55 protein-coding genes (1 of these 55 running past the window's edge) are annotated in these 57671 nt (G+C 38.2%); 29 read left to right on the forward strand and 26 right to left on the reverse strand.

Annotated elements, in window-relative coordinates; all coding sequences use genetic code 11:
• Positions 1 to 185: 185 nt before the first annotated feature.
• Positions 186 to 767 (reverse strand): tRNA-(ms[2]io[6]A)-hydroxylase, encoded by a 582-nt coding sequence (locus tag ABGT15_RS13185; protein WP_367231921.1) that lies wholly within the window; start codon positions 765 to 767, stop codon positions 186 to 188.
• Between the two features lie 68 nt (positions 768 to 835).
• Here ABGT15_RS13185 and ABGT15_RS13190 point away from each other — a divergent pair, with 68 nt between their 5' ends.
• Positions 836 to 2074 (forward strand): glycosyltransferase, encoded by a 1239-nt coding sequence (locus tag ABGT15_RS13190; RefSeq protein ID WP_367231922.1) that lies wholly within the window; start codon positions 836 to 838, stop codon positions 2072 to 2074.
• Positions 2075 to 2077: 3 nt separating this feature from the next.
• Here ABGT15_RS13190 and ABGT15_RS13195 read toward each other — a convergent pair whose 3' ends face one another.
• The gene (locus tag ABGT15_RS13195) at positions 2078 to 2521 is read right to left on the reverse strand and encodes a DUF4268 domain-containing protein (RefSeq protein ID WP_367231923.1); all 444 of its coding nucleotides are present in this window, start codon (positions 2519 to 2521) and stop codon (positions 2078 to 2080) included.
• 77 nt (positions 2522 to 2598) lie between these two features.
• On the opposite strand from ABGT15_RS13195, the gene ABGT15_RS13200 reads away from it, so the two are divergent.
• Both ABGT15_RS13200 and ABGT15_RS13205 read left to right on the forward strand, forming a co-directional pair.
• Positions 2599 to 3237 (forward strand): NUDIX hydrolase, encoded by a 639-nt coding sequence (locus tag ABGT15_RS13200; protein WP_367231924.1) that lies wholly within the window; start codon positions 2599 to 2601, stop codon positions 3235 to 3237.
• A gap of 55 nt (positions 3238 to 3292) precedes the next feature.
• Positions 3293 to 4108, forward strand: coding sequence for a lysophospholipid acyltransferase family protein (locus ABGT15_RS13205; protein WP_367231925.1), 816 nt, complete (start codon positions 3293 to 3295; stop codon positions 4106 to 4108).
• 33 nt (positions 4109 to 4141) lie between these two features.
• On the opposite strand, the gene ABGT15_RS13210 is transcribed toward ABGT15_RS13205, so the two are convergent.
• Both ABGT15_RS13210 and ABGT15_RS13215 read right to left on the reverse strand, forming a co-directional pair.
• On the reverse strand, positions 4142 to 4786 hold the full coding sequence (locus ABGT15_RS13210) for a hypothetical protein (RefSeq protein ID WP_367231926.1): 645 nt from the start codon (positions 4784 to 4786) through the stop codon (positions 4142 to 4144).
• Positions 4787 to 4798: 12 nt separating this feature from the next.
• Positions 4799 to 5293 (reverse strand): RNA polymerase sigma factor, encoded by a 495-nt coding sequence (locus tag ABGT15_RS13215; protein ID WP_237791258.1) that lies wholly within the window; start codon positions 5291 to 5293, stop codon positions 4799 to 4801.
• Positions 5294 to 5516: 223 nt separating this feature from the next.
• Here ABGT15_RS13215 and ABGT15_RS13220 point away from each other — a divergent pair, with 223 nt between their 5' ends.
• Positions 5517 to 6821, forward strand: a complete 1305-nt coding sequence (locus ABGT15_RS13220; RefSeq protein WP_367231927.1) for an NAD(P)/FAD-dependent oxidoreductase — start codon at positions 5517 to 5519, stop codon at positions 6819 to 6821.
• Between the two features lie 282 nt (positions 6822 to 7103).
• Positions 7104 to 7454, forward strand: a complete 351-nt coding sequence (locus ABGT15_RS13225) for a cupin domain-containing protein (RefSeq protein ID WP_367231928.1) — start codon at positions 7104 to 7106, stop codon at positions 7452 to 7454.
• Between the two features lie 89 nt (positions 7455 to 7543).
• Here the strand turns inward: ABGT15_RS13225 and ABGT15_RS13230 are convergent, their stop codons facing one another.
• Entirely contained in the window at positions 7544 to 8605 is a 1062-nt protein-coding gene (locus ABGT15_RS13230; protein WP_367231929.1) for a DUF3810 domain-containing protein, read from the reverse strand.
• 169 nt (positions 8606 to 8774) lie between these two features.
• Here ABGT15_RS13230 and ABGT15_RS13235 point away from each other — a divergent pair, with 169 nt between their 5' ends.
• Both ABGT15_RS13235 and ABGT15_RS13240 read left to right on the forward strand, forming a co-directional pair.
• Positions 8775 to 9059 carry a (2Fe-2S) ferredoxin domain-containing protein gene (locus tag ABGT15_RS13235; RefSeq protein WP_367231930.1) on the forward strand — a complete coding sequence of 95 codons (285 nt, stop codon included), beginning with the start codon at positions 8775 to 8777 and terminating at the stop codon, positions 9057 to 9059.
• 92 nt (positions 9060 to 9151) lie between these two features.
• Positions 9152 to 10615 (forward strand): aminoacyl-histidine dipeptidase, encoded by a 1464-nt coding sequence (locus tag ABGT15_RS13240; RefSeq protein ID WP_367231931.1) that lies wholly within the window; start codon positions 9152 to 9154, stop codon positions 10613 to 10615.
• 79 nt (positions 10616 to 10694) lie between these two features.
• Here the strand turns inward: ABGT15_RS13240 and ABGT15_RS13245 are convergent, their stop codons facing one another.
• From ABGT15_RS13245 to ABGT15_RS13255, 3 genes are all read right to left on the reverse strand, one after another.
• Complete coding sequence (locus ABGT15_RS13245; RefSeq protein ID WP_367231932.1) at positions 10695 to 11882, reverse strand: PepSY-associated TM helix domain-containing protein; 1188 nt, start codon at positions 11880 to 11882, stop codon at positions 10695 to 10697.
• 79 nt (positions 11883 to 11961) lie between these two features.
• On the reverse strand, positions 11962 to 14091 hold the full coding sequence (locus ABGT15_RS13250) for a TonB-dependent siderophore receptor (RefSeq protein ID WP_367231933.1): 2130 nt from the start codon (positions 14089 to 14091) through the stop codon (positions 11962 to 11964).
• 183 nt (positions 14092 to 14274) lie between these two features.
• On the reverse strand, positions 14275 to 14787 hold the full coding sequence (locus ABGT15_RS13255; RefSeq protein WP_367231934.1) for a DUF6265 family protein: 513 nt from the start codon (positions 14785 to 14787) through the stop codon (positions 14275 to 14277).
• Positions 14788 to 14926: 139 nt separating this feature from the next.
• Between ABGT15_RS13255 and prfA the strand changes: the two genes are divergently transcribed.
• Complete coding sequence (prfA, locus tag ABGT15_RS13260) at positions 14927 to 16000, forward strand: peptide chain release factor 1 (protein ID WP_367231936.1); 1074 nt, start codon at positions 14927 to 14929, stop codon at positions 15998 to 16000.
• A 71-nt stretch (positions 16001 to 16071) separates the two neighbouring features.
• Here prfA and ABGT15_RS13265 read toward each other — a convergent pair whose 3' ends face one another.
• From ABGT15_RS13265 to ABGT15_RS13305, 9 genes are all read right to left on the reverse strand, one after another.
• Positions 16072 to 16734: a DUF6565 domain-containing protein gene (locus tag ABGT15_RS13265; RefSeq protein WP_367231938.1), complete on the reverse strand. Its 663-nt coding sequence runs from the start codon at positions 16732 to 16734 to the stop codon at positions 16072 to 16074.
• Positions 16735 to 16818: 84 nt separating this feature from the next.
• Positions 16819 to 17151: a hypothetical protein gene (locus tag ABGT15_RS13270; protein ID WP_367231939.1), complete on the reverse strand. Its 333-nt coding sequence runs from the start codon at positions 17149 to 17151 to the stop codon at positions 16819 to 16821.
• Between the two features lie 12 nt (positions 17152 to 17163).
• Positions 17164 to 17538, reverse strand: a complete 375-nt coding sequence (locus tag ABGT15_RS13275; RefSeq protein ID WP_367231940.1) for a hypothetical protein — start codon at positions 17536 to 17538, stop codon at positions 17164 to 17166.
• Positions 17539 to 17544: 6 nt separating this feature from the next.
• Complete coding sequence (locus ABGT15_RS13280; protein ID WP_367231941.1) at positions 17545 to 17814, reverse strand: YtxH domain-containing protein; 270 nt, start codon at positions 17812 to 17814, stop codon at positions 17545 to 17547.
• Positions 17815 to 17832: 18 nt separating this feature from the next.
• Positions 17833 to 17985, reverse strand: coding sequence for a lmo0937 family membrane protein (locus tag ABGT15_RS13285; RefSeq protein ID WP_313807134.1), 153 nt, complete (start codon positions 17983 to 17985; stop codon positions 17833 to 17835).
• Positions 17986 to 18178: 193 nt separating this feature from the next.
• Positions 18179 to 19972 carry a CHASE3 domain-containing protein gene (locus tag ABGT15_RS13290; RefSeq protein ID WP_367231942.1) on the reverse strand — a complete coding sequence of 598 codons (1794 nt, stop codon included), beginning with the start codon at positions 19970 to 19972 and terminating at the stop codon, positions 18179 to 18181.
• A gap of 17 nt (positions 19973 to 19989) precedes the next feature.
• A complete protein-coding gene (locus tag ABGT15_RS13295) occupies positions 19990 to 20436 on the reverse strand; it encodes a response regulator (RefSeq protein ID WP_367231943.1) in 447 nt (148 codons plus the stop codon).
• 20 nt (positions 20437 to 20456) lie between these two features.
• Positions 20457 to 21014: a helix-turn-helix domain-containing protein gene (locus tag ABGT15_RS13300; protein ID WP_367231944.1), complete on the reverse strand. Its 558-nt coding sequence runs from the start codon at positions 21012 to 21014 to the stop codon at positions 20457 to 20459.
• A 54-nt stretch (positions 21015 to 21068) separates the two neighbouring features.
• A complete protein-coding gene (locus ABGT15_RS13305; protein ID WP_367231945.1) occupies positions 21069 to 22199 on the reverse strand; it encodes an AI-2E family transporter in 1131 nt (376 codons plus the stop codon).
• A gap of 157 nt (positions 22200 to 22356) precedes the next feature.
• On the opposite strand from ABGT15_RS13305, the gene pyrF reads away from it, so the two are divergent.
• Genes pyrF through ABGT15_RS13320 form a run of 3 tightly spaced genes read left to right on the forward strand, consistent with a single transcriptional unit; the run spans position 22357 to position 24433 of the window.
• Positions 22357 to 23199 carry an orotidine-5'-phosphate decarboxylase gene (pyrF, locus tag ABGT15_RS13310; RefSeq protein ID WP_367231946.1) on the forward strand — a complete coding sequence of 281 codons (843 nt, stop codon included), beginning with the start codon at positions 22357 to 22359 and terminating at the stop codon, positions 23197 to 23199.
• 34 nt (positions 23200 to 23233) lie between these two features.
• Complete coding sequence (locus tag ABGT15_RS13315; RefSeq protein WP_367231947.1) at positions 23234 to 23623, forward strand: DoxX family protein; 390 nt, start codon at positions 23234 to 23236, stop codon at positions 23621 to 23623.
• A 24-nt stretch (positions 23624 to 23647) separates the two neighbouring features.
• The gene (locus ABGT15_RS13320; RefSeq protein WP_437125370.1) at positions 23648 to 24433 is read left to right on the forward strand and encodes an ABC transporter substrate-binding protein; all 786 of its coding nucleotides are present in this window, start codon (positions 23648 to 23650) and stop codon (positions 24431 to 24433) included.
• On the opposite strand, the gene ABGT15_RS13325 is transcribed toward ABGT15_RS13320, so the two are convergent.
• Positions 24430 to 25590, reverse strand: coding sequence for an MFS transporter (locus ABGT15_RS13325; protein ID WP_367231949.1), 1161 nt, complete (start codon positions 25588 to 25590; stop codon positions 24430 to 24432). The genes ABGT15_RS13320 and ABGT15_RS13325 overlap by 4 nt on opposite strands.
• Positions 25591 to 25873: 283 nt before the next feature.
• Positions 25874 to 26590 (reverse strand): DUF4197 domain-containing protein, encoded by a 717-nt coding sequence (locus tag ABGT15_RS13330; protein ID WP_367231950.1) that lies wholly within the window; start codon positions 26588 to 26590, stop codon positions 25874 to 25876.
• Between the two features lie 394 nt (positions 26591 to 26984).
• Between ABGT15_RS13330 and katG the strand changes: the two genes are divergently transcribed.
• Complete coding sequence (gene katG / locus ABGT15_RS13335; RefSeq protein WP_367231951.1) at positions 26985 to 29195, forward strand: catalase/peroxidase HPI; 2211 nt, start codon at positions 26985 to 26987, stop codon at positions 29193 to 29195.
• A gap of 10 nt (positions 29196 to 29205) precedes the next feature.
• The gene (locus ABGT15_RS13340; RefSeq protein WP_367231952.1) at positions 29206 to 29874 is read left to right on the forward strand and encodes a VOC family protein; all 669 of its coding nucleotides are present in this window, start codon (positions 29206 to 29208) and stop codon (positions 29872 to 29874) included.
• Positions 29875 to 29880: 6 nt separating this feature from the next.
• Here ABGT15_RS13340 and ABGT15_RS13345 read toward each other — a convergent pair whose 3' ends face one another.
• Complete coding sequence (locus ABGT15_RS13345; RefSeq protein ID WP_367231953.1) at positions 29881 to 31359, reverse strand: M1 family aminopeptidase; 1479 nt, start codon at positions 31357 to 31359, stop codon at positions 29881 to 29883.
• A gap of 178 nt (positions 31360 to 31537) precedes the next feature.
• Between ABGT15_RS13345 and ABGT15_RS13350 the strand changes: the two genes are divergently transcribed.
• From ABGT15_RS13350 to ABGT15_RS13380, 7 genes are all read left to right on the forward strand, one after another.
• Complete coding sequence (locus ABGT15_RS13350) at positions 31538 to 34963, forward strand: methylmalonyl-CoA mutase family protein (RefSeq protein WP_367231954.1); 3426 nt, start codon at positions 31538 to 31540, stop codon at positions 34961 to 34963.
• 3 nt (positions 34964 to 34966) lie between these two features.
• Positions 34967 to 35530 (forward strand): hypothetical protein, encoded by a 564-nt coding sequence (locus ABGT15_RS13355; protein WP_367231955.1) that lies wholly within the window; start codon positions 34967 to 34969, stop codon positions 35528 to 35530.
• 182 nt (positions 35531 to 35712) lie between these two features.
• Positions 35713 to 36576 carry a hypothetical protein gene (locus ABGT15_RS13360; protein WP_367231956.1) on the forward strand — a complete coding sequence of 288 codons (864 nt, stop codon included), beginning with the start codon at positions 35713 to 35715 and terminating at the stop codon, positions 36574 to 36576.
• Positions 36577 to 36695: 119 nt separating this feature from the next.
• Positions 36696 to 38885, forward strand: coding sequence for a glutamine synthetase III family protein (locus tag ABGT15_RS13365; RefSeq protein WP_367231957.1), 2190 nt, complete (start codon positions 36696 to 36698; stop codon positions 38883 to 38885).
• A gap of 574 nt (positions 38886 to 39459) precedes the next feature.
• The gene (locus tag ABGT15_RS13370; protein ID WP_367231958.1) at positions 39460 to 40224 is read left to right on the forward strand and encodes an OmpA family protein; all 765 of its coding nucleotides are present in this window, start codon (positions 39460 to 39462) and stop codon (positions 40222 to 40224) included.
• Between the two features lie 51 nt (positions 40225 to 40275).
• Complete coding sequence (locus ABGT15_RS13375) at positions 40276 to 41139, forward strand: OmpA family protein (protein WP_367231959.1); 864 nt, start codon at positions 40276 to 40278, stop codon at positions 41137 to 41139.
• Between the two features lie 113 nt (positions 41140 to 41252).
• Positions 41253 to 42431, forward strand: coding sequence for an AIR synthase related protein (locus ABGT15_RS13380; protein ID WP_367231960.1), 1179 nt, complete (start codon positions 41253 to 41255; stop codon positions 42429 to 42431).
• A 28-nt stretch (positions 42432 to 42459) separates the two neighbouring features.
• Here the strand turns inward: ABGT15_RS13380 and ABGT15_RS13385 are convergent, their stop codons facing one another.
• Positions 42460 to 42660 (reverse strand): hypothetical protein, encoded by a 201-nt coding sequence (locus ABGT15_RS13385; RefSeq protein ID WP_367231961.1) that lies wholly within the window; start codon positions 42658 to 42660, stop codon positions 42460 to 42462.
• Positions 42661 to 42711: 51 nt separating this feature from the next.
• Between ABGT15_RS13385 and ABGT15_RS13390 the strand changes: the two genes are divergently transcribed.
• A complete protein-coding gene (locus ABGT15_RS13390) occupies positions 42712 to 43146 on the forward strand; it encodes a hypothetical protein (RefSeq protein ID WP_367231962.1) in 435 nt (144 codons plus the stop codon).
• Positions 43147 to 43190: 44 nt separating this feature from the next.
• Here the strand turns inward: ABGT15_RS13390 and ABGT15_RS13395 are convergent, their stop codons facing one another.
• The 4 genes from ABGT15_RS13395 to ABGT15_RS13410 all read right to left on the reverse strand — a co-directional run bounded on the left by ABGT15_RS13395 (position 43191) and on the right by ABGT15_RS13410 (position 47235).
• Positions 43191 to 44390: a peptidylprolyl isomerase gene (locus tag ABGT15_RS13395; protein ID WP_367231963.1), complete on the reverse strand. Its 1200-nt coding sequence runs from the start codon at positions 44388 to 44390 to the stop codon at positions 43191 to 43193.
• A 69-nt stretch (positions 44391 to 44459) separates the two neighbouring features.
• Complete coding sequence (locus ABGT15_RS13400) at positions 44460 to 45545, reverse strand: peptidylprolyl isomerase (RefSeq protein WP_367231964.1); 1086 nt, start codon at positions 45543 to 45545, stop codon at positions 44460 to 44462.
• 15 nt (positions 45546 to 45560) lie between these two features.
• Positions 45561 to 46136 (reverse strand): gliding motility-associated peptidyl-prolyl isomerase GldI, encoded by a 576-nt coding sequence (gene gldI / locus ABGT15_RS13405; protein ID WP_367231965.1) that lies wholly within the window; start codon positions 46134 to 46136, stop codon positions 45561 to 45563.
• Between the two features lie 85 nt (positions 46137 to 46221).
• A complete protein-coding gene (locus ABGT15_RS13410) occupies positions 46222 to 47235 on the reverse strand; it encodes a DHH family phosphoesterase (RefSeq protein ID WP_437125371.1) in 1014 nt (337 codons plus the stop codon).
• A 176-nt stretch (positions 47236 to 47411) separates the two neighbouring features.
• Here ABGT15_RS13410 and guaA point away from each other — a divergent pair, with 176 nt between their 5' ends.
• The 7 genes from guaA (at position 47412) to proC (ending at position 56154) form a co-directional block, all read left to right on the forward strand.
• Positions 47412 to 48941, forward strand: coding sequence for a glutamine-hydrolyzing GMP synthase (guaA, locus tag ABGT15_RS13415; RefSeq protein WP_367231966.1), 1530 nt, complete (start codon positions 47412 to 47414; stop codon positions 48939 to 48941).
• A gap of 76 nt (positions 48942 to 49017) precedes the next feature.
• Complete coding sequence (locus ABGT15_RS13420; protein ID WP_367231967.1) at positions 49018 to 50979, forward strand: amino acid ABC transporter substrate-binding protein; 1962 nt, start codon at positions 49018 to 49020, stop codon at positions 50977 to 50979.
• Positions 50979 to 51383, forward strand: coding sequence for an OsmC family protein (locus tag ABGT15_RS13425; protein ID WP_367231968.1), 405 nt, complete (start codon positions 50979 to 50981; stop codon positions 51381 to 51383). Before ABGT15_RS13420 ends, ABGT15_RS13425 begins: the two co-directional genes overlap by 1 nt.
• A gap of 1 nt (position 51384) precedes the next feature.
• Positions 51385 to 51615, forward strand: a complete 231-nt coding sequence (locus ABGT15_RS13430; RefSeq protein WP_367231969.1) for a DUF3820 family protein — start codon at positions 51385 to 51387, stop codon at positions 51613 to 51615.
• Between the two features lie 102 nt (positions 51616 to 51717).
• The gene (locus tag ABGT15_RS13435) at positions 51718 to 53334 is read left to right on the forward strand and encodes a CTP synthase (RefSeq protein WP_367231970.1); all 1617 of its coding nucleotides are present in this window, start codon (positions 51718 to 51720) and stop codon (positions 53332 to 53334) included.
• Positions 53335 to 53395: 61 nt separating this feature from the next.
• Positions 53396 to 55282 carry a membrane protein insertase YidC gene (gene yidC / locus ABGT15_RS13440; RefSeq protein WP_367231971.1) on the forward strand — a complete coding sequence of 629 codons (1887 nt, stop codon included), beginning with the start codon at positions 53396 to 53398 and terminating at the stop codon, positions 55280 to 55282.
• Between the two features lie 71 nt (positions 55283 to 55353).
• A complete protein-coding gene (gene proC, locus ABGT15_RS13445) occupies positions 55354 to 56154 on the forward strand; it encodes a pyrroline-5-carboxylate reductase (RefSeq protein WP_367231972.1) in 801 nt (266 codons plus the stop codon).
• Positions 56155 to 56206: 52 nt separating this feature from the next.
• Here proC and ABGT15_RS13450 read toward each other — a convergent pair whose 3' ends face one another.
• A complete protein-coding gene (locus tag ABGT15_RS13450) occupies positions 56207 to 57181 on the reverse strand; it encodes a fasciclin domain-containing protein (RefSeq protein ID WP_367231973.1) in 975 nt (324 codons plus the stop codon).
• 59 nt (positions 57182 to 57240) lie between these two features.
• On the opposite strand from ABGT15_RS13450, the gene ABGT15_RS13455 reads away from it, so the two are divergent.
• Positions 57241 to 57671, forward strand: the 5' portion of a protein-coding gene (locus ABGT15_RS13455) for a toxin-antitoxin system YwqK family antitoxin (protein WP_367231974.1). 307 nt of this gene lie beyond the right edge of the window; 431 of the gene's 738 nt are visible here — the first part of the coding sequence; its start codon is at positions 57241 to 57243; its stop codon lies beyond the right edge, outside the window.

Consider the following 57671-nt stretch of genomic DNA (forward strand, 5'->3'; position numbering starts at 1 on the left):
TTTTAAGACTAGAGGCCTTCTGAAATCCCAAACGAATTACCAAAATGCCCTAGCCCCGGGTGCAGTGGCACGAAGTAAAACGCAACACGGGAAAACGGTATAGCAATCAAAACCAAGCCTTTACGCTTCCAAAAAGAAAAAAAACCAACTCGTAAAGAATTGGTTTTTAGGTTGTTATTATTTTATTATCCGTGGATGGTTTCTTTTTTTCCGTATTTGGCTATTACCGTAGCTTCGAAATCCAGCCATTCTTTCCAGCGTTTGTCCACGTCTGTTTTACCAGCATATTGTTTGGCGAATTTTAGAAATGTGGTGTAATGTCCGGCTTCACTTACCATTAAATCGTGATAGAATTTGGCTAATTCCGGGTCTTCAATGTTTTGGGATATTACGCGGAAGCGTTCACAACTTCGGGCTTCGATCATGGCAGCGAACAGTAAACGTTCAATCAAAGCATCTTCTCTGCTGCCGTCTTTTCGGCAAAATTTTACCAAATCGTTTACGTAGTCGTCTTTGCGCTCACGTCCTAAGGTTAAGCCGCGTTCTTTAATGATGTCGATTACCATTTTGAAATGTTGCATTTCTTCAATGGCAATATTGGTCATTTCGGCTACTAAATCAGGTTTTTCGGCGTTGTTGATGATGATGTAAATCGCATTGGACGCAGCTTTTTGTTCACACCAGGCATGATCGGTCAGAATTTCTTCGATATTGGATTCCACGATGTTCACCCAACGAGGGTCGGTGGCTAATTTTAAACCTAACATTTTGTAAAAATTTGTACAAAAGTAAGCCCTTTTTTGGATTTATTGGCGGATGCTGCCTATTTTTGAGGATGCAAAATTCAAAACTGTTAATTCTTAGTTCTGTTTGGGTAGAACCGAAATCTTCTGCTGCAGGAGGTAGAATGTTGCAACTTATTAAGTTTTTCCAATCTATTGGTTACTCGATTGTATATGCGAGCACGGCTTCAGAATCGGAATTTGCTTTTGATTTGAATGCATTAGGAATTGAATCGCATGTTGTGCAATTGAATGACAGTTCTTTCGATGGCTTTGTATCTGAAGTACAGCCCAATATTGTTTTGTTTGATCGGTTTATGCTAGAAGAGCAATTTGGCTGGCGAGTGGTTCAAAATTGTCCCGATGCCATCAGAATTTTGGATACGGAAGATTTACATTGCTTGCGTAATGCCCGAAAAGGAGCCTATAAAAAAGGAGTTTTGTTTCAAAATGAAATGCTTTTTACGGATGTAGCCAAACGGGAAATCGCTAGTATTTTTCGCTGTGATCTGACTTTGATGATTTCGGAGTTTGAGATGGCATTGCTGGAAAATCTCTTTAAAGTAGATAGGGGTTTGTTGTATTACCTTCCGATTTTGATTGAGAATGAAACGATTGGTAAATTTGACAGAAGATTGTCGTTTTCTCAACGTAAGGATTTTGTGTTTATTGGAAATTTTCTTCACGAACCGAACTGGAATTGTGTCCAGATTTTAAAAAACGAAATCTGGCCGGAATTGAGAAAATGTCTTCCGGATGCTAACATGTTGATTTATGGTGCGTATCCTTCTCAAAAAATATTGCAGTTGCACAATCCAAAAGAACGGTTTTTTATTAAAGGGCGTGCGGAGAGTGCTGAAGACGTTATTGAAAACGCAAGGGTTTTGTTAGCACCAATTCGTTTCGGAGCTGGAATTAAAGGGAAGTTGTTAGAAGCGATGGTGTATGGAACACCAACTGTAACCACTGCTATAGGAGCGGAAGCCATGTATGGTAATTTGCCTTGGAATGGATTTATTGCTGATGATAATCAAGCGTTCGTTGCATCTGCAGTTGTATTGTATTCGGAAGAAGAAGTTTGGAAGAATGTCCAACAAAACGGTTTTGAAATGGTAAAAGAACGTTTTGCTGAGCATTCGTATTTATATGATTTGCAAACTAAAATTGGCTATTTAAATGCAAATCTGAAAAGTCATCGCCAGCAAAATTTTATTGGTATGCTGTTACAGCATCACACGATGCAAAGTACTCATTATATGTCGAAATGGATTGAGGAAAAGAACAAGAAATAGTTCTTAAGTGTTGATTTCCAAATCACTGATGTAATCCTGATATTCGTAGAAAAAGCGCTCGAAAGCATCCATGTTTTCGTTGAAAAAATCAAAAATTTCATCCCAAGTTGCTCTATTGTACAAACTTATTCCGGTTTTTTCCACCCAGATACGACTGTTGCAATGACCGGTTTCTAGATAGAAGTTGCGTTCGAAAATGGCTTCCGGTATAAACTCATCGAGTAAGATGGTTTTTAAGGATTCGATTTTTTCGAAGTAAATTTTTCTTTTCTCATCATCACGGCATTCGATATCGATTAAAACCTGTGCTTTTTTATTGTCGATATAAAATTTAAAGGAAAAGTCTTTTATTTTGGTGTCATACAAGAGCCATTTTCGTGGATAAGCTTCTGCAAAAGCCGTCCAAAACTCTTTTTTCATTCGCTGTGCTTCTTCTTTGCTGAACATATTCTTTGCGTAAAAGTTTGTTAAAACTTTTTTTAGCGGTAACTTTATAGTTGGTGCCTAAATTTTACAACTAAAAAATGGATTTTCTGGATTTCTTAAAATATTTGCCAAAAATAGAAAAAGAAAAGTTACTTTCTGTAGAAGCGCATATGAAAATGGCGCCTCTGGAACGGATTTCGTCTCTTTCTTCCAAAGATTATCTGGATAAGAACCCCAGAAAAGCGGCTGTCATGATGCTTTTATATCCTAAGGGCAATAAAGTTCACTTAGCTCTGATTGTTAGAAATTCCTATCCTGGAATACATGCCTCACAAATTGCATTTCCAGGTGGAAAAGTAGAGCCATCGGATATCGATTTAAAACACACCGCCTTACGCGAAACCCATGAGGAAATTGGAATTAAACCGGATTTAGTTCAGATTGTGAAACCATTCAGTGAATTGTATATTCCACCCAGCAATTTTTTAGTATCCCCTTTTCTGGGGATTATTAATGAAGAAGTAACCTTTGTACCAAGCCCTTACGAAGTTAAAAGGGTTTTAGAATTACCGCTGGAAGATTTACTTGATGACAGAATAATTACACAAGTGGTGATGTCAACGTCTTATGCCAATAATATAAGTGTGCCGGTTTTTAATGTGGATAAATATGTGGTTTGGGGCGCAACTGCTATGATGATGAGCGAGCTTAAAGAAACCATTAGAAAAGTGCTCTGAATGAATTAAATGATTACATTTGCACCTCTTTTTTAGAACTTAATTAACTAAAATTATGGGATTGTTTAAAAGAAATCCTTTTGGTCATATACTTTTCATAAAAACCTGGCTGATTCGTGTTTTTGGGGCTTTGACACACAGACGTTATAGAGGTTTTAATCAGTTGCATATTGATGGTTCCGAAATTATTCGATCACTTCCCGATAAAAATGTATTGTTCATTTCTAATCATCAAACTTATTTCGCAGACGTTGTTGCCATGTTTCACGTATTTAACGCCAGTTTGAAGGGGCGTGAAGACAACATTCGAAACATAGGTTATTTATGGCGCCCGAAATTGAATATTTACTATGTAGCGGCTAAAGAAACCATGCAAGCCGGATTGCTGCCAAGAATTTTAGCATATGTTGGGGCGATTACCGTAGAAAGGACTTGGCGTTCGGGAGGTAAAGATGTTGCTGAACATGAAAGGAAAGAAGTTAATTTCAACGATACTGAAAATATCAAAATTGCATTGGAAGACGGTTGGGTAATTACCTTCCCACAAGGAACAACACGTTCATTTAAACCGGTTCGAAAAGGAACAGCTCACATCATCAAACAGCACAAGCCAATAGTAGTGCCAATTGTTATTGACGGATTCCGCCGTTCTTTCGATCGAAAAGGACTTCGTTTGAAAAAGAAAGGAATCTTACAATCGTTTATCATCAAAGAACCGTTACAGATTGATTACGATAACGAAACCATCGAAGAAATAGTTGAAAAAATTGAATATGCGATCGAGCAGCATCCTTCTTTTTTAAAAGTAATTCCACAGGATGAAATAGAGGAAATGCAGGAGCTGGATCGTCAGCGTCAATGGAATTATTAAATAAAAGAGGCTTTAAGCCTCTTTTTACTTAATCTAAAAATCTATTTTTTTAAGTTCTTCAAAATTCTTGTGGAGCCTTCTCAATAAATAACCGTAAATCAATCGGTAGAACAACCAGAACAAAGAGAAAAACACCACAAAGAAAATAAAAGTGAATCCGATTAATACAATCCAAAATAACGTGTTGCCATCTCCTCCTGCAGAAGATTTTTCCACTATTTCATTAATGCGGGCATCGTATCGGAAAGTTGCTGTCATGATGATGATGAATGTCAGTCCGATCATTCCTAAGTTGTACCAAATGTAATACTGTACCGTTTTTCGGGTTCTCAGTATATTTTTCATTAGTGATTTTACATTGTCCGTTGTGTTGATGTTTCTGAAATTCCTATAAAATAAGAAGATAAAACATGCGATAACCACATAGTTTACCGCTGTAAAAACATCCATTAAAGTATCAATGTGGTAATCTTTCAGGGTTTTAAAATAATTTTCATCGGCGGTCAGTATGCTTATAGTTGTCCACAGAATAATTTCCAGCACACTAATGATAAAAATCCATTTTACTATAGAAGACGACTTCTTATGCAGCATCGCATAAATTTCCTGTTCCGAAACTTTCGGAAACTGACTGTCGTTTTTCTTCCAGTCTTTTTTTAATAAATCTAACTCGTCCATATTTCCTGCTCCTTACGGATTTACTATTTTCTTTAATTTTCCTTTAATTCGGTTCATTTTTACTCTGGCATTTACCTCGCTGATACCCAATGTTTCGGCTATTTCCGTATAATCTTTGTCTTCCAGATACATGAAAACCAACGCTTTCTCAATGTCATTTAACTGATGTACGGCCTTGTATAAGAGCTTGATCTGTTCTTCTTCTTCGTAATTGTATTCGTCATGGCTGAACTTGTGAATTTTGCTGTCAAACTCAATCGTACTCACCGATTTCGTTTTCTTCCGATACAGTGTAATAGCGGTATTCAACGCGACACGATACGCCCAAGTAGTGAACTTCGCTTCCCCGCGAAACTGCGGAAATGCTTTCCAAAGCTGAATGGTAATTTCCTGAAACAAGTCCTTATGCGCATCTTCATCAGACGTGTACAACCGACAAATCTTGTGGATAATGTTCTGATGCTCCTGCAATTGCGAAACAAAGGACTGCTCTAAACTCGAATTCATAAACGATTAGTGTTAAAATTTTATCGTATGTTACAAATTTGGAGTTTTTTATTTAAGAGAGCAATACTTTTGCGCGTTTTTTCTGCCATATTCCCGCTGTACGCTTTACAAGGTGCCGCTTCCATCGGGGCTATGTACAAACGGTAGTACATTTTTTAAACTTTCCTCGCTTCCCTCAAAGAAACTTTGTAACTTTATAGAAATCAATTTTGCAACCCAAAAAATGAATATTCCCCGCTCCAGTTTTCCGCGCATCGTTATTATTGGCGGTGGTTTTGCCGGAATCAGTTTAGCCAAAAAACTTAAGAATAAAAATGTACAGGTCGTTTTACTCGACAAGCACAATTACCATACGTTTCAACCTTTACTGTATCAGGTAGCCACAGGAGGTTTGGAAGCCGGCTCCATTGCCTATCCCATCCGAAAAGTGGTGCAGGAATATCAGGATTTTTATTTCCGCTTGGCCAACGTAAAAAGTATCGACACTGAAAATCAAAAAGTCTTGGCCGATATTGGCGATTTGCATTACGATTATTTGGTCATTGCGACGGGTTCCAAAACCAACTATTTCGGCAATAAAGACATTGAAAGTTACAGTATGGCGATGAAAACGATTCCGCAATCGCTTAACATCCGCAGTTTGATTTTGGAAAACTTTGAACAGGCTACGTTAACCAACGATATTGCGGAACGCAACGCCTTAATGAATTTCGTCATCGTAGGAGGAGGCCCAACCGGAGTAGAATTAGCCGGTGCTTTAGCGGAAATGAAAAAGGCCATACTTCCAAAAGATTATCCAGATCTGGACATTCGAAAAATGGGAATTCATTTGGTACAAGGGAGCGATAGGTTGTTGGATGCGATGACTGAAAAATCCTCGGAAAGCGCCGAAAAATTTCTTCACAGCTTAGGGGTAAGTATTTGGAAAAATGTACGCGTAACCAATTATGACGGACGCACCGTTACAACCGGTTCGGATTTGACTTTTGATACCGCAACGGTTATTTGGGCGGCCGGTGTAAAAGGGGCAGCGATAAACGGATTGCAGGCAGAGGCTTTAATTCCACGTGCCGACCGTTACAAAGTCAATGAATACAATCAGGTTTTGGGCTATGATACTATTTTTGCGGTAGGGGACATTGCATCCATGCAATCCGAGAAATATCCGTTCGGACATCCGATGATGGCACAACCGGCGATTCAGCAAGGCGATTTATTAGCAGAAAACCTTATCAAAAAGATAAAGAATAAACCGATGAAAGCCTATGAATACAACGACAAAGGCTCCATGGCCACCATAGGACGTAACAAGGCGGTTGTCGATTTGCCCAAAATGCATTTTCACGGGGTCTTTGCCTGGTTCGTTTGGATGTTTGTGCATCTGTTTTCCCTAATCGGTTTCAAAAATAAAGCGGTAGTATTGATGAATTGGGTGTATAATTACATCAAATTTGACAGGGAAGGCCGTTTAATCATCCGTCCGTATAAAAAGAAAAATATTCAGAGTTTTACTAGTGATGAAATTTGAGTTACAGTGTTGATTATTAAGTTTTTAAATATGTTTTTGCTCTAGATGATTCTGTTTTTTTTTGTAACTTTGAAGTTGCTTAAGAACTTAAAAAGCTAAGTTAATATTTACTTTAAATGCTCCTTATTTTCCTCAAATTAAACCAAATGTTGCGTAATGAGAGTTTGGACTGAACAAATTTAAAAGGCTGAAAATCATTAGTTTTACAAAAGAAAAGGGAAGATGAAAACCAAATGGAGTAAGTGAAATTTAAATTTAAGCATGATGAAAAAATCAATTCTGATGCTGCTGTCATTGGTAGTATTGATGACAGTTGCAAGCGTGCAGTTTGTATATGCACAAGACAAAAAGGAGCCATGGCCTGGGGTAACCATGAAAGTTTTAACGGACAATGACAAAGTTACTGTATCGGAAGTGACTTTTGCTCCCGGAGCAGTGGCCGACTGGCATGCACATCCACAGTATTCTGTTTATGCTGTAACTGATGTAAAAATGAAAGCAGAAGTTAAAGGTAAAGATGCAACTATTGTTGAATTAAAAGCAGGTCAAGTTGGTTGGTCAGAGGCTGTAACGCACAAAACAACAAACGTAGGCACAAAACCATTTACCGTAATTGTAACTGAAATTAAGTAAAAGTAAAAATTGCTTATCAAATTAAACTCCTAAAAAGATTGTTCTCCTTGGGAGTTTTTAATTTAATATCGGTAAACGTTCATAATTTGTTACAATTTTCTTTTTTCATAGTAATTCACCATTAGCCCCACAAATTTACTATAGCTTTCCAAACCGTCTTTCTGTTGGTTGATTTTTAGGAATTTGTCGTAAAACTGATGGAAAATAACATCGATAAAGGTTTGATGACTGTCCCAAAAATCCTGTGTTTCCTGAAAATCTTTTAAAATGCCGGGATGAATATCGGGTAATAATTCTTTAGTTGCACCTTCTTCAAAATTCTCAAGATTGCCCAAGCAATAGCGTAACGCATACGAATAGCCACAATATTTAAAATACAAATCATCGTTGTGTGTGGTCGCTAAAAAACCAACAAAATTCGCTTCACTTTCAGAACCGATTCCTATTTGATGCGACATTTCATGAGCCGTCGTAACCACGAAATTGTGTACTGGCACCATGTCGTTCACTTGTGCTTCATTGGTAAACGGGTTCAGATAGCCGCCAAATCCCATGTAGGTTAACGGTAAACTCAGTAAGGATGGTTTTACGGAATGGTCTTCATATTTTAAATAAGGAAACGTAGCCGTTAAATTATCATAACCTTTTTGGGATTTTTGGAAAATTTCCTCCTGTGAATATGGGATATTTACTTTAATGGAATCATTTTCTACTAATTGCGAATGAATGGCGTTCGTTTTTACAATTAATTGCTTAGTAAATGCCAGTAAATCTTCTTGGGAATATTCTCTTTCGATTTTAAGTTTCTGATACATCGGTACTCTTAAATAATTCAGCGCCCAAAGTGCATTGAACAAGAAATAAAATACCGAAACAAATCCCGCTAACGATAAAAAATTTGATTTCCACTCTGTTTTCCAGGTTTTACGTTTTTTCCAGAACCAGCGAAGTAAAAAGAAAATCGCTATTCCGTAAATAACATCACCCACCGAAAACGTAATATTTCCCAACGTAATTCTCGAAATTTTTGCTAAAAAAGGATAGAAGCCGGTGCTGTAAATCTGTTCCACCGTTTCCGGAAACAACGAAAGGATTCGCAAACCTATGAGTTGCACAACAAGAAACAATGGTAAAATCAGTTTTCGGTTCATTCGTTAAATTTTGCTAAAGATAGAAATGAAAGTCGAAAGTCAAAAGTAGGTTTTAATAGTATTTAATCATGGTTTTTAATCTTTCAATTTTTAAATCATTTAATCTTTCAATCATTAAAACACTTGTCGTAAATTTGTAAGACAGAAGAACCACTTAAAAACCAGTGCAATGAAGAAGTTGGAAATGCGAAAAAAAGTCATCCTGTTTTGCGACGGGAGCAAATGCGGTAAAGACAACAAGCACAACCGTAAAATCTTTCGCGGCCTGATCAAACAAACTGAAATGAAGGGCGAAGTGGAAATGATTAAAACGCATTGTACGGATAATTGCAAGTGTGCTCCAGTTGTTGGTTTTCAGCCTGATAATGTTTGGTACGGCGAAGTATCCGAAAAAAAAATACCACAGCTTTTCGAAGAACATGTGGCCCATGCCAAGCTTTTGAATCACGAATAATTTCTTATGATTTATCCGTATCATCGTTACAAAACTTCGTAACTTTGACCCACTTTGAATTATTTAATCTATAAATACTAAACAAACTATAAATGAGCCAGGAAGTAAGAAATCTTGAGCCGAAAGCGCTTTGGAATAAATTTGCCGACCTGAATGCCGTTCCGCGTCCTTCTAAAAAAGAGGAACGTGTGATTGCTTTTATGATGGAATTCGGTCAGAAATTAGGATTGGAAACAATCAAGGATGAAGTTGGAAACGTAATCATCAAAAAACCGGCTTCGGCAGGAATGGAAAACCGTAAAACCATTGTTATGCAATCGCATTTGGATATGGTGCACCAAAAAAACAACGATACCATTTTTGATTTCGATACTCAGGGAATCGAGATGTATGTAGATGGAGATTGGGTTCGTGCAAAAGGAACAACTCTAGGTGCTGATAACGGTTTGGGAGTGGCTACCATCATGGCGATTTTAGAAAGCAAAGACATCAAACATCCAGCGATTGAAGCATTATTCACTATTGATGAAGAAACCGGTATGACTGGTGCGATGGGCTTAAAAGGTGGTTTGTTAGACGGTGAAATTCTTTTGAATTTAGATACGGAAGAAGACGATGAAATCGATATCGGTTGTGCCGGTGGAGTAGACGTTACGGCAGTTCGTAATTATACAGAAGAAGAAACTCCGGAAGGTTCAGTGGGTTATACCATTACCGTAAAAGGTTTGAACGGTGGTCACTCCGGAATGGACATCGATAAAGGTTTAGGAAACGCGAATAAAATTATGAATCGTTTATTATTCGACGGATTTGAAAACTTCGGTTTACAGATTGCGGAAATTAACGGCGGAAGTTTGCGTAATGCGATCCCGCGTGAAAGCGTTGCGAAAGTGATTATTGCTGAAATGTACGATGAGGCTTTCGTATTCGACATGCAGGAAGTAATCAACGATATCAAATTCGAATACAAAACGACCGAGCAAAACCTGACCATCGAAATCGTAAAATCCGAGTTGCCTTCTAAGGTAATGGATTTAGGCGTTCAGGAAGGTTTGCTTCGTGCGATTTATGCCGCGCATAACGGTGTTTTCAGAATGAGTGCCGATATGGAAAATCTGGTGGAAACGTCAAACAACATTGCTCGTGTAATCGTGAAAGACGGTGAAATCTCCATTCAGAATTTAACGCGTTCTTCGGTAGAATCATCTAAATTTGATTTGGCAAATGCTTTACGTTCTGCTTTCGAATTGTTCGGATGTGAAGTAACGTTTGCTGGTTCGTATCCAGGTTGGACGCCGAATGTAAGTTCCCCGATTTTGGACGTATTGACTTCAATCTACGAAAAACAAAACGGATCAAAACCACATGTTGTAGCTTGTCACGCCGGATTAGAATGTGGTATCCTGGGAACAAATTATCCGGATATGGATATGATTTCCTTCGGACCAACCATTAAAGGGGCGCACAGCCCAGATGAAAGAGCATCCATTTCTTCGGCTCAGAAATATTGGAAATTCGTGATGGAGATTTTGGAAAACATTCCGATGAAAAACTAGTATTTGATTACAGTATATAGTAAAAAGGCTTTTCAATTCGAGAAGCCTTTTTTATTTATGAAAGCTGCTTGAAATATAATTAAGCTTCCTTTTTCTTCTTTTTATTTCGTCCCCACCAAACCAAGAAACCTGTTATTGGAAGTGAAGCGCAAACCAAACTTAAAATAAACGCTAGAATTTTTCCGGGTAGTCCTAAAATAGCACCAATATGGGTGTCATAATTAGCAGCAATCGCTTTTTCGCCCAGGTTTTTGTCTTTATGATCGTGAACATGTAAAAGTTCTCCCGAGTTTTCATCAAAAATTAAGTTGTGGTTGATGTGATAGGAATGCGATAATTGCTGAACAAATACCGAGTAATTCGGATGTTCATGGTCGTCAATGTGTGGGTGACCGAAATCTAAGGAATAAGCATGAGCATCGGGATAAAGTTCCTCCACCTTTTTTCCGATTTTGTCGAGTGTGGTTTCTGTTCTCTGTTCGATTGGCGCTTTGGTGGTAATATGATCGAAATTCGGATACGTCGCGTCACCTCCGGAAAAGACTATATAAATCATCGCCTGAATGAAAAAGAACGAATAATATAAACCGGTAATTGCCACAATCAGCGCTAAAAAAGAAGCATAAAACCCAAGTATGTTGTGCAAGTCATAATTTTTACGTTTCCAGTTTTTTACATTTTTCCAATTGAACCAAAAGCGTTGTTTTCGGGCCGCTTTGTTTTTCGGCCACCATAGAATGATTCCCGAAATCAGCATGAAAATAAAAATCAGGGTTGGGATGCCGCAAACATAAGCACCCCATTCAGTTCGTAGCAAAAAACTATAGTGAATGGATTTGACAATGTTGAAAAAATCACGTGTCTCATCATAAACAGCTAAAACTTTTCCTGTAAACGGATTCACATACACTGATTTGTAAACGACATATTCTTCAAAAAAATTCCAGCCTTTCGGATTGTGTTCGTAATAATAAAACACATAGCTTCGGCTTTTATCAACAGCAACATTAACCCAATGGATCGGGTATTTTTCTTTCGTATGCTCGTTTACTTTTTGCTCCAGTATTTTAAGCGGTAAAACTTTTTTTTGTGCGATGTCTTTTTCGTGATGATAGATAGCGTCTTCTCTAAGGTAATTTGTAATTTCAGCCTGAAAAGCATAAAGGGCACCCGTTATCGAAATGATAAATACCAACAGTCCGACCGTCAGACCAAGCCATAAATGCAGTTTTCCTATGTTGTGTTTAAAACCTTTTTTTTTGCTCATGAGTAAGGAGTGATTGTAAATTGTAAAACTCCCCGTCGAAACAGGGAGCTTTTTTAAACTAAACTGAAATAAATATAAATTAGAATTTATAAGCCACGGTTAAACGTCCGTTGATGCCCGGTTCGCTCTGCCAGTACAAATAAGTACCGTAAGAAGCTCCAGAATACAGATATTTGTCTAAGATGTTGTTCACATTAGCAGTCACGCTGATTTTCTGATTTTTCCATGACAGACCTCCATCCAAACGGAAGTAATCCGGTAAGGCTGATTCGTTGTCTGCACCCCAATTCCAGGAAGAACGATCAATTTGGTACTGGTAACCGATGGAAGCTCCAAAACCTTTTAAAAACGAATCATTCTTGAAATTATAGTTAAGCCATCCGTTGGTGATGTGTTTCGAAAAACCGGCAACTTTCATTCCTACGTTTGCATCATTGGGATCTTTTGTAATTTCTACATCGGATAAGGCATAATTCAAGATGACATTCAATTCCGGGGTAATTTGTCCCTGCATATCAAATTCAATTCCTTTTGATTGAATCTCTCCCACCTGAATACTGAAATTAATGTCTGTAGGATCCGTTACCAATACATTTTCTTTTGTTATTTGATACGCCGTTAAACTGGTTTTTAGTTTGTTGTTGAACCATGATTTTTTCAAACCAGCCTCAATATCCATTGCAAGTTCGGGATCAAAGCGTTCTCCTGTTTTGCTGGCGCCGTATTGTGGCGCAAACGACTGATCGTAAAGTCCGTAAACGGTTAAACTCGGCAAGATGTCGTAACTTACTCCAAATCGAGGGGTAAAGCGTGATTCTTTGCTGGTATCGCCATAGGCAAACACTTTTCCTTGTACAAAACGGCTGGCTAAGGTTATTCTCAATTTGTTGTTTAATGCCCAGATTTCATCTTGAGCATAGAATGAGAAATAATTAACTCCCTGATAGTTGGCAGCTCCGCGCTCTTTTATCGATTTTGTTCTGTCAAAGTCCGGATAAACTGCATTTCCATATTCAGGATTGAATACATTGAACGGGTTTGCAGGGTTGTCAATTAATCCGAATTGTCCCCAATCTGCATAATATTTTAAGTTTCTGAAATCAAAACCACCCATGATTTTGTGCGTCAAAGGGCCGGTTTTAAATTCTCCGTTGGCATATACTTGTCCTAATTCGTTGGTACTGTAGGCATCCCATATGCTGACATATCGAAGTAGATCACCATTATTTTGCATATCCCAAGCCCAAGTACTCGCACCAACCTGGTCGTAACGCATAATCATGTATTGTGCATCGATGGACCATTTGTCATTAAACTTGTGGTTGAAACTTGTTAAAAAACTTACTTCTTCAATATTCGTTGTTGGGAAGCCTTTGTCGATGTTGGTAAAATCTCGTGATAAACTACCGTAACCTGAAGAAACCGGAGCAAAAACATAAGCAGCACCAATCATTTGTTTCGCACGTTGATAAGTAAGTTCTGTTGTTATGGAGGTGTTGTCTGAGAATTCATATTTGAAAGAGGGAACAAAACTGTAACGACTACTTTTTTCGTATTCTCTCATGGATTCTTCCGATTGGTACATTCCGTTAACACGGTATTGAAACTTTTTATCTTTGGTTAAAGCCCCCCCGGAATCAAAAGAACCGCGGAAAGAATTGAAGCTTCCACCGGAAAGCGTGATTTCATTGATGGAATATTTTGTTGGTTTTTTAGTTACGACATTGTAAAACCCTCCCGGTTCTCCGGCAGACATCATAAATCCGGATGGGCCTTTTACAAACTCGATGCTTTCTACCATAGACATATCTTCTGATAGTGGTCCCCAAGGCATTTCCACATTCATTCCGTTTCGAAATGCCGGTAATTTGAAACCTCTCATGTTAATCCTTGCAAAATGGCCCCAATGTTCAATCATTTGTGCCCCACTTACATTTCTGGTAACACTCTGCATCATGTTGGTGATGTTCTGGTTTTTGATGACTTCATTAGTAACCACCTGAATATTTTGCGGAACTTTCGAGAGTTCTGTTTTAATCCTCAGATTGTTTGAAGGAGTACTTGTGGTGAACTTGTTAGAGTTACCGTTTACGATAACTTCCTCGAGTTTTTTGATGGAATCATTTTTAACTGTCTGTTTTTCCTTTTCCTGAGCACCGATTTGAAGACAAATCAGTAAAGCTGAAAAAGGTAGAAATAAGTTTTTCATATTTTTATTTAGAATAAATTAAAATAATATTTTTCTGCAAAACTAGTTTCTGAAAAATTATTTCGCAAAATTAATTTAGACTTATTTTAAATAAAAATTGTGATATTTTTATTACGTGTTGATTTTCAAGTTTTTAAAAATAAAAAAACCCTCGTTTTGGACGAGGGTTGAAGTGATTTTAGCTTATTTCTTTTTCATCGGATAACTTTCCTTGCTTTCTTTTCCGTCTTTCATTCCGGAAATTTCGGCAACCAAGCTATCGGCAGAAATTTTGTTATAAGTGATTTTTTGGGGGAAATCATGTTTCGCGTTTTCAAAAACGATTTGACTTTCAGCAACATTCGATGCTTTAAATGAAACAGCCTTACCTTCATTTTGATTTGAAACTTTGGTAGTGTACAACAAACTGTCGTTCATCTGCATGATCTCAATCGTTTCCGTGAACATAGTGTCTGCACCTGTAACGAAAACCGTTTTTCCGGTTAAAGTACTGTCGTTTAGTTGCGACCATGTTTCTGTTAAATTCCCTTCAGGAGTTGTGTTTCCCCATTCGCCCATCAGCCAGTTTACTTTTTCCAACTGTTCATAGGTTTTGGTTTCGATCTCCTGCGGCTCTCCGTACTGTGCGGAACTTTCATTTCTTTCTTGACACGAAACAACCGCAAAAGCAGCTAAAAGTAACGTCGTTTTTTTCATTATTTCATTTAGGTTATTTGACGGGTTAAAGGTAGATAAAACGTTAATTAATTTGCAAAAAAATATGATGCGTTTTTCTAAGGTTTTTTCAACCGATTTTTTTCGTAATTTTGCACATCCAAAATAGGAGGAAAATACTATGTTAGACAGATTACAATATGTGAAACAGCGTTTCGACGAAATTTCGGATTTGATTATTCAGCCCGATGTAATTGCCGATCAGAAGCGTTATGTTCAGTTGAATAAAGAATACAAAGATTTGAAAGCTTTGGTGGAAAAACGCGAGGAATACATTAATATCGACGGAAACATCAAAGAAGCTCAGGAAATCCTTGCCGACGGCTCTGATCCTGAAATGGTTGAAATGGCCAAAATGCAGTTGGAGGAAGCTAAAGAGCGTTTGCCGCAATTGGAAGAAGAGATCAAGTTCATGCTGATCCCGAAAGATCCGGAAGATGCCAAAAACGTTATGGTGGAAATCCGTGCAGGAACTGGAGGAGATGAAGCTTCAATTTTTGCTGGAGATTTATTCCGTATGTACACAAAATACTGTGAAGGAAAAGGCTGGAGAACTTCTGTTGTAGATTTAAATGAAGGAACTTCTGGAGGTTTCAAAGAGGTGATTTTTGAAGTAACCGGAGAAGATGTATACGGAACCTTGAAATTCGAGGCAGGCGTTCACCGTGTACAGCGTGTTCCTCAAACGGAAACACAAGGGCGTGTGCACACTTCCGCAGCGACAGTAATGGTCCTTCCGGAAGCGGAAGAATTTGACGTTCAGATTGACATGAACGATGTGCGTATCGATTATTTCTGTTCTTCAGGTCCTGGAGGGCAGTCGGTTAATACTACAAAATCTGCAGTTCGTATGACACACGTTCCGACAGGTTTGGTCGCACAGTGTCAGGATGAGAAGTCGCAGCATAAGAATAAAGACCGAGCCTTAACGGTTTTACGTTCGCGTTTGTATGAAATGGAATTGGCGAAAAAGCAGGAAGAAGATGCTAAAAAACGTAATTCTCAAGTAAGTAGTGGTGACCGTTCTGCGAAAATCCGTACCTATAACTATGCACAAGGACGTATTACCGATCACCGCATTGGTTTGAGTCTTTTTGATTTAGATGGGTTTATGAATGGTAACCTTCAAAAAATGATTGATGAGTTACAATTGGTAGCTAATACAGAAAAACTTAAAGAAAGCGAAGTATTCTAATTCTTAGAATTTGCAGCATAAAAAAAAACGAGGTATTTTCTAATACCTCGTTTTTTTTTGCAGAGAAAAAACTATTCTTTTGCAGCCGCATTTTCTTCCGATTTTGCACCGACTCTACTGGTTCGGTATAGGGTAGAAAATTTAACTTTCAAACCGGCAATTTTTAAATTGTCTTTGCCGGACAATCCATTTTTCTCTACTGTGTTTTTGTGGGCATCAAGGGCTTCATATAATAATTTGATTTCATCCCAGTCCTCTCGGGAATAGGAATCTTTGTTGTTTGAAACTGTAGTAACGAAATTATCGTAAACGCTGGCTATATTGTCTTTGGTTACCCAATTGAAATTCATGTCATCACCAATTTCCATTCCGCCAAAAAGCGATTGTCGTATCGTTTTTTTGTTGTCAGCTGTAACTGACTTTTGTTTTTCGGCTTCAAGAATTACTCTAAATTCATCATATTTATTGGATGAGGCTGTAATTTTTGCTTCGTATTGGCTTTTGTCGGATACCTCTGTAATTGAGGCTTCTGCTTCACTTTTTTTCAGAGTGGCCGCAGCATCAATTTCCTCCCAATTTTCGGTTGCTGTTTTGGTATCAATTTTACTGACAGAATCTACATAGGCAGCATAATTGGATACGTTTTTATCTGCATTTTCTTTTTTTTCATCTTTACACGAAATCATTACAGCTGCAACTGTTACCACCGTAATATAGAATTTTACATTTTTCATAGCGTTTAAATTTTTTAGAGTTGTTGTTAATTGAATATGTTACAGTTTGGATTCTTTATTAAAAAGATGAAATTTTCCGGCGGGTTATTGATCGTTACCTTTTTTAGAAAAATAACCGGTTAGGGCGAGCTGTGCCAGATTGACAAATGCCGGAAAAATAGAATTGTCTTTTTTTGAACCTAAAAATCTTTTTTCCAAATAATTTCCAATGAGTCCGATAGCAGATGTTATGATTATTTTTTTGCTGTTGGCTGGCTTGAAAATTTCATCAATTCCCTGATGTAAGATCTTACTTGGAGTGATGTTTCCGAAAGCATATCGGACTTCGCTTTTTAAATCGGTAAGTTCTTCCTGTTGCTGCTGTTTCAATTGAGCAATTTTCAGATTTAAAATATCGTAAGGATGTGTAGTTTTCATAATTGCCCGAATTTAATTGTTTGAGGAAGAATTAGTTGTCGGTTTGTCCCGTAGCAGTTTTTTTATTACCAAACTGCTGATAGGGTCTTTAATCAGTTTGTGTCTGAACCGGTAAAGTACAATTCCTAAAATCACATAAAAACCGGAGATAATGAAAAATCCCAAAGCATAGTTGTCCAGCAGTTTACCCAGCAAAAGTCCTATACCGATATTGATGAACAACGTGAATATCGCAACCACCATAGAAAGGCAAATAAGTAATGCTAACGATGAAATGACATCAGTGGTTTTGTCAATGGCGCTTAATTTCAGTAACTCCAAACTGGTTTTGGAATACTTTTCGGCTTTTATGTAAAGCGTTTCTATGGTGTCTGCAATATTTTCCATGACGTATTATCGATCAATTTCGCTGTTCATTCGCTCTAGATTTGACATGTTTTCATCCACAGAGTTTTTGGCTCTTGAAGCAAAATCATTGTATTTTTCTTCTGCGGAAGCAATAATGTTGTGGATGCCATCTTTAATATTGTTCTTTAAATCGGTCCCTTTCTGGGCAATTTTTTTTCGGGTGTTGCTTCCTTTATCCGGTGCAAATAAAACGCCTAATGCTGCTCCAACTGCTAAACCACCCAATACTCCTAATACTACGTTACTTGGTCTCATAATTTTTAATTTTATAGTTTATAATTCTTTTCCTTTAATTACCCTCAACAAAACGGCAATGACTGCAATTAATAACAGCAAGTGAATTAAATTACCGGCGCTGTAAACAAAAAATCCTAGGGCCCATAATATCACCAATACCACTGCGGCCGTATAAAGTAAATTTTGCATAATTGTTGACTTTTAATAGTTAAATAAAATTGTTGTATGATTACATTACAAAGTTGCAACTGCTTAAGCCTATACGTGTTACATGATATTTTTTATTTGTTGCAGAATTTCCACACCGAACGAGCAACGGAAATAAAAAAATCCCACAAAGAGGGATTCTAGTGGGATTTTAAAGAAGTTTTCTTTATTGGGATTAGGTATTGCTTAAATTCACCGGAAGATAAATCGTGAAAGCAGCCCCTTCATTTGGTTTTCCACTTGCAAAGATGAAACCTCGGTGGTTGTCAACTATTTTTTTGCAGATTGCCAGTCCAATACCGGTGCCTTCGTATTCATTTTTATTGTGTAAGCGGTTGAACAATATGAAAATCCGCTCGGCGTAATCCTGTTCAAATCCGATGCCGTTATCGCTAATCGTAAAACGGAAAAAAGGATCATTGTTTTTTACAGGCAGTAATTCTTCTTCTGAAGCATTTATTTTAGAAACATTGATGAAAATTTGCGGCGGCACATCGGCTTTGCTGTATTTTAAAGAATTTCCAATAATGTTTGTGAACAGTTGCTGTATCTGAAAAGGGATGACATTCATTGTCGGTAAAGTATCGCTTATAATGACTGCTTTTTTCTCTTCAATGATCGAGGACAGTTCCTGTTTGGAATTTTCCAGCAGAAGATTCAAATCGTTCAATTCAAATTCCTTTTCGGCTTTGTTGGATCTTGAAAATTGAAGCAAATCGTCAATCAGACTGCGCATTCTTCCCGAAGCGGCAATGATTCTTTTCAGGTATTCGTTTCCGGTTTCCGATAAATTGTCGGTTTCTTTATCGGACAGACGGGAAATAAAGGTTTGGATTTTCCGTAAAGGTTCTTGTAAATCATGACTGGCCACGTAGTTAAAGGCGGTCAGTTCTTTGTTACTGCGTTCAAGCTCCAGGTTTCTTTCCTCAATGGCTTTGGTAGTATTGTATTCTTCTGTAATGTCGCTGGTGGTTCCAATCAGGATTTTTTCTCCTGATTTGTTGGATATTAATTTGCCAATAGATTTGAAATAACGGATTTCACCATCTTCTTTAATAATGCGATAATTGAAGGAAGGCAAATCGTTGTCACTCATCATTTTTTTCATTACCTGATTTACATAAACCAAATCTTCGGGATGAATAAATTTTATGAAGTTTTCAAGAGAAGCTTCAAATGCACCTGGCTCGCTTCCCAAAAGACGGTATTGATTGTCTGAAAACCGATACTTATTCTTTTCAATATCCCATTCCCAGCGCCCAAAATTACCCACAATTTCAGCAATTTTGCCCGATTCGTTCGCAATGGATAATTGGTTGTTGGTTTCTCTGAGTTCACTCAAATCCCTGTTGATTTTCACGAAAGACAAAACCGTCAAAATTAAACCGATGAGAATAACCACATAGATAAAAATTGGAGTAAAAGAAAAGGTGTTTTTGTAATTTTCCTGTCTTACCGATAAAAGTTTTGTTTCCAAATTGGCCATGTCTGCAATACAGTTCCGAATGCTGTCCATAATGACTTTCCCTTTCAGTAAATTTCCTTGTAGCTCTAGTGTTCTGTTTTCCTGCGCCAGACGAATCGATTTTTCCATATGATTGAAGCGGCGGTCTATGAGCCCTCTCAGCAATTTTAAATTTTCATTAGGAAGCTGTCGGCTGTTGGTGAGATGCTCCAAAACGGTATATGTTGTGTTAATTCGCAATCGTGCAAACAGATAAGGTTCTAAAAAAGTAGAATCTTTGGTTATAATGTAGCCGCGATTTCCGGTTTCGGCGTCCTTAATCTGCGACATTATTTTTTCAAGCTGTAACGTCATTTCGTAGGCGTGTGATACTTCCTGCGATGAATCGGACAGTCGTGTTAAGTGTTTGTAGGTAACCCCGGAAATGAAAAAAATCACGGCGATGGAAATCACAAACAATATTTTGAGAAACAGTGAGGTTTGTATGAATTTGGTGAATTTCATGTGTCGTTTTTTAAACATTATAAACGCAGCAGAAAGTTGTCTTTGTTTAATCCGGAAGTATGGTATTGCCAGTTGATGGTTACCACATCGGAGAGAACTTTTTTCAGCATATTGAAATCACTTGGCTTTTTAATGTAAATGTTGGCGCCGCACACAAAAGTCTCTTCAATGTCTTCTTCCGACGATGAAGTGGAATAAATGGCAATGGCAATATCTTTAAACCGATCGTCGCTTTTAATTTCGTGCAAACATTCAATACCGTTTTTTTTCGGCATGTTTAAATCGAGAAAAAGAACGTTTGGCAGTTTCGATTCCGGATCGTTTAGATAGCGCATCAACTCCACACCATCTTTAAAAGTATCTACTTTAGTATTGATTTTCAGTTCGCTGAAAGCATCCGTAAAAAACAAGCGGTCGTCTTCGTCGTCATCGGCTAAAATAATGTAGATGTATTCCTTGTTCATTATCAGATAGTTTATTAGGGTTATTTAGTATTGGCAAGTTCCCGTCTTTTGGCAATAATCCGCTGAAAAGCTGAAGGAGTAATGCCGGTTGTGTTTTTAAATTGGGTACTCAAATGGGCAACGCTGGAATAATTCAGCTGAAAGGCGATTTCTGTTAACGTCAGTTTGTTGTTTACGATAAGTTGTTTGGCCAATTCAATTTTCTGGAGGATGATAAAATTCTCGATGGAAGTATAGGTCACTTCGGAAAACAGATTGGACAGATAACCATAACTGTGATTGAGTTTTTCAGAAAGGTAAACCGAACTTTTTATGTTGGGCGCATTTTCCTGAAAAACCATTTCCACAATGGCATCCTTAATTTTTTGGACCAAAATGCTTTTTTGATTTTCAATTACTTCAACCCCGTAACTGTTCAGTAAATTTGTGATTTCTTCCAGTTTTTCAGACGAAAGGTTCTCCAGGAATTCCACTTCGCCAAAACCCGTGATGTTGAACTTGACGTCAAACACACTCAGTTTTTCTTCCAGGAACTTTTTGGATAAAATGGGGAAGTCGAATTTAAGAAATGCTTTCATAAACAGGTTTTATAATCTTAAAGTTACAGAATTGTTGCGGATAAAAAACAAAAACTAGTGGGATATGCGGTTCATTTTTTGAGCCCGGATTTTCTTCCAGTTCGCCAATCGGTTGTAGGCGGTGCTTCTCAGGTAATCTTTATCGGGTTCGCCCATTAGAAAACCATACGGTTTCATTGAAGGAATCTGATCAAAAATTATTTTTGCGGTGGCTGTTACCGGAAGTGCCAAAACCATTCCGGCAACGCCCCAAAGCATGGCGAAAATGACCAAAGCCAAAATGCAGACAAAGGCATTAATACTTATTTTTGCTCCAGTGATTTTTGGCGTGATAAAATTCCCTTCAATAACCTGAACAAAAGCAAAAACAACGATTACACCTACCGAATACCAAACAGAATCTTTAGTAATCAGCGCAATAAAAGCAGGGAGTAATGAGCCAACCAGAATACCGATGTAAGGAATTAACAGCAGGAATGCCCCTAAAAAACCGTAAAAAATTGCGTTTTCAATCCCTAGTAGCAATAACCCAAAACTGTTCAGCAAAGCAACAATCAGCATGACAACGGAAAGACCACTGAGGTAATTTTGTTGCGTCTGGTAAATCTTTTTCAGAATGATGTTCAGATACGCATTATCCTTTTTCGGAAAAGCCCGATGGATGAACGTAACAAAGAATTTCCGGTACAAAAGGAAAAAGAAAATGTAAATGGGAACCAGAAAAATATCACTGATGAAACCACCCGATTCGGTAATGAAATCACTGATTTTCGAAAAGTTGTTTTTGATGAGGTTTTCGATTTTCAGACTTTTATCGGAGAGCAGTTGTTTTTTATCAATGCCGAAATTATTTTCAGTGTATTGAAGGATCTCTAGGTTTAGGGTGTTTAATTTTTCGGAATACAATTCAGATTTACCAATCACATCTTTAATCTGAAAACCAATGAAAGTAAACAAACCTGTGAAAATGATAACCAATAAGAATACAACCATTAGGGAAGAAGCAATCCTGTTGAAACGCCATTGTCGTTCAAAATAAATCGCAATCGGATACATCATAATGCTGAAAAGAATAGCGAAAAGCAAAGGCACAATAAAAGGTTTCAGTGAATACAATATGAAAACAATAGCGATAAAGCAGAACAAATTGTAAGCCATTTGCGAATTGTTGGTTAGTGTTTTCATAAGCTTCTGTTGTTGTCGTTTTAAAAAAAAACGGGCAGATTCACTTACAAAGTTATCGGGCTTGTTAAAAGTTTGCGTTATATAATATCCGCAGAATGTTATAAAATTTTGATATTTACCACTTAACCTTTGTAACTTTGCGCCACAAAACAACAGCATGACTACACAACAACTTACACAACAGATTCAAACCAAAAAATCGTTTTTATGTATTGGTTTGGATGTCGATTTAACTAAAATCCCGCAACATTTACTGCAAACCGAAGATCCGATTTTCGAATTCAACAAAGCGATCATCGATGCCACGCACGATTTGTGTGTTTCGTATAAACCAAACACGGCTTTTTACGAAGCGTATGGTTTAAAAGGTTGGCAGTCGTTACACAAAACGATTCATTACATCAACGAAAAGCATCCGGAGATTTTCACGATTGCCGATGCAAAACGTGGCGATATCGGAAACACTTCGTCCATGTATGCCAAAGCCTTTTTTGAAGACTTGAACTTCGATTCGGTAACGGTGGCGCCGTATATGGGGAAAGATTCTGTCGAACCGTTTTTAGCGTTTGAAAACAAGCATACCATTATGTTGGCGTTAACGTCTAACGAAGGCGCGTTCGATTTTCAAATTCTTAAAACAGAAGGAACCCGAGGCGAAGCCGAATTGAGCGGAGCTAAAGAGTTGTACAAAACCGTAATCGAAACTTCAAAAAACTGGAAAAACTCTGATAACTTAATGTATGTTGTAGGAGCAACCAAAGCGGAATATTTTACAGAAATTCGAAAAATTGTGCCTAACAGTTTCTTATTGGTTCCGGGAGTTGGCGCGCAAGGCGGAAGTTTGTCGGAAGTTTGCAAATACGGGATGAGTGAGAATGTCGGGTTGTTGATTAATTCATCAAGAGGTATCATTTACGCGTCCAACGGAACTGATTTTGCAGCAAAGGCCAGAGAAGAAGCCTTGAAGTTGCAACAGGAAATGGCCGAAATCCTGAAATAAGTATATTTGTTGGTACAGTTTTAAACCATTACCTATGAAAAGTACGTTACTGCTCCGAATTTCCGTTGCTGTAATTTTAATTATGCATTGTGTTCCCGGGATGTTCAACAATGGTATTTATGATTTTGGGAAATTGTATTTGGATACGATGGGTTTTGCACCTTTCGGATTAGCCATTGCGTGGACGATAAAACTTTCACATCTGATAACAGCTGTTTTACTGTTATTGAACCGTTACCTGAAATTGGCGGGATGGGTTACGATTTTTATACTCGTCGTTGGGATTTTTATGGTGCATTTACCTGATGGATGGTATGTTGTGGGCGGAGGAAGGAATGGTGTCGAATTTAATTTTTTGCTGATTTTCGTGTTGCTTGCCATCATGTATCCAAACGGAATCAGTTTTAACAGTTCAAAAGAATAAGCGTTGAATATTTATACAGATCAGATGGGAACAGCCCATCAGTTTGCCGAAACCCCAAAACGAATCGTATCGCTTGTGCCTTCACAGACCGAATTGCTTTACGATATGGGCTTGGAGGAAAGCATCGTTGGGATTACCAAATTTTGCGTGCACCCGTTTCATTTCAAATCGACCAAAACGATAGTGGGAGGAACGAAACAGGTGAAAATTGATAAAATCAAAGCGTTACATCCGGAAATTATCATTGCCAATAAAGAAGAAAACACGCTTGAAATTGTAGAATCACTCAAAGATATCTGTCCGGTTTGGGTAACGAACATCATTACTATTGAAGACAATCTGCAGATGATTGAAGATTTTGGTAAACTATTCAACAAACGTACCAGTGCCCAAAAATGGATCGACAAAACCCGTTTCGCTTTAGCAGATTTTCAAAACTTCATCCAAGATAAAGAACCTAAAAAAGTAGCTTATTTTATTTGGGCCAATCCTTATATGGTGGCCGGTGGCGATAATTTCATCAACGAGTTATTGAAGCTGAACAAATTTGAAAACATTTACGACAATCATCCGAAATATGAAGGTCGTTATCCGGAAATCGTAATCCAGAAAATGCGCATTCAGGGCGATCCGGATTTGGTTTTACTGTCTTCGGAGCCGTATCCTTTTAAAGATGAACATGCATTTGAATTAGGGCGTCATACCCATCACGCCACCACAATTTTCGTAGACGGAGAAATGTTTTCCTGGTACGGCAGCCGCTTAGTAAAAGCTTTCGATTATTTCAAGCAATTGCGTCTAAGGCTCTAAACGCCTTTTTTGACTACTACAAAGCGGAAGAAAATAAACGAAAGGATTACGCCAACACTGGCCATTCCCACACCAATTAAAACCGGCGTGTTGTAGGCAAATCCCAAAGCAATCGGAATTCCACCGAAAAAGGCCCCCAACGTATTTCCAATGTTGAAACTCGCTTGTCCGGCGGCAGCGGCCAGTGTTTCGGAACCTTTTGCCGTGGTAATCAGCATCATCTGTAAAGGGGAACCGATCGTAAACGCAATCAAACCGGTTATGAAGGCCATAACATAAGCCATCCATTCTATATGTGCGGTGAAGTAAACCACTACCAAACAAAGGGCCATGGCTAAAAAGGATGCCATTGCAGCTTTTGTGGGTGAAATGCTGTCGGCTAATTTTCCGCCAAATAAATTTCCGAAGAACATTCCCAAACCAACAAGTACCATGATAAAAGGTACGCGGTTCGGATCCAGTTTTGAAACATTCGTAACCATGGGTGCGATGTAACTGATCCACGCGAAAAGCCCTCCGGTTCCAATGGAAATGATAGCCACCAACAACCAAGCTTCCCAACGTTTGAAAAAGTTCAGTTGTCCGAACAGATTACCGTCCTGGTTGGCTTCGATTTTCGGTAACCAATAATAAATCGCAATAAAAGTAAGTAGTCCTAATGTACTGATGAAGAGATAGGTGTAGCGCCAGGAATAGTGATGTCCGATGTAAGTACCAATAGGTACTCCGGCTAAATTCGCAATCGTCATACCGGTAAACATAATGGAAATGGCCTGTGCTTCTTTTCCTTTACCGGCCAATTGAGCCGCTACAACAGAACCCACTCCGAAAAACGCGCCATGTGGTAATCCCGACATGAAACGGGAAATCAGCAGCGTATTGTATTCCGGAGCGATGGCAAATAATCCGTTAAAAACCACGAACAAAAGCATTAGAAAGAGTAATACGATTTTCGGCGGATATTTTCCTGTGAAAAGTACCAGTATTGGCGCGCCCACCACAACGCCCATCGCGTAAAGTGCAATTAAATGCCCGGCTGTGGGGATGTCTATTTTTAAATCGTTGGCGATATCAGGAAGTATTCCCATCATCGTAAATTCGGTCATTCCAATGGCAAGACCGCCAAAGGCTAAGGCAATGAGGCTTTTGTTTAACATAATTGCTGAGAAAACTAAGGCAGTAGGTGTGGAAATTCGTATCTGCCTAGAATAATTATGGGACAAAAGTACTATCCGTAGCTTGAAATACCGTGAAAATAAAGTTAAATAGTAAAAGTGACTCTTGATTCAGATTAAAAAAAACCACGCCCGAAAGCGTGGAATTCTTTTTTAACTAACCCTAACCAAATGAGAAACTATTTATTATGAGACAAAGTTCCGATAAATTTTCAACACTTAGTGTTAAGGAATTGTTATTTGTATCTTATTGAAAATTAAAAAGTTAATTTGCTTTTGTGTCTTGCAACGAGAAAACTTTTTTCAACAAGTCTGTAGTTCTGGCTGCTAAATTATTGCGAATATCTTTTTCCTCGACGGCAATCATTTTGAAAACACCTTCCATGGCTTTGTTAGTGGTATAATCCGTTAAATCGGGATTTACTTTTTTAACTAGGGGAATACTGTTGTATTTGGTGATAATCTGACTCCAAACTTTATCCGCACCCACTTTTGCATACGAATTTTTAATAACCGGACTGAATTTGGTATACAAAGCGGATGACGTTGTGGTTTGTAGATAGGTAGTCGCTGAACGATCGTCTCCCATTAAAATATTCTTGGCATCGTTAAACGACATTCCTTTTATGGCGTCTACGAAAATTGGAGTAGCTTCTTTTACGGCATCTTCAGCAGCGCGATTCATTACTTTTAAACCTTCATCGGCTAATTTGCTCATTCCTACGTCGCGCAGGGTTTTGTCTACTTTCTTTAATTCTTCCGGAAGCAGGATTTTTACCATTTCGTTTTTATAGAAACCATCCACGTTGGTCAGTTTTACAACCTGTTTGTCAATTCCTTTGTTTAAAGCTTCTTTTAAACCCGATGAAATTTCAGTTTGTGATAAAATACCTTGTGTTTGTGGTAACTGATCGATTACCTGTTGCATTTCTGCGCATCCTAAAAAGGGAATAAAAACGATAAGTAAAATAATCTTCTTCATGTGTAAGTATGTTTTGTTTTTCAAAGATAGGCAAACATGATGCCAAAAATTATTAATTAATTGTTTAGATATAAGAAAATCACTCACAAATGTCCCGAATATATACATACTAATTTGATTGATAATTTTTTAAAACAAAAAAGGGTTGTTTTATTTTTTTATTGTGTTCGAAGTATGTAAGGGTAATTAGTGTATTCGTGGTGAGACTTATAAAATGATACTGCTATAAGTTAAATAGTTTTTGATTATGAAAAAATAAAAACAATCAATTTGATTTATCAGATTTCTCTTTCTCAATTGCGTAATTTTAGTTAAATTTAAAGGTGTAAATTTTTGATTTGCAACTAATTGATTGTATTTGAAAGAATCATTATTCAAACATAATTTTAAAAATATGGAAAACAGCACTAACAACAATGGGAAATGCCCTTTTTCTGGCGCCACAGGCAATCAAAATGCAGCCGGTAACGGAACTAAAAATCGTGATTGGTGGCCTAATCAGTTAAAAGTAAATGTTTTACGGCAACATTCGTTACTTTCTAACCCGATGGGCGAAAAGTTTAATTATGCCGAAGCATTCAAAAGTCTGGATTTACAAGCCGTTAAAAAAGACCTCGCCGATTTAATGACTGATTCACAAGACTGGTGGCCTGCGGATTTTGGACATTATGGCCCGTTATTTATCCGTATGGCGTGGCACAGTGCCGGAACCTACAGGATTGGAGATGGTAGAGGTGGTGCGGGAGCTGGACAACAACGATTTGCGCCACTTAACAGCTGGCCGGATAATGCCAATCTTGATAAAGCACGCCGATTGCTTTGGCCTATCAAACAAAAATACGGACAAAAAATTTCTTGGGCCGATTTAATGATTCTTGCCGGGAATGTAGCGCTCGAATCCATGGGCTTTAAAACGTTTGGTTTTGCCGGTGGACGCGAAGATGTTTGGGAGCCGGAAGAAGATGTTTACTGGGGGTCAGAAAATGTTTGGTTGGACGATAAACGTTATTCGGGAGAACGCGATTTGGAAAACCCGTTAGCCGCTGTACAAATGGGATTGATTTATGTAAACCCGGAAGGGCCAAACGGAAATCCTGATCCGATAGCCGCTGCAAAAGACATTCGCGAAACGTTTGCCCGTATGGCGATGGACGATGAAGAAACCGTAGCGCTGATTGCTGGGGGACATACTTTTGGGAAAACCCACGGAGCCGGTGATACTGCTTTAGTAGGGCCAGAACCGGAAGCGGCTGGTATAGAAATGCAAGGTTTGGGTTGGGCAAGTAAATTCGGAACTGGTAAAGGAGCCGATGCGATAACTGGAGGTCCTGAAGTAACTTGGACCAGTACGCCTACTAAATGGAGCAGTAACTTTTTCTGGAACTTATTCGGATACGATTGGGAACTTACTAAAAGTCCTGCCGGAGCACATCAGTGGATTGCAAAACACGGAGCCGGAGCTGGCTCCATTCCTGATGCATTCGATTCTTCTAAAAGGCATGCTCCTACAATGTTAACCACAGATTTGTCGTTGCGATTTGATCCTGCTTATGAGAAAATTTCGAGACGTTTTTATGAAAATCCCGATCAGTTTGCCGATGCTTTTGCTCGCGCCTGGTTTAAATTAACCCATCGCGATATGGGGCCGCTTTCACGTTATTTAGGAAGTGAAGTCCCAACAGAAGAATTAATTTGGCAAGATCCGATTCCGGCCGTTAATCATGAATTGATTGATGAAAATGATATTGCTTCGTTAAAAGCAAAAATATTGGATTCCGGGCTTTCCGTTTCGGAATTGGTTTCCACTGCTTGGGCTTCAGCTGCAACCTTTAGAGGTTCTGATAAGCGTGGTGGTGCTAATGGAGCCCGTATTCGTTTGGCACCTCAGAAATATTGGGAAGTAAACAATCCGACGCAATTAGCAAAAGTATTGGATGGTTTAGAAAAAATTCAGAGTGAATTCAATATGTCGCAATCCGGGAATAAGAAAGTGTCTTTGGCGGATTTGATTGTTTTGGCAGGTTGTGCCGCTGTAGAAAAAGCTGCTGCAAATGCCGGACATTCCGTAAAAGTACCTTTTGCACCGGGTCGGATGGATGCATCGCAGGAACAAACTGATGTGGATTCTTTCGCTGTTTTAGAACCCAAAGCAGATGGTTTCCGAAATTATCTTAAAGCAAAATATGCAGTGTCTACCGAAGCACTGCTTATAGACAAAGCGCAATTGTTAACCCTTTCAGCTCCGGAATTAACGGTGCTAGTTGGAGGGATGCGTATTTTAAATACGAATTACGACCATTCCAAACACGGTGTATTTACCAAAAACCCGGGATCGCTTACCAATGATTTCTTTGTCAATTTACTGGATATGGATACGGTTTGGAAAGCAACAGATGAACATCAGGAAATGTTTGAAGGTCGCGACAGAAACAGCGGTGAGTTAAAAGGAACCGGAACCCGGGCTGACTTGGTTTTTGGATCGAACTCCGAATTAAGAGCTATTGCTGAGGTGTACGCAAGCTCCGATGCTAATAAGAAATTCGTAACTGATTTTGTGGCAGCCTGGAACAAAGTCATGAATCTGGATCGTTTTGATTTAGCTTAAAATAAGGTTTATGCAAATTTCAGAAGTTCATCTGTTAACCAATTCACTTTCACAAACCGAGTTTTTTTATAAAGAAAAATTGGGTTTTAAGTTGGTGGAACAAACAGATGAACTTCTTTGTTTTGAAGTAGGGGTTTCCCGACTTTGGTTTCATAAATCCGACGCGGCTGAAAATCCGGTTTATCATTTCGCTTTTGATATTCCTGAAAATCAGTTGGAAGCGGGTTTGGAATGGGTGGGAAGTAAAGCCGAGTTGATTCCGTATGAAAAAGACAAATTCATTGTGGATTTTAGCAATTGGAATGCCAAATCGTTTTACTTCTACGATAACAATGGTAATATTTTGGAGGGCATTGTGCGGTATGATTTACTCAATATTTGTAATGAATCCTTTGGTGCCAATTCCTTTCTCAAGATTAGTGAAGTCGGTTTTGCTGTTGAAGATGTTTTGACTTTTTGTGATGAAATTAATTTTATGTATGGTTCTGATTACTTCGTAAAACAACCCAAAAGGGAAAATTTTTCCGTACTGGGTGATGATCACGGGTTGTTTATTGTTTCTTCCCTAAACCGACACTGGTATCCTACCGAACAGATGGCACACTCGTATTGGACCAAAGTGATTTTTGAGATTGATTGTCAGGTTTATCAGTTTACGTTTCTTCCTCAAAATTCATAAAAAATTTTATATTCCCAAAATTCCTTTTTTGAATTGCAGTTGCTGATAACTTGGGTTTTCAGTTGGTGTGATGTAAACATCTTCAAGATAGCCGTCCAATTGCAATCCCATTTCGGCAAGATATTCAACAACCGGAATGCGTTTAATGCCAGTCACATAATCGTCAAAAAACCACTGTAGATTTTTGCCGGAAACCTTGTTGGAAATCACTATAATGTCTTTTAGCTCGTAGCGGATATTGGTCTTTCCAAATTCTTCATACATCATGGCAAACAAATCATCTAAATTTTTTTGGTTGTTGGTTGCTTTTCGGATTTCGATGTCCAAGCCTAATGCGACTAATTCACCACCACCATACACCAAATAACGGTTTTGGTCTTTGTTATTACCGGATTGCTGAATACTGGTTTTATTCTGCATCAAATCACGGGCAATATTATATTTGGTAATTACATTTTCAAAGCGTTTGTAAAACGTGGCTTCGTCAATAATTTTATTACGGGTTAATAAGATATTGGTCAGATAATCGGTAAAGCCTTCTTTGAACCATTCTTCCTGTTCTTTCGGCGTTAGCGTATGACCGTTCCACAAATGAATGGTTTCGTGTGCCATGATGTGCCCCCAGTTCGTACGGCTGTTTTTGTTTACTTTTCCTTTGATGATTTGGCTGAAACTGTTCCGGAACGCCCCACCATCGGTCATGACATTGTTTTCATTCACCACGATTAAGTATTTTTTCTTGGGTGAACCTTTGAAGACTTTGGTGGTCGATTCGATGATTGGTTGCATCAGTTCTATGAAGTCTTTTTCAGAAGGTTGCATTGTTTTTCCAAGTGCAAAAAGCAGCTCGAAATCGCCAATTTTGATTTCCTTTTCATGATGAGTTCCAACAAAAATACAGTTGTTCAAAAGGAAACGTAAATCGTCATTCACTATAAAATGATTTCTTTTTGGCGTTTTGATCCAAGGCGTGGAAGCTTTCCAGTTTTTAGGTAAAGTGAAAGCAACCGTTACGTTTTTGAAGTCGCCCAAAGAAGCAACATCCGGAGCCATAAAAAGAGAATATCCTGTAAAAAATAAGCCTTCGGGAGTTTTGTAAGCCACTTCGTCAACACCACCACAATGATCCCAATTTTCCGTATTGTGTTCTAGCGCAATATCATAGTCTACATTGAAAATGCCGGAAGTTTTTGATTGAACTTCCCATGTGCCTTCGCCCAGATATTTGATTTCCTGTTTTTGCCCTTTTGTGTTTTTTACGGTTAGATTTTTTATAAATTTTGCTTCACCTTCCGGGTTTTTCTCCGAGCCGTGCGTAATCATGAAAAAGCGGTTTTTAGCTTGGGTTAAATCCAGATTACTTTTGATGTGTAACAAGTTTTGATGTTGTTTTGTGAAATCTAACTGATACTGTAAAATATTGTTTTGCGAATTGGCATTTATTGAAATTAAAAGGCCGAAAAGAAGAAAAAAAACATTTTTCATGATTGATTTTTGATTTTGATGATGATTTTTCCCATTGAAAACCGACAGGGAATTAAAGCAAGACGATTCAAATGGTATTCTGTTACAAAACCTTGATTTTTTGTGTAGAAGAATTTAATTTTTAAGCCGTTACTTTTTAAGAAATGCGTAAATTGCAGCCTCAAATTTATTACCCAAAATGGAACAACAACAACCATATCAACCCAAAAATAAAGTTAGAATTGTAACTGCAGCTTCGTTATTCGACGGACACGATGCAGCGATTAACATCATGCGCCGAATCATTCAGGCAACCGGTGTTGAGGTAATCCACTTAGGCCATGACAGAAGTGTGGAAGAAGTAGTGAATACGGCAATTCAGGAAGATGCCAATGCAATTGCAATGACTTCGTATCAAGGGGGGCACAACGAATATTTTAAATACATGTACGACTTGCTGAATGAAAAAGGGGCAGGTCATATCAAGATCTTCGGCGGTGGAGGTGGAGTAATCCTTCCTTCTGAAATTTCCGAATTGCACGAGTACGGTATCGAACGAATTTATTCTCCGGATGATGGTCGTGAATTAGGGCTTCAGGGCATGATTAACGATTTGGTGATGCGTGCCGATTATCCGGTTGGTGATACCTTAAATGGAGAAGTAAATCATTTGGAAGATAAAAATCCAACGGCGATTGCCCGTGTGATTTCTTCGGCTGAAAATTTTCCGGAAGTGGCAAAACCAGCTTTGGATGCTATCTATGAGAAAAATAAAGACAGCAAAACTCCGGTTCTTGGAATTACGGGAACAGGTGGTGCTGGTAAATCGTCTTTGGTGGATGAATTGGTGCGTCGTTTCTTAATCGATTTCCCTGAGAAAACCATTGGACTTATTTCGGTTGACCCCTCCAAACGTAAAACAGGTGGAGCTTTGTTAGGAGACCGTATTCGTATGAACGCGATTAATAATCCTCGTGTTTATATGCGTTCGTTGGCAACCCGTCAGTCAAATTTAGCCTTGTCAAAATACGTTCAGGAAGCTATTGAAGTATTGAAGGCAGCCAAATACGATTTGATCGTGTTGGAAACTTCAGGTATTGGCCAATCCGATACAGAAATTTTGGAGCATTCCGATGTTTCGTTATATGTAATGACGCCGGAATTTGGTGCGGCAACCCAGTTGGAGAAAATCGACATGTTAGATTTTGCTGATTTGGTAGCGTTGAACAAATTCGACAAACGCGGTGCTTTGGATGCAATTCGCGATGTGAAAAAACAATATCAGCGCAACCATCATTTATGGGATGTAGATCCGGAACAAATGCCGGTTTTCGGGACGATTGCTTCACAGTTTAACGACCCGGGGATGAACACGCTTTACAAATCCATCATGGACAAAATTGTAGAGAAGACCGGAATCGATTTGCATTCGACGTTCCAGATTACCCGTGAGATGAGCGAGAAAATTTTCGTGATTCCACCGCACAGAACTCGTTACTTATCTGAAATATCAGAAAACAACAGAAAATATGATGAGACGGCATTATCGCAAGTTGATGTAGCTCAAAAATTATACGGAATCTTCAAGACCATCGAAACGGTTTCCGGAAGAGTTCCAAAAATCGATAAATCAGGAATTGTTGAGGAATCCTTAAATCATTTACCTGAAAAGCAGGAATTCCTTTCGTTGCTTACCAAAGAATTCGACCGCGTGAAAATGAATTTAGACCCGTACAACTGGGAAATCATTTTAACATGGGACGAGAAAGTAAACAAATACAAAACCCCGATTTATTCGTTCATGGTGCGTGACAAGGAAATCAAAATCCAAACGCATACCGAATCGTTATCGCATTCTCAAATTCCGAAGGTGGCTTTGCCTAAATATCAGGCTTGGGGCGATATCCTAAAATGGAACTTACAGGAAAATGTACCGGGTGAATTCCCGTTTGCTTCCGGATTGTATCCGTTTAAACGTGAAGGAGAAGATCCAACACGTATGTTTGCAGGTGAAGGTGGTCCGGAAAGAACCAACCGTCGTTTCCATTATGTTTCCTTGGGAATGCCGGCAAAACGTTTATCGACAGCGTTCGACTCGGTTACTTTATACGGAAATGACCCAGACCACAGACCGGACATCTACGGAAAAATCGGTAATGCCGGAGTTTCTATTTGTTGTTTGGACGATGCTAAAAAATTATATTCCGGTTTCGATTTGAGCCACCCGGCGACTTCGGTTTCCATGACCATCAACGGTCCGGCGCCGATGTTACTTGGTTTCTTCATGAATGCGGCTATCGATCAGAACTGTGAAAAATATATCAAAGAGAATGGTTTAGAAGCTGAGGTTGAAGCGAAAATCAATGCGATTTATAAAGCTAAAGGAACCGAAAGGCCTCGTTATAATGGAGATTTACCACAAGGAAACGATGGTTTAGGATTAATGCTTTTGGGTGTAACCGGAGATCAGGTTTTACCGGCGGACGTTTATGCAGATATTAAAGTAAAAACGTTAGCGCAGGTTCGTGGAACGGTTCAGGCGGATATCTTAAAAGAAGATCAGGCGCAAAACACTTGTATTTTCTCTACGGAATTCGCGCTTCGTTTAATGGGTGACGTTCAGGAATATTTTATTCAGAAAAACGTTCGTAACTTCTATTCGGTTTCGATTTCGGGTTACCACATTGCAGAAGCTGGAGCTAATCCAATCACGCAGTTAGCCTTTACCTTGGCGAATGGTTTCACTTACGTGGAATATTATTTAAGTAGAGGAATGAGTATTAACGACTTTGGTCCGAACTTGTCGTTCTTCTTCTCCAACGGTATCGATCCGGAATATGCTGTAATCGGTCGTGTGGCACGTAAGATTTGGGCAAAAGCCTTGAAAAACAAATACGGCGCGAATGAAAGAGCACAGATGTTGAAATACCACATCCAAACTTCAGGACGTTCGTTGCACGCTCAGGAAATCGATTTCAACGATATCCGTACAACGTTACAAGCTTTGTATGCGATTTATGATAACTGTAACTCATTGCATACCAATGCATATGACGAGGCGATTACAACGCCAACGGAAGAATCGGTACGTCGTGCGATGGCAATCCAGTTGATCATCAATAAGGAATTAGGTTTGGCGAAAAACGAAAACCCGATTCAAGGTTCGTTTATCATAGAGGAATTAACCGATTTAGTAGAGGAAGCGGTATTAGCGGAATTCGACCGAATCACGGAAAGAGGAGGTGTTTTAGGAGCCATGGAAACAATGTACCAACGCTCAAAAATCCAAGAAGAATCGTTGTATTACGAAACGTTGAAACATACCGGAGAATTCCCGATTATTGGCGTGAATACCTTCTTAAGTTCTAAAGGTTCGCCAACGGTGGTGCCTGCTGAGGTTATCCGTGCTACGGAAGAAGAAAAGCAGTTCCAGATCGTAACGCTTGAAAACTTACACCAAGCACAGGCTGATAAAGTGAAAGAACATTTAGCAATCATTCAGGATGCGGCGATTCAGAATGAGAATATTTTCGAGAAATTGATGGATGCTACTAAATATTGTTCGTTAGGGCAAATCACTTCAGCTTTGTTTGAAGTAGGTGGTCAGTATCGAAGAAATATGTAGTAAATGTTGCAGCCAATGTTTTTTAGAGGTGTGTTTTTTCTCTTGACTTTGAGTTGCCCGATGTTGTCTTTCTCACAACAAGAGGGTCAAGGTTTTTGTGAAGGGCTAAAAAGAGGGAATTATTTTCCGCTGGATATAAAATCTAAAAAGATAGTTTGGTATGAAACGTACTACTATGAGCGACTTATCGGAACTAAAATTTTTAATGATAAAACGTATTTTGAATTTGAACAGGAATGGAAAGAGGGACAGAAGGATTATCTGTTCCTTCGTGAAGAAGATGATGTAGTTTTTCAGTATGAAGAATGTTGTCAGGAAGAAACAGTTCGGTTTGGAAATAAAATAAGGAAAGAGAGTGCTTGGGTGTCAATTTCAGGTGAATTTGAATATAAATTGAAGTCGGATAAACAAAAACTCAAGACGCCTTATTGTGAATATAAAGATTTAATGGTTATTGAAGCAAAATATAAGAACAATATTTTTGAATTTTATTATCAGAGAGGATTGGGATATATAGGTGCAAAAGAAAATGGGAAGCTTATTTCATTTATAGTTCCTGAGATATAACGATTGTGCAGACAATAAAAAAACCTCTTAATGAGGTTTTTTTTATGGATTTAATTTAAGAAATATTTAAAACACCTGCGCTTAATTATTTAGTAATTTTATTCCAGCAACCACTTCACTGAAATGCCACAGTAGATGCTTGTCTGCCCCATAATATTTAGAAATCATCAATTATAAATATTATGAAAAATTCAGTTACACTTAGAAGTGTGAGACTCTTAAGTCTCGCGGCAGTATTGGTTACTGCGATGTTTGTTTTTAGCTGCGATAACTCGGATGATGATATTCCGCCGGGTACAACGGTTGCAAAAACGTATTATGTATGCAATTCGTGTATTAAGGAGTCGGAGGCACTTGCTTTTTATGATAACCTTAGCAATGGTATTTACAAAGGTGTGTTTTCGGAAGGGACGTTGGAAATTAACGTGAGAAATAATTTTGACAAGGTAAAAGGTAAAATTTATTTGGCGAACCAGCAGATTGATTTGATTGAATTTTCAAGTTCAGGTGTTAATGGGGAATTCAAGTCAACTTTGAGAGGGGTTTTGGATGGGTATAAATTTTCTGTTAATTTTATTGTAAATCCTGACGGAACTAATCCGAGAGTCTTGGATTTTTCTCTCCCAAACCGATCAATTGTGTCTTGTGCTGTTTTTAAAGAAAAATCAACTGCGTTGTTGGAGGTATTCAGAGGAAAGTATTTTGTAAAAGAAACTGCCTCAGGTGATGATTCTGATCAATATGATGAGAATACAGGTCAGAATAATTTTAAAACGAATGATCCAAATGAGCCTGTTGGAGCCATAAGAACGATAGGGAATGTTGATCTGATTTTGTCAAGAACTGATATGATGTGGGTGTCTGTTGCAACGATGAGAGGTTCGACAGGTTTTGTAATGGATCACGGAAGTATCGTTGACGGACGTCTTATTTCAGATATGAGCCATCGAGTTAAAGGAACTTTAATTAGTGATGAATTAAATAATTTGGAGCTTTCAGCATCTTCAGGTAATATGATTTATTTGAATGGTATACGGGTTAGATAGTTAAACATCTATTTTTTATATGACACCCCTAAATTTTTAGGGGTGTTTTTATTTTGTATTGTAAAATTTTATATTTTTGCAGCATAAAATTAGAGGTATAATTCTAAAAACACAACTTTATGTCAACATTTCGTTTTAAGGCTTTGGAAAAAGCCACAGACAGAAAACCAGTAGTAGTAGAAGAATTGGATAGAAAATCAGCGATTTTCGGTAGCAATGTTTTTGGTGACAAAGCAATGCGACAATTCTTAACTCCAGAAGCCTACAAAGCGGTAAAGAGCGCTATTGAGTTCGGTACAAAAATCGATCGTAAACTGGCTGAGTACATCGCCATGGGAATGAAAGAGTGGGCATTATCAAAAGGAGTTACGCATTATACACACTGGTTCCAGCCGTTAACCGGAACAACTGCCGAAAAACACGATGCTTTCTTCGAAACATCAATGGATGGTAGCGACCCGGTTGAAAAATTCGGTGGAAGTCAATTGGTACAACAAGAACCGGATGCTTCTTCTTTCCCGAACGGAGGAATTCGTAATACATTCGAGGCTCGTGGTTATACCGCTTGGGATCCAACATCTCCTGCATTTATTTTCGGGACTACTTTATGTATTCCAACGGTTTTCATCTCTTACACAGGTGAAGCGTTGGACAACAAAACTCCTCTATTAAGAGCGTTACATGCCATTGATACTGCTGCAACGGATGTGGCTAAATATTTTGATAAAAACGTTAAAAAAATCACACCTACTTTAGGTTGGGAGCAGGAATATTTCTTGGTAGACAGTGCTCTAGCCTATTCACGTCCGGATATTTTAGCGACAGGAAGAACTTTGTTAGGGCATACGTCTTCAAAAGGACAACAATTGGATGACCATTATTTCGGTTCGATTCCAACGCGTGTGTTACAATACATGAGAGATTTGGAAAACGAATGTATGTTATTGGGAATCCCGGTAAAAACACGTCATAACGAAGTAGCACCGAATCAGTTTGAGTTGGCTCCTATTTTTGAGGAAACCAATTTAGCGATTGACCATAACTCTTTGTTGATGGATGTGATGCAAAAAGTGGCTGAACGTCATGATTTCAAAGTGTTATTCCACGAAAAACCATTCAAAGGTGTAAACGGATCCGGAAAGCATAACAACTGGTCATTGGCAACGGATACAGGGATCAACTTGTTAAGTCCTGGTAAAACACCAATGAGCAACTTACAATTCTTGACTTTCTTCATCAATACTATTAAAGCGGTGCACGATTATGAAGAATTATTAAGAGCGTCAATTGCTTCGGCAAGTAATGATCACCGATTAGGAGCAAACGAAGCACCGCCGGCAATTATCTCCGTTTTCATCGGACAACAATTAACAAAAGTACTATTGGAATTAGAAGGTGTTTCCAACGGAAAATTATCTCCGGAAGAGAAAACCGATTTAAAACTAAACGTAGTTGGAAAATTACCGGACGTTTTATTGGATAACACGGATAGAAACAGAACCTCGCCATTTGCGTTCACCGGAAATAAATTCGAGTTCAGAGCGGTAGGTTCTTCTGCAAACTGTGCGGTTTCAATGACTACTTTAAATACGATTGTGGCAAAACAATTGAAAGATTTTAAAGTTGAGGTGGATGCCTTAATCGAGAAAAAAGACATGAAGAAAGACGATGCGATCTTCAATGTTTTAAGAGAATACATCAAGCAAACCAAAGCCATCTTATTCGAAGGTGACGGATACAGCGACGCTTGGGAAAAAGAAGCCAAAAAACGCGGATTGAGCAACCATAAGACAACTCCAAAAGCATTAAAAGCAAAAGTTTCTAAAGAAGCGATTGCTCTTTTCGGAGAAATGAACGTAATGAACCATGTTGAAGTAGAGTCGCGTTACGAAATCGAATTGGAAGAGTACACTAAAAAAATCCAAATTGAAGGACGTGTTTTAGGTGATATTGCTCGTAATCACGTAATTCCTACAGCGATTAAATATCAGAATACGTTAATTGAAAACGTAAAAGGATTGAAAGAGATTTTCGGAAAAGATTTCGAGAAAATTGCGAAAGAGCAAATTGGACTAATCAAAGAAATTTCAGAACATATCGAAGGAATCAATTCTAATGTGGAAGCGATGACCGAAGAGCGTAAGAAAGCAAACAATCTTGCCAGCACAGAGAAAATGGCGGATGCTTATTGCGATAAAGTGAAGCCATATTTTGATATCATCAGAAGCCACTGCGATAAATTAGAGCTTTTGGTAGACGACGAAATCTGGACATTAACAAAATACAGAGAATTGTTATTTACAAAATAATCTGTTTGTTTATATTTTGAGAACCTCCTTCGGGAGGTTTTTTTATGCACTTTGACTGCTTTTTTTTACACTTTGCAGAATAGTTGTAAAATACTGAAAAATAGAAGTTTAAATATTTTACTGGATCATTTTTTTGCTCTAAATTTGACTCATGAATCAGCCACAAGATTCTTATTTCAGAAACAGTTTTACTTCAAAAATTGTTGCATAACTCCCCTTATTTAGTAGAGAAAGTTTTTATTGTTGATAGCTCTATGGGTCAATCACAAAAGGGACACGATTTTTTTAAATCGTTAAACGAACAGGTTGAAACCGCAATGTCTATTTCTGCCTTACGCGGGATAGATTCAACACAGGGATTGTGTTAAAAATTCGGTAATTTGTTGGTTTTACCTGTACTCAGAAACAAACAAACCCATAGAGGGAAGTGAGGCAGATACTGTCTGCCTCACTTTTTAAAAAAGGATCCATTAACTTGTTTTTTAGTTGGAAAAGCATTTTCTTATTTTTTTATAAGAGAGTGCTTTTCTTTTTGTACTAATTTTCGGTTATTGTCGTTATGTTAAAAAAAATAATGATGAAAAACTATTTTTTCGGAATACTACTGTGTGTTTTTGTTTTTAAAGGATATGCACAGGAGAAAATGACAGTTTATTTCGATTTTGACATTCAGGAATTGAATTCGGAATCTGTTGTTAAATTGAGTGATTGGATGGTGCAGCATAAAGAAGTTGAAATTTTGAAAGTTCATGGTTTTTGCGATAGTGTCGGAAGCCATAACTATAATGATAAGCTTGCGATTCGTAGAGTGAACTCCGTATTAAAAGCATTGAAAGAATCTAAAATGAAATTGTCAGGAAAGCTGGAAACCAAAGGTTTTGGGAAGCGTTTCGAGCAATCTGAAATTCAATGGGAAAACCGTAAAGTAGACATTTATTTTCAGCGAAAAGAGGCTAAGCTTTCCGAAAAAATCCAGCAGTTGAAAGTGGGTGACAAATTGAGGTTGCGCGGTCTTAATTTTTACAATCGCTCCGGGATTGTTGTTCCGAAATCAGAACCTGTTTTAGCGGAATTACTTGCTATCATGCGTGACAACCCGAAACTGAAAATTGAAATTCAGGGACATATTTGCTGCCAAGTGAAGTTCGATGTGGAAGACATTTCAACCTTACGTTGTAAAACCGTTTACAATTATCTTATAGAAAACGGTATCGACACAAATCGTCTGGCGTATAAAGGTTTCGGGAGTTCTCAGCCGTTATACCCGATTCCTGAAAAAAACGAATTCGAACGCGATGAAAACCGAAGAGTCGAAATTCTTATACTAGAAAATAAGTAAAACACGTTTTAATTCATATAAATTTCGTTTATTCGTTTAAAACTTTCCACCATGAAACGATTCGTGTTATTTCTTTTGTTTGTTCTTCCTTTTGCAACTTCGGCACAGGAAAAGTTTACTGTTTATTTTGACAGTAACAAACACGAATTAACCAAGAAGCAATCCGATTTGTTAAACGCTTGGATTACTTCCAATAAAGAATCAAAAGTAGTGGCTATTAATGGTTTTGCCGATGAAGTGGGAACCAATTCATACAATGATTCCCTATCGCAAAGACGGGTGAATTTTATACACGGCATCATTTTAAAAAACAAGGTAAAAATCCGTGAAGATTTCAAAACCAGAAGCTTTGGGGAGACTTTTAATCAATCCAAAATTAAAGCCGAAAACCGAAAAGTTGTCATTCATTATATTTTGCCGAAAGATTTAGCAAGGGAAAATGAGATATTAGGGATAAAACCCGAAATAGCAGGGATTGTCAATGACGATGCAATTATTCCGATTGAAGAAGAAGACATGCACTTCCCTGAAAATGCAACGTTGATGGAAAAAATCGAATTGTCGAAACCCGGAACCAGAATTGTATTGAAAGATGTACTGTTTTATCAGAACACTTTTGCCATAGTGCCCACTTCCAGAAGAGCCATTGATGAATTACTGATGGTTTTAGACCGTTATCCGAAAATGCGCATCGAAATTCAAGGGCATATTTGTTGTGTGCATACCGACCGAAGTAATTTATCTCTCGAAAGAGCCAAACAGGTTAGAAGAGTATTACAGTCCAACAGCATTCCAAGCAACCGAATAAAAGTAAAAGGGTTTGGCGTTTCTCATCCTAAATATCCAATTCCGGAAGCGACTCCAGAACAAGCCGCGGCCAATCGTCGTGTGGAGATTATGATTTTGAGTAAGTAGTCGGAAAGAGTCAAGAGTTTAAAGAGAAAGTATCTTGCTTCTTGTTTCTTCCGCTATTTTCTATTCTCTATTTTTCTCACTATCTTTGCCACACAACAACACAAACGTACCACATGAGTTCTGATAACAGCCAACGTTATAATCTTCGCGGAGTTTCGGCTTCTAAAGAAGATGTGCACAATGCCATTAAAAACATCGATAAGGGATTGTTCCCGAAAGCTTTCTGTAAAATTGTTCCCGATTATTTAACCAACGATGATGATTATTGTTTAATCATGCATGCTGATGGGGCCGGTACAAAATCTTCTTTAGCCTATATGTACTGGAAAGAAACCGGTGATATGTCGGTTTGGAAAGGAATTGCTCAGGATGCCTTAATCATGAATATTGATGATTTGCTTTGTGTGGGTGCGACGGATAATATCATGCTTTCGTCAACCATCGGAAGAAATAAAAACCTGATTCCGGGTGAAGTGATTTCAGCTATCATTAATGGGACAGAAGAACTTATTGCAGAATTGAAAACGTATGGTGTGACCATCAATTCAACCGGTGGCGAAACTGCAGATGTTGGGGATTTGGTTCGTACTATTATTGTAGATTCAACGGTAACTGCCCGTATGAAAAGGGAAGATGTTGTGGATAATGCTAATATTCAGGCTGGTGATGTAATTATAGGTTTGGCGTCTTACGGTCAAGCCAATTATGAAAGCGGCTACAACGGGGGTATGGGAAGTAATGGTTTGACTTCTGCCCGTCATGATGTTTTTGCTAAATATCTTGCTGAAAAATATCCGGAAAGTTATGATGCTTCCGTACCCAATGATTTGGTGTATTCCGGAAACGTAAAACTTACGGATAAAGTGGAGGGCTCATCAATCGATGCCGGTAAATTAGTGCTTTCCCCAACGAGAACGTATGCGCCAATTATTAAAGCCATATTAAATAAGTATACAGCAGGTTTAATTCACGGAATGGTACACTGTAGTGGTGGAGCACAAACAAAAGTGCTGCATTTTGTTGATGATGTGCATGTGATTAAAGATAATATGTTTCCGGTTCCACCTTTATTCAAATTGATTCAGGAGCAATCCAAAACGGATTGGAAAGAAATGTATCAGGTGTTTAATTGTGGGCATCGTATGGAATTGTACATTCCTTCGGATATTGCGGAAGATATTATTGAAATTTCAAAATCGTTCGGAGTGGACGCACAGATAATTGGTAGGGTAGAAGCTTCCGAAAATAAAAAGTTGACTATTACTTCGGGATACGGAGTTTTTGAATATTAAAAATTAAATCCCTCAACAGAGGGATTTTTTAGTTTTGAGTTTGCAGGTATAAGTTGTCGAAACCGCGGTGTTGCAACCATAACTTCAGGATTTTAAAAGAAAGTATCGGTGTTGACAGCAAGTTGTGTTTTTCCAGATTATAAGCAGCTATCAATTTTTGTTTTTCAGCGTAAAATGATTTTTGACGTTTTTCTTTGTTAAGGTCACGTCCGTCGGAAATTATTTTCATATAAGACGAATTAAGAATGTAGTAAAAATAAGAAAAAAATATTAAAAAAATATGGAGATTAAACCCAAAAACGGAATAGGTGATTTGCTTTTCGGAATGAAACAGTCAAATGTAGAGGCTCTTCTGGGTAAAGCAGACAAGCAATTTAAAGACGAAGATAAAAACGTAATTTGTCTTTACAATCAGCATAAGTTGCGATTGACTTTTTACGAAGATGAAGATTTTCGTTTAGGGTACATTGTGATTTCACACCCTAAAGCAGTACTTTTTGGAAAAGAGGTGATAGGAAGAGCCGCTAAAGAAATAGAAAGCGAGTTGCCGGAAAAACAATTCAAAGACTGGGAAATTGCTGAAGAAGACGGAATAGAAAGTACTTTCAACGAAGATAATTGGTTAATGCTGATTTCGGAATTCGGTGAAATTGCTAAAGTAGAAGTCGGGGCAATTATCGTTAACGACGAATTTGAATGGAGGTTTAAAGCATAAAAAAAGGCACATGAAAATGTGCCTTTTTTAGTTTATAGCAATCCTTATTTTTTTGCCGGATCGGTCATTTCAATTTCGAAAATTAAATTTGAATTCGGTGGAATCACAGTACCTGCGCCTTTTTGACCGTAGCCAAGAGCCGCCGGAATAAAGATAGTGGCTTTGTCACCTAAGTTCATGTTTTCGATTCCTTCAAGAAAACCAGCAATCAAACCGGTTTTGTTTCCGTAAGTGAAAGGAAATCCGTTGTAACCGCCTTGCTGTGCGCGCATCGGATCGTGTTTACCGTACATTTTAGCCACTTCTTCAAAACTGGCATCGAATAATTTTCCGTTTTCGAAATAACCCGCATAACCAATTTGTACCTGAGCACCAGTCGGAGGCTTTACTCCTGTACCTTTTTTAGTGATTACATATTGTAATCCGCTGGCAGTTTTGGTTGCGGTAGTTTTAAGTGTTTCAAATTCGGCTTTTTTGGTTTGCATTACCTGACCGTATTTGGTGTCATATTCTTTGTCTTTTGAAGCTTGCTCTTCCGCCTGTTTTTTCTTTTTCTCTTCTTCTAAGGCAGCTTGTTTTTTATCATCTTCAGCTTTGTTAGCGTAATAGGATTCGAAAACTTTAGCGGCGTCAAATTTCTTAGCCTCTTTTCCTTTGCGGATAATGCTCATTTTTACGATGTTATCGTCTTGCTCAATTTTATTAACCACATCCATCCCTTTGGTAACTTCGCCGAAAACAGTATGTCTTCCATTCAGCCAAGGTGTTTCTTTATGCGTGATGAAAAACTGACTTCCGTTAGTACCCGGTCCGGCATTAGCCATGGATAAAATTCCACCTTTTGAATGGTTTAATTCCGGAACGATTTCATCTTTAAATTTATAGCCCGGATCACCCGAACCTGTTCCAAGCGGATCACCACCCTGAATCATGAAATCTTTAATTACACGGTGGAATTTTATTCCGTCGTAATAAGGTTTTCCTTTGTAAATATCACTAACAGCGGTATTGGTGCCTTCTGCAAGTGATACGAAATTGGCAACGGTTACCGGTGTTTTTTGGTATTCCAGTTTTACGGTAATGGTTCCTTTATTGGTTTCAATGTCGGCAAAAATTCCTTCATTGTTTAGGTTTGCTACGGTTTTGGTGGCTACCGCTTTTTTCTTGGTCGCCGGCTTTTTAGCTTTCTGGGCATAACCGCTCATAAAACCTAAAACCAATAAAAGTAGAATTTTGTTTTTCATTTTTTATAGTTGTCAATAGCCTTACTCTTTTTGCATTATGCAGGGATTTTCAGGGTTTTTCCCATATAATTATTTAGCTGGTGATAATTCCATTTCAAAAATTAAGTCGGTGTTTGGCGGAATAACGCCTTGTGCACCTCTTTCTCCGTATGCAAGATAGGAAGGAATGAACAGTAGTACTTTGTCTCCCACAGCCATTTTTTCTATACCTTCAATAAATCCGGGAATAAGCCCTTGTTTGCTTCCATACGCAAAAGGGAATGGAGCATAACCACCTTGTCGATCCCTGTTAACGTCGTATGTTCCATACGCTTTTGCTACATCGGCATAATTGGTGTCGAACAATAAACCGTTTGTGAAATACCCGGCATAACTGAATTTAACCGGAGTACCTGCATTAGGTTTTGGATTACCCGACTTTTGGATGTAGGCAAATTTCAGGCCAGATTCGGTTTTGATGGCTTTTTTTCGGTACGTTTCAAATTCAGCTGTTTTCTCAGCCTGTATTTTAGCGTATTTGTCTGCTGTCTTTTTTAGTTCAACCGCTTCTTTGCCGTAATAATCTTTAAAAATTTTCGGAGCATCAAACTTATTGGCATCTTTTCCTTTTCGGATAATGGCTATAGCGATAATTTCATCACTGGATTCAATGGTATTGACCACATCCATTCCTTCCACTACTTTTCCGAAAACAGTATGCATTCCGTCTAAATGCGGTGTTGCATTATGGGTGATGAAAAACTGACTTCCGTTAGTGTTAGGACCGGCATTAGCCATGGAAAGTACGCCTTCACTGTCGTGTTTAAGCGTTGGATTGAATTCGTCTTTAAATTTATAACCCGGATTTCCGTTTCCGTTACCTTCGGGATCGCCACCCTGTATCATGAAATGGTTTTCAACCCTGTGAAAGGTTAAGCCGTCATAAAAATGTTTTCCTTTGTATTTAGGGCTTACAAATGGGTTTTTTCCTTCAGCAAGTGAAATGAAGTTGGCAACGGTAACTGGTGTTTTCTGGAATTCCAGCGATACCATAATGTTACCTTTTACGGTTTCAATGTCGGCATAAATTCCGTCGGGTAGTTTGTCATGTTCCTTTTCGCAGGAAGTAAAAATAAAAGTGGTAATTAAAACAAAAACTGAAAATAGTTTTTTCATAAGTTGGGCATTAAATTATTCGGTTGGTTTTGGAGTTGGTTTAACAGTGTTGTCTTTTTTAAAGTCTTTAAGCGTCACAGTACAGATGATGGGTTGGTTGGTCCCGATTTTGTCGTCGTCACCATGATATCCGTACGCCATGTGAGATGGAAACAAAAAGGTGATTTTTTCACCTTTCTTCATCAGTTTAATACCGTCACGAAGCCCCATCATAATGTTTTGTTTGTCTACAGCGTAGGTTTGAGGTTGTAATTCTTCAGTCGTGTAAATAACTTCGCCTTCTAAATTGGTAACGGAATATTCGAAATAAGCAATATCTCCTTTAACAGGCGTCGTGGTTTCTGTCTCGCTTTTAACATCATAGCGATACCAATAACCTCTTGGAGAAGCAATGTAGCTTTTTGCGGTGTCTTTTTTGATGATATTTGCGATTAAAGTTTCCTCGTCGTTGATTAACTTTTTGTTTCTTTGAATCGATTCTTTAATAAAAGTACCTGAAGTATGTGAAACCGGTTTTCGGGCTTCCTGTTGTGTGCAGCAGGCCAGTAAAAGTCCTGAAAGCATCACGCCGTATATATGTATGTTTTTCATAGGTCAATTTTATTGTTTTTAACGGTCATTATGGAATTGCATTTTTACAGCTGTTTGCTATCTGTGGTAAATGCTTATTTCATAATTAGTTGTTCTTTTCTTTGGCTAAAATAGCGATAAATTGATTAATGGTTTCCTCCAGGGTTCCAAAAGATTTTCCACCGGCTGCATTAATGTGTCCGCCACCGTAAAAATGGTTTCTGGCAAACTGATTGACATCAAAAGCACCTTGGGAACGAAATGAAATTTTAATAATGCCTTCTTCTTTGTTTTCGATGAAAATAGCCGTGAAATCAAAACCTTTTAAGGATAAACCGTAATTTACAATGCCCTCCGTATCACCTTTTACATGCCCGAAGCTGTCCAGCTCCTCTTGCGTTAAAGTGATGTACGACGTTTTGTATTCCGGAAGCAGTTTCATGTTTTGCAATGCTCGTCCTAATAATTGCAAACGGTTGTAGGAACTTGTATCAAAAAGGAAATTATGAATTTTCGGATTGTCAACCCCTTTGTCTAACAAATCAGCAACAACACGATGCGTTGTACTGGTGGTCAACGGAAAACGGAACGAACCCGAATCAGTAACTATTCCGGTATAAATACAAGTGGCGATGGTTTTGTCGATTAAATTTCCACCGTCAAGCTGATGAATGAAGTGATACACCATTTCACAAGTCGATCCCATTTTAGTATCCGAATACGTAAATTTAGCATACGAATCCGGTAACTGATGATGGTCAATCATTACAAAAGTGGTTGAAACCGCTTCCAAAGCTTTTTGCATTTGTTCTCCTACGCGATGTAAAGCATTGAAATCTAAGGTAAAAATAATCTCAGACTGGTTGATTCTTTCGGTACAGTTTTGGATGTCTTTTTCAAAAATCATCACTTTGTCGGAATCGGGTAACCAGGCTAGGAAATCTGGAAATTCATTTGGGGAAATTACCACAACATCATGTTGTTGCTGCTTTAGGAAATGGTAAAGCCCTAATGTTGAGCCCATAGCGTCGCCGTCAGGGTTTCGGTGCGGAACGATTGTTATTTTTTTCGGTGTCGCTAAAAGTTGTTTCAGCGCATCAATTTCATTGGATGTCATCATGTTGCGAAAATACGTTTTTTCGATATAATTCCCATTACTTAAATCTTTCATTTTTTTAATTTTTCTTCGAGATAAATAGTATAGCTAAAGGTTGTCAGGAATGCCGGTTTGTATGAAAGTGGAAGAAAATTTATTGGAGGGTATTTTCAATTTCAAGGAAATGACTATTTTTGCACATGCAACACAACGTACTTATTTTAGATTTCGGTTCGCAATACACCCAGCTGATTGCACGCCGCGTTCGCGAATTAAACATATTCTGCGAAATTTTTCCATACAATAATATCCCAACTGATTTGTCGAGCTATAAAGCGGTTATTCTTTCCGGAAGCCCGTTTTCAGTTCGTGGTGAAGACGCTCCACATCCTGATTTATCGCAAATTCGTGGTAAAATGCCTTTGTTGGCTGTTTGTTACGGTGCGCAGTATTTGGCCCATTTCAGTGGAGGAGAAGTAGCACCATCTAACATCCGTGAATATGGTAGAGCGAATTTGTCTTTTATTAAAGAAGACGAATTATTCTTTGATGATGTAAACATCAACAGTCAGGTTTGGATGAGTCACAGTGATACCATCAAGCAATTGCCTACGGGAGGTGTTCGTTTGGCTTCAACTAAAGATGTGGAAAATGCAGCGTATCGTATCGAAGGAGAAACTACGTATGCAATTCAGTACCACCCAGAAGTATACCATTCGGAAGACGGAAAGCAGATGTTGGAAAATTTCTTGGTAAAAATTGCAGAAGTACCTCAAAACTTCACGCCAAAATCTTTCGTAGACGAAATCGTTGCTGAAATGAAAGAGAAAATCCAGGATGATAAAGTGGTTTTAGGACTTTCCGGAGGTGTAGATTCAACAGTAGCGGCAGTTTTATTAAATAAAGCTATCGGTAAAAATTTATATTGTATTTTCGTAAACAACGGTTTACTTCGTAAAAACGAATTCGAAAGCGTTTTGAACCAATACAAGCACATGGGGCTTAATGTAAAAGGTGTAGATGCTTCGGCACGTTTTTTGTCTGAATTAGCAGGAGTTGATGATCCGGAAACGAAAAGAAAGATTATCGGCCGCGTGTTCATTGAAGTTTTTGATGATGAAGCACACTTGTTGGAAGATGTGAAATTCTTGGCGCAAGGGACTATTTATCCGGATGTAATTGAATCGGTTTCGGTAAAAGGACCTTCTGCAACTATTAAATCGCATCACAATGTTGGTGGTTTGCCGGATTTCATGAAACTGAAAATTGTAGAACCTCTTCGTATGTTGTTTAAAGATGAAGTGAGAAGAGTAGGGAAAACATTAGGAATTGATGATGAGTTATTGGGTCGTCACCCATTCCCGGGGCCAGGTTTGTCGATTCGTATTTTAGGAGACATCACGCCGGAAAAAGTGAGAATTCTTCAGGACGTGGATGCTATTTTTATCAACGGATTGAAAGAGCATGGATTGTATGATAAAGTTTGGCAGGCGGGAGCAATTCTTTTGCCGGTAAACAGCGTAGGAGTAATGGGCGATGAACGCACTTATGAAAAAGTGGTAGCGCTTCGTGCCGTGGAATCAACAGACGGAATGACAGCGGATTGGGTACATTTGCCTTACGATTTCCTGATGAAGATCTCAAATGAAATTATCAATAAAGTTAAAGGTGTGAATCGAGTGGTGTATGACATCAGCTCAAAACCGCCTGCGACTATTGAGTGGGAATAAATTTTTACAAGAAAATAATGAATAAGTCGTTGCAATAATTAAATTTGTAACGACTTGTTCGCTTAAAAAATACCATATGAAGCATTTTTTTATTGGATTATCTACAGCTTTATTAGTCTCGGCTACTGCGTTTTCGCAGACTAAGAACTATAAAGAACACAAAGTAACCAAAGGGGAAACCGCGTATTCTATTGCCAAAAAATACAGCGTTTCTCCGGAAGATATTTATCGTTTAAATCCTGAAGCCAAAAACGGCGTCAATGAAAATGCGGTTATTTTAATTCCGAGCAATGTGGGACAGCCTGCTAAAAACAGTGTTACTGCAACAGTGAAAGAAACGCCGAAACCAACTGGTAAAGAAGTAAAAGTGTATCATGTGGTGGAAGCAAAAGAAACGGTGTACAGTATTTCCAAAAAATATGATGTAACAGAAGAATCCATCAAAAAGAACAATCCGGATATTGAAAAAGAAGGATTGAAAATTGGAAATACAGTTATTGTTTTTACATCCAAAAAAATAGATAAACCGACAATAGCACCTGTAAAAAATAATGGGGCAGCTACAGCGAAATATCATTTGGTAGAAGCGAAAGAAACCAAGTTCGGAATTGCCAAAAAATACGGTTTAACGGTTGATGAACTCGAAGTTTTAAATCCGGAAATCAAAGAAAACTTAGAAATTGGGCAAAATCTTCGTCTGAATAAAAATACTCCGGTTGCTGTAAAAACTCCTGTTGCAGCAGTAACTTCTGTAAAACAACAAGTGCAGTTTATGGATTATCAGGTGCAGCCTAAAGAAACGCTGTACAGTTTAACCAAATCTTCAGGTTTAACACAGGAGCAATTGTTGACGGCCAATCCGGAATTGGCTAACGGTGTAAAAATCGGAATGACCATTAAAATGCCGTCGACTTCAAAATTCAATCAGATCAATCCGAACAAGGAGCAGGTTGATATTGTAAAATCGTTGAACAAACAGGAAGGGAAAGAATTGGTGTTGATGTTGCCATTTCATATAGATAAAATCGAATCCGATTCTACGAGTACAGTCCAGGAACGTCTGAAAAAAGACAAATTTTTAAACATGACACTGGATTTTTATGCTGGTGCATTAATTGCAATTGATTCGGCTAAAACAATGGGATTGCCTTTAACTGTTAAGATTTTAGACTCGGAAGAATCGAAAAATTCTTCAGCGATAGCCTCTTTGATTTCCAAAAACGATTTTTCAAAAACTGATGCCGTAATAGGGCCCTTCTTTCAGAATCATGTAGAAACGGCAGCTGCTTTGTTGGAAAAATATAATACTCCGGTAATCTCACCTTTGTCAAATGAAAGAGGTAAGCCATATTCTAATTTGTTTCAGGCTATGCCTAATTCTTTAGATGTTAAGCGAAAAATGTTTGATTTTATGGTGGCTAAAGACGGAAATATTATTGCTATCATTGATCCTAAAAAAGGAAGTTCAAAACAGTATATTGCGGAGAATTATCCATCCGTGAAAATTGCCGAAATCAGTGATAAAGGGGTTCCGACACTTGAAAATGTAAAAAGTCTGATGGATAAATCGAAACTCAACTACGTTATTCTGGAATCTGAAAAAACCGGAATGGTGTTGAGTACGTGCAATATTTTAGTGACTGCGTCTTCAGAATATCAAGTACAATTGGTAACGTTAGATAAGAATGAAACCCTTGATTTTGAAGAAATTCCGTTGAGTAAATTGACGCGTTTGAAATTATTGTATCCATCGGTATCCAGAGACAACGAAGCTCCTGAAGCGGAGATTTTTGCCAAAGTATTCAAAAAGAAAAACAATATTTTTCCAAATCGTTTTGCAACCCGTGGATTTGATGTGACTTTTGATGTCATCTTACGATTATTCCAGGACGGCGGTTACAAAGAGTCTGTGAACGAGAAAGCATCCGAGCAGATTGAAAGTAAATTTAATTATGCCAACATCGATGGAGGTTACTATAATAAAGGTGTTTACTTGTTATATTACGACGAAGATTTAACCTTAAAAGAAGCAAAATAATGGCGACTTCAAAAGTTACTTATTTAGGCGATTTGCGAACATCGTCGGTACATTTGCAATCCGGTAACACTATTATCACTGATGCACCAACAGATAATCATGGTAAAGGAGAAGCATTTTCGCCAACAGATTCTGTTGCAAATGCTTTGGCGACTTGTATGTTAACTGTTATGGGGATCAAAGCCAGAGATTTAGAGGTTGATTTTACCGGTTCTACAGCAGAAGTAACCAAAATCATGGGGACTGATCCGCGAAGAATTGTTGAAATCCTTGTCAACTTTGATATGAATTTGGTTGCCGATGATAAAACCAAAACAATTTTGGAAAAAACAGCGTTAACTTGCCCGGTGTTTTTTAGTTTACATCCGGATATTAAAAAAGAAATCACGTTTAATTGGAAGTAGTTTGAAATCGCAACAAGAACTTTTAATAAAACTCGCCCATACCAAAATGCCCTTCGGAAAATACGAGGGGTATTTTCTTATCGACTTGCCTGAACATTACATTGTTTGGTATCATGGAAAAGGTTTTCCTAAAGGACAATTAGGAGAACAGTTGCAATTGGTTTATGAACTAAAACTTAACGGTCTGGAAGAACTCGTACGAAACATAAGACGGAACTTCCCGAAGCCTTAATTCTTTAACGAATAATTGTCAATTTAGGATTTCTAAGTTTCAATTTATAATCGTACTTTTGCCTCGTTTTTTTAAACAACAACACACAATAAACACAACACAATGAATCAGACGAAGTATATTTTTGTTACCGGAGGTGTGACCTCTTCTTTAGGAAAAGGAATTATCGCAGCTTCTTTAGCAAAATTATTGCAGGCAAGGGGGTACCGAACAACAATCCAAAAATTCGATCCGTACATCAACGTAGATCCGGGAACGCTTAATCCATACGAGCACGGAGAATGTTACGTAACCGATGACGGAGCGGAAACCGATTTGGATTTAGGGCATTATGAACGATTCTTGAATGTGCCAACATCGCAGGCCAATAACGTAACCACAGGTAGAGTATATCTTTCGGTTATTGAAAAAGAACGTCGCGGAGAATTTTTAGGGAAGACTGTTCAGGTTGTGCCACATATCACCAACGAGATCAAGGAGCGCATGCAGTTACTTGGTAAATCGGGTGAGTATGATATTGTGATTACCGAAATCGGTGGAACTGTGGGTGATATCGAGTCGTTACCGTATATTGAGTCCGTTCGTCAGTTGTTGTGGGAATTGGGAGATGATAATGGAATTGTAATTCACTTAACCTTAGTGCCTTATTTGGCTGCTGCGGGAGAGTTGAAAACGAAACCAACCCAGCATTCCGTGAAAACCTTAATGGAAAGCGGAATCAAAGCTGATATTTTGGTTTGCAGAACCGAGCATGAATTGTCACAAGATTTACGTCAAAAATTAGCATTATTCTGTAATGTGAAGAAAGAGGCGGTTATTCAGTCTATTGATGCTTCTACAATCTATGATGTTCCAAACTTAATGTTGGAAGAAGGCTTGGATAGAGTGGCGTTGAAAAAACTGGATTTACCGGAAAAAAATACACCGGATTTAAGCAACTGGAATGAGTTCCTGCACAAACTTAAAAATCCGAAACATGAAGTAAACATTGGATTAGTAGGGAAATATGTAGAATTGCAGGATTCCTATAAATCAATTTTGGAAGCTTTTATTCATGCAGGTGCTGCCAATGAGACAAAAGTGAACGTAATCAGTATTCATTCTGAATATTTGGATGCCAAAACGGCAGAGAATCAGTTGAAAGGACTGGATGGCATATTAGTTGCTCCAGGATTTGGCGGTCGCGGAATCGAAGGGAAAATCGAAACCGTTCGTTATGCAAGAGAAAACAATATTCCGTTCTTCGGAATCTGTTTGGGAATGCAAATGGCGGTAATCGAATATTCAAGAAATGTTTTAGGATTTGCCGATGCGAATTCTACAGAAATGAACGAAAGTACGGCTCACCCGGTAATCAGTATCATGGAAGAGCAGAAAAACATTACCGATAAAGGCGGAACCATGCGTTTAGGAGCGTGGAAATGTCATTTGAAAGAAAATACGTTGGCGTACTCCATTTATGGTAAATCTGATATTTTAGAGCGTCACCGTCACCGTTATGAGTTTAATGGTGCGTATTTGGAAGCGTTGGAAAATGCTGGTTTGAAAGCAACTGGAGTTAATCCTGACACTGGTTTGGTGGAAGTTGTGGAATTGGAAAACCATCCGTTTTTTATCGGAGTGCAGTACCATCCGGAATATAAGAGTACGGTAGCAAATCCGCATCCTTTGTTCGTTAATTTCGTAGCGGCTGCGGTTAAAAATAAGGTTTGTTGCTAAAAAGGAGCAACTTGTAATAATAGCTTACTGCTGAGAGCCTAATGCTTAAAGCAAAATAACAATGGAAGAAAAAAAAATTGACAGTAAAACCATTTTGGGATTTGTATTAATCACCGGATTAATGCTTTGGATGATGTACAACAACATTTCCGACGAGAAGAAATCCATCGCAGAAGACGAGAAAAAGGCTAAAACTGAAAAAGTAGAACAGGCGAAACAACAGGAAATTCAAACAGCTGTTGCAACGGCTTCAGATTCTACAAAAGCTAAAGCATTGGAAGGTGTTTTAGGTTCTTTTGCTTATTCAGCGTCTTTGCCTTCTGCAAAAGATAATGTTACCGAAATTAAAAATGGTTTACTAACCTTAAAAATCGCCAACAAAGGTGGTTATATTTCAGAAGCGGTTGTAAACAATTTTGAAAGTCTTCATAAAGGTTCACAAAAACCGATTGAACTTATCAAAAATAGTAATGCCAATTTTAACCTTCAGATTCAAACCAAAGACAATCGTGTTTTAAATACGAAAGATTTGTATTTTGAGCCAACACTTACTAAAGAAGGTCAAAATCAGGTTTTAAGCATGCGTCTTAAAGCGGGTGAAAATCAATATTTAGAGTACCGTTACGTGTTGAAACCAAATGAGTACATGATGGATTTTTCTATCCGTACACAAGGTTTAACCAGTGTTTTGGATACTTCAAAGCCAGTTAGTTTAGACTGGAACCTGAAATCGTACCGTAACGAGAAAAGTGTAACGTATGAAAACCGTTATACTGAATTGGTTTATGAGTACGAAGGCGGAAAAGACAACTATTTAAGTCAGACGAGTAAATTAGATGAAAAAGAAGTTGAAGACTTAACCTATGTGGCTTTCAAACAGGATTTCTTTACTTCTATTTTGTTGACCGATACACCAATTAAAAAAGCGCAGTTAAAATCTGAAAATTTGGTACAGGATGAAGCGGTTGATACCGTTTTTACTAAAAATTTCGCAGCTAAATTACCATTGGAATTTAAAGGAGGTGAGTTGAGCTATAACATGAACTGGTACTACGGACCGGCAGATTATAAGATTTTAAACGACTACAATAAGAACCTTGACGAAGTAATGCCTTTAGGCTGGGGGATTTTTGGATGGATTAACCGTTATGTGTTTATTCCGGCGTATGGCTTCTTAAGCGGTTTTATCCCTCACGGAATTGCTATCATTATTTTTACAATGTTAGTGCGTTTGGTGATGTCACCGGTAACATATAAGTCCTATTTGTCTCAGGCAAAAATGAAAGTGTTGCGTCCGGAAATTGCGGAAATCAACGAAAAGTTTGCCAAAGATCCGATGAAGAAGCAACAGGAGACCATGAAGTTATACGGAAAAGCAGGGGTGAACCCGATGGCAGGATGTTTACCGGCTCTGGCACAAATCCCGATTTTTTACGCTCTGTTCCAATTTTTCCCATCGATGTTTGATTTGCGTCAGAAGAGTTTCTTGTGGGCAGATGACTTATCATCCTACGATTCGATTTTCAAATTACCGTTCACAATTCCGTTTTACGGAGATCACGTGAGTTTGTTCCCGATTTTGGCTTCCATTGCGATTTTCTTCTATATGAAAATGACAACCGGAGATCAGGCAATGAGCACTCCGCCACAGGAAGGTATGCCAGACATGGGTAAAATCATGAAAATCATGATTTATGTATCTCCGATTATGATGTTGTTTTTCTTTAACAATTATGCATCAGGATTGAGTTTGTATTACTTTGTTTCGAACACGATTACCATTGGTATCATGTTGGTAATTAAAAATTATATCATCGACGAGAAGAAAATTCACGCTCAGATTCAGGAGAATAAAACTAAGGAAAAACCGCAAAGCAAGTTTCAGAAAAAAATGCAGGAAATGATGGAACAAGCTGAAGCGCAGAAAAAAGTGAATCAGAAAAAATAATTCTTAAAAAAATAGAAGAACCCTGCATTTGATTGAAAAAATTGAAGCAGGGTTTTTTGTTGGGAAACAGTATGAAAATTGCAATTGTCGGTTACGGAAATATGGGAAAGACTTACGCAGGTAGTTTTATCCATTCAAGGTTTATTAAGTCGGATGATATTTTAGTGTTCAGCAGAAGTATTCCGGCTGAAAAGGAAACCTTTGGTATTCCCGGAAGCAATTTTTTTACAGAAGTAAATAACAGAATTTCTGAAGTTGATATTGTGATTTTGTCTGTGAAACCACAGGATTTTGCTTCTGTGGCAGGTTCTTTAAAAGAGTATGTTTCTGATAAACAGGTACTGTTATCTGTAATGGCAGGTGTTAAAATTGAAACCATTGAAAAGCAACTGGAATGTTCCAAAATTGTGCGTTCCATGCCGAATATTGCCACTCAGATTGGTATGGGAATGACGGTTTTTTCAGCGTCACCATTTATCGATCGAAAAGAATTGTTCATCGTTCAGAATTTAATCAATACCACCGGTAAATCCGTTTATGTGGAAGAGGAGAAACTGATTGATGCAGCTACGGCAGTTTCGGGGAGTGGGCCTGCATACGTTTTTTACTTTATGAATGCGATGATTGAAGCCGCGCAACAATTGGGTTTTTCGCAATCGGAAGCGGAGTTGTTGGTAAATCAGACGTTTATTGGTGCAATAAACTTGCAAAATGGCAACTCTTTGTCCAATCAGGAGTGGATCACGAAAGTAGCTTCAAAAGGTGGAACAACTGAAAAAGCATTGGAAGTTTTTAAAGCCAATGCAACGGAAAATGTTATACAAAAAGCGATTTCAGCGGCTAACGACAGGGCATTGGAACTAGGACATTAAAAAAGCGTCTGAATAACAGACGCTTTACAGATTAATTTGTTTTTTGAAATATTTAGTTGAATGAAGGTAGAATAACCTTATCAATGGCGTGAATTACACCATTGGAGGCCTGAACATCGGTAAGGATGATAGTACTGATTCGTCCATTGGCATCGGTAATTTTTGCACCACTTGTTGTTGTGATGGTGAACGATTGTCCTTGAAATGTTGTGACCATCTGGTTATTTGTTAGGCTTGCTGCCAGTACATTTGCACCTGTAACAACATGGTATTTAAGCGTATTTTCAAGGGTGCTTTGCGGGATGTCATTCAAGCTGGAGGCTCCAAGTTCTGTTAGCAGACTTGTAAACGCATCATTGGTAGGGGCAAATGCTGTAAAAGGCGAGCTTTCACTTCCGGATAGTATACCAGCAAAATCGGGTTGGTCGTCTCTTGTTAATGCGGCAACTAAAGTTGAAAAGTTTGGATTGGCTAATGCATGGGTAACTATTGTAGGCAAACCAATAACATTGTCAACAATATGAATGACGCCATTAGAAGCTGTGATATTTGATGTGGTAACATTTGAGACACCATTTAATTTTACGCCGCTGCTGGTATCGATAAACATACTTAAAGTATTAGTGTTTGAAGCTGATCCTTTTCCTAATGTTTTTACATAACCGGTAGTTAAGGAAGACGATGTGAAGGAACCCGAAACAACATGGTTAAGGAGGATTTCTTTTAGTAGAGCTTCAGGGACATCATCTAACGAGGCAAAGCCATTGGCAGCTAAAAAGGTGGTAAAAGCATTGTTAGTTGGTGCAAAAACGGTGTAAGAACCAGTTTGGTCTAATGTTTGTGCTAAGTCAGTACGGGTTAGGGCATCAACTAATAACGAAAGGTTTGCATTTCCTGAAGCGATATCGGAAATAGAATTATTGTCAGTCGGAGCAGTGGTGTTATCATCATCATCCGAACAACTAAAGCTAATGCTCGCAACTATTGCAAACAAGCTTAATTTGATTACTTTTGAAATATTTTTCATAGTTGTGAGTTTTTATACTGCTAAGTTAGAAATTAATAATTAAAAATGTTTAACAAAAAATGAAAAACATTAAACAAAACACGAAATTTATATTTTTATTAACATTTTGGCTTTCAGTATGTTATGGGCAGGATTTTAATAAATTTGACGAAAACGGTAAACGTCACGGCCTTTGGAAAGGTATTTATGAAGACACCAAGCGACCGCGCTACGAAGGAGCTTTCGATCACGGAAAAGAAGTCGGGGTTTTCAAATATTTTGACAATACTGCAAAATTGGTAGTCATTGCCACCCGTGATTTTTCAGCAAACGACGGTTCACATTATACCACTTTCTACAATCAGAATGGATTTAAAGTGAGTGAAGGAAGAGTGATCGGAAAAGATACTTATGATGGTGCATGGAAATATTATCATTTGGATTCTCCAAAAATCATGACGGAAGAAAAATACGTAAAAGGCAAACTTCAAGGCATAAGAAAGGTTTTTTA

The sequence above is a fragment of the Flavobacterium enshiense genome (genome assembly GCF_040750275.1).
GTDB classification, from domain to species: Bacteria; Bacteroidota; Bacteroidia; order Flavobacteriales; family Flavobacteriaceae; genus Flavobacterium; species Flavobacterium enshiense_B.

What these genes read in the sequence shown, in the direction of transcription:
- ABGT15_RS13295 (WP_367231943.1), bottom strand. Translation starts at nt 20,436, where the DNA reads ATGAACAAGGAATACATCTACATTATTTTAGCCGATGACGACGAAGAC.
- guaA (WP_367231966.1), top strand. Translation starts at nt 47,412, where the DNA reads ATGCAACACAACGTACTTATTTTAGATTTCGGTTCGCAATACACCCAG.
- ABGT15_RS13360 (WP_367231956.1), top strand. Translation starts at nt 35,713, where the DNA reads ATGAAAAATTCAGTTACACTTAGAAGTGTGAGACTCTTAAGTCTCGCG.
- ABGT15_RS13250 (WP_367231933.1), bottom strand. Translation starts at nt 14,091, where the DNA reads ATGAAAAACTTATTTCTACCTTTTTCAGCTTTACTGATTTGTCTTCAA.
- ABGT15_RS13220 (WP_367231927.1), top strand. Translation starts at nt 5,517, where the DNA reads ATGAATATTCCCCGCTCCAGTTTTCCGCGCATCGTTATTATTGGCGGT.
- ABGT15_RS13230 (WP_367231929.1), bottom strand. Translation starts at nt 8,605, where the DNA reads ATGAACCGAAAACTGATTTTACCATTGTTTCTTGTTGTGCAACTCATA.
- ABGT15_RS13320 (WP_437125370.1), top strand. Translation starts at nt 23,648, where the DNA reads ATGGGAACAGCCCATCAGTTTGCCGAAACCCCAAAACGAATCGTATCG.
- ABGT15_RS13225 (WP_367231928.1), top strand. Translation starts at nt 7,104, where the DNA reads ATGCTGCTGTCATTGGTAGTATTGATGACAGTTGCAAGCGTGCAGTTT.
- ABGT15_RS13365 (WP_367231957.1), top strand. Translation starts at nt 36,696, where the DNA reads ATGTCAACATTTCGTTTTAAGGCTTTGGAAAAAGCCACAGACAGAAAA.
- ABGT15_RS13285 (WP_313807134.1), bottom strand. Translation starts at nt 17,985, where the DNA reads ATGCAAAATTTACTTTATACGGCCGCAGTGGTATTGGTGATATTATGG.
- ABGT15_RS13280 (WP_367231941.1), bottom strand. Translation starts at nt 17,814, where the DNA reads ATGAGACCAAGTAACGTAGTATTAGGAGTATTGGGTGGTTTAGCAGTT.
- pyrF (WP_367231946.1), top strand. Translation starts at nt 22,357, where the DNA reads ATGACTACACAACAACTTACACAACAGATTCAAACCAAAAAATCGTTT.
- ABGT15_RS13375 (WP_367231959.1), top strand. Translation starts at nt 40,276, where the DNA reads ATGAAACGATTCGTGTTATTTCTTTTGTTTGTTCTTCCTTTTGCAACT.
- ABGT15_RS13185 (WP_367231921.1), bottom strand. Translation starts at nt 767, where the DNA reads ATGTTAGGTTTAAAATTAGCCACCGACCCTCGTTGGGTGAACATCGTG.
- ABGT15_RS13340 (WP_367231952.1), top strand. Translation starts at nt 29,206, where the DNA reads ATGCAAATTTCAGAAGTTCATCTGTTAACCAATTCACTTTCACAAACC.
- ABGT15_RS13370 (WP_367231958.1), top strand. Translation starts at nt 39,460, where the DNA reads ATGATGAAAAACTATTTTTTCGGAATACTACTGTGTGTTTTTGTTTTT.
- ABGT15_RS13325 (WP_367231949.1), bottom strand. Translation starts at nt 25,590, where the DNA reads ATGTTAAACAAAAGCCTCATTGCCTTAGCCTTTGGCGGTCTTGCCATT.
- ABGT15_RS13410 (WP_437125371.1), bottom strand. Translation starts at nt 47,235, where the DNA reads ATGATGACATCCAATGAAATTGATGCGCTGAAACAACTTTTAGCGACA.
- prfA (WP_367231936.1), top strand. Translation starts at nt 14,927, where the DNA reads ATGTTAGACAGATTACAATATGTGAAACAGCGTTTCGACGAAATTTCG.
- ABGT15_RS13420 (WP_367231967.1), top strand. Translation starts at nt 49,018, where the DNA reads ATGAAGCATTTTTTTATTGGATTATCTACAGCTTTATTAGTCTCGGCT.
- gldI (WP_367231965.1), bottom strand. Translation starts at nt 46,136, where the DNA reads ATGAAAAACATACATATATACGGCGTGATGCTTTCAGGACTTTTACTG.
- ABGT15_RS13265 (WP_367231938.1), bottom strand. Translation starts at nt 16,734, where the DNA reads ATGAAAAATGTAAAATTCTATATTACGGTGGTAACAGTTGCAGCTGTA.
- ABGT15_RS13235 (WP_367231930.1), top strand. Translation starts at nt 8,775, where the DNA reads ATGAAGAAGTTGGAAATGCGAAAAAAAGTCATCCTGTTTTGCGACGGG.
- ABGT15_RS13400 (WP_367231964.1), bottom strand. Translation starts at nt 45,545, where the DNA reads ATGAAAAAACTATTTTCAGTTTTTGTTTTAATTACCACTTTTATTTTT.
- ABGT15_RS13395 (WP_367231963.1), bottom strand. Translation starts at nt 44,390, where the DNA reads ATGAAAAACAAAATTCTACTTTTATTGGTTTTAGGTTTTATGAGCGGT.
- ABGT15_RS13270 (WP_367231939.1), bottom strand. Translation starts at nt 17,151, where the DNA reads ATGAAAACTACACATCCTTACGATATTTTAAATCTGAAAATTGCTCAA.
- ABGT15_RS13245 (WP_367231932.1), bottom strand. Translation starts at nt 11,882, where the DNA reads ATGAGCAAAAAAAAAGGTTTTAAACACAACATAGGAAAACTGCATTTA.
- ABGT15_RS13425 (WP_367231968.1), top strand. Translation starts at nt 50,979, where the DNA reads ATGGCGACTTCAAAAGTTACTTATTTAGGCGATTTGCGAACATCGTCG.
- ABGT15_RS13205 (WP_367231925.1), top strand. Translation starts at nt 3,293, where the DNA reads ATGGGATTGTTTAAAAGAAATCCTTTTGGTCATATACTTTTCATAAAA.
- ABGT15_RS13350 (WP_367231954.1), top strand. Translation starts at nt 31,538, where the DNA reads ATGGAACAACAACAACCATATCAACCCAAAAATAAAGTTAGAATTGTA.
- katG (WP_367231951.1), top strand. Translation starts at nt 26,985, where the DNA reads ATGGAAAACAGCACTAACAACAATGGGAAATGCCCTTTTTCTGGCGCC.
- ABGT15_RS13380 (WP_367231960.1), top strand. Translation starts at nt 41,253, where the DNA reads ATGAGTTCTGATAACAGCCAACGTTATAATCTTCGCGGAGTTTCGGCT.
- ABGT15_RS13210 (WP_367231926.1), bottom strand. Translation starts at nt 4,786, where the DNA reads ATGGACGAGTTAGATTTATTAAAAAAAGACTGGAAGAAAAACGACAGT.
- ABGT15_RS13255 (WP_367231934.1), bottom strand. Translation starts at nt 14,787, where the DNA reads ATGAAAAAAACGACGTTACTTTTAGCTGCTTTTGCGGTTGTTTCGTGT.
- ABGT15_RS13330 (WP_367231950.1), bottom strand. Translation starts at nt 26,590, where the DNA reads ATGAAGAAGATTATTTTACTTATCGTTTTTATTCCCTTTTTAGGATGC.
- ABGT15_RS13300 (WP_367231944.1), bottom strand. Translation starts at nt 21,014, where the DNA reads ATGAAAGCATTTCTTAAATTCGACTTCCCCATTTTATCCAAAAAGTTC.
- ABGT15_RS13390 (WP_367231962.1), top strand. Translation starts at nt 42,712, where the DNA reads ATGGAGATTAAACCCAAAAACGGAATAGGTGATTTGCTTTTCGGAATG.
- ABGT15_RS13275 (WP_367231940.1), bottom strand. Translation starts at nt 17,538, where the DNA reads ATGGAAAATATTGCAGACACCATAGAAACGCTTTACATAAAAGCCGAA.
- ABGT15_RS13435 (WP_367231970.1), top strand. Translation starts at nt 51,718, where the DNA reads ATGAATCAGACGAAGTATATTTTTGTTACCGGAGGTGTGACCTCTTCT.
- ABGT15_RS13315 (WP_367231947.1), top strand. Translation starts at nt 23,234, where the DNA reads ATGAAAAGTACGTTACTGCTCCGAATTTCCGTTGCTGTAATTTTAATT.
- yidC (WP_367231971.1), top strand. Translation starts at nt 53,396, where the DNA reads ATGGAAGAAAAAAAAATTGACAGTAAAACCATTTTGGGATTTGTATTA.
- ABGT15_RS13385 (WP_367231961.1), bottom strand. Translation starts at nt 42,660, where the DNA reads ATGAAAATAATTTCCGACGGACGTGACCTTAACAAAGAAAAACGTCAA.
- ABGT15_RS13450 (WP_367231973.1), bottom strand. Translation starts at nt 57,181, where the DNA reads ATGAAAAATATTTCAAAAGTAATCAAATTAAGCTTGTTTGCAATAGTT.
- ABGT15_RS13240 (WP_367231931.1), top strand. Translation starts at nt 9,152, where the DNA reads ATGAGCCAGGAAGTAAGAAATCTTGAGCCGAAAGCGCTTTGGAATAAA.
- ABGT15_RS13190 (WP_367231922.1), top strand. Translation starts at nt 836, where the DNA reads ATGCAAAATTCAAAACTGTTAATTCTTAGTTCTGTTTGGGTAGAACCG.
- ABGT15_RS13290 (WP_367231942.1), bottom strand. Translation starts at nt 19,972, where the DNA reads ATGAAATTCACCAAATTCATACAAACCTCACTGTTTCTCAAAATATTG.
- ABGT15_RS13345 (WP_367231953.1), bottom strand. Translation starts at nt 31,359, where the DNA reads ATGAAAAATGTTTTTTTTCTTCTTTTCGGCCTTTTAATTTCAATAAAT.
- ABGT15_RS13305 (WP_367231945.1), bottom strand. Translation starts at nt 22,199, where the DNA reads ATGAAAACACTAACCAACAATTCGCAAATGGCTTACAATTTGTTCTGC.
- ABGT15_RS13215 (WP_237791258.1), bottom strand. Translation starts at nt 5,293, where the DNA reads ATGAATTCGAGTTTAGAGCAGTCCTTTGTTTCGCAATTGCAGGAGCAT.
- ABGT15_RS13355 (WP_367231955.1), top strand. Translation starts at nt 34,967, where the DNA reads ATGTTGCAGCCAATGTTTTTTAGAGGTGTGTTTTTTCTCTTGACTTTG.
- ABGT15_RS13195 (WP_367231923.1), bottom strand. Translation starts at nt 2,521, where the DNA reads ATGTTCAGCAAAGAAGAAGCACAGCGAATGAAAAAAGAGTTTTGGACG.
- ABGT15_RS13200 (WP_367231924.1), top strand. Translation starts at nt 2,599, where the DNA reads ATGGATTTTCTGGATTTCTTAAAATATTTGCCAAAAATAGAAAAAGAA.
- proC (WP_367231972.1), top strand. Translation starts at nt 55,354, where the DNA reads ATGAAAATTGCAATTGTCGGTTACGGAAATATGGGAAAGACTTACGCA.